Source organism: Microvirga guangxiensis (genome assembly GCF_900102135.1).
GTDB lineage: Bacteria > Pseudomonadota > Alphaproteobacteria > Rhizobiales > Beijerinckiaceae > Microvirga > Microvirga guangxiensis.
On sequence record NZ_FMVJ01000013.1, the window covers coordinates 55720 to 111398 of the forward strand.

Genomic DNA, 55679 nt, shown 5'->3' on the forward strand with positions numbered 1-55679 from the left:
CCCCCGCCGACGGCTTCTATGTGCTGCCCACCATCTATGGTCCGGTCCCGCGCGACAATCCGCTGGCCTGTGAGGAGATTTTCGGTCCCATCCTGGCGGCGATGCCCTTCAAGGATGAGGCGGACGCGCTCGCATTGGCCAATGGAACCGAATACGGGCTTGTGGCCGGAATCTGGACGACCGATACCAAGCGCGCTGTCCGTCTGGCCCGCAAGGTGCGTGCGGGTCAGGTCTATATCAACGCCTATGGCGCCGGCGGCGGAATCGAGCTGCCCTTCGGTGGCGTGAAGAAGTCCGGCCACGGCCGCGAGAAGGGCTTTGAAGCGCTTTACGAGTTTTCCGCGCTCAAAACGATTGTCATGAAGCATGATTGAAGGAGCTACGCGAATGAGCAAGGGGGCAGGTCGCCTTGAGGGTAAGATCGCCGTTGTGACCGGCGCAGGCGGCGGATTTGGAGAAGGCATTGCAAAACTCTTCGCCGAGGAAGGTGCGAAAGTGGGCGTGCTCGATCTACGCGCGGATGCTGCCGAGCGCGTGGCCGCCGAGATCGGCGCCAATGCGGTGGCGCTCGCCGCGGATGTGACCTCACGCGAGCAGATGGACGCCGCCGTCGCCAAGGTGGTGGACGTTTTTGGCGTTCCCGACATCTGGGTGAACAATGCCGGCTGGACCCATCGCAACAAGCCCATGCTTGAAGTGACCGAGGATGAGTTCGACCGCGTCTATGCGATCAACGTGAAGTCGATCTTCCACATCTCCAACATCATCGTGCCGTTGATGCGCCAGAAGGGGAAGGGCTCCATTGTCAATATCGGCTCCGTGGCGGGCATTCGTCCCCGTCCTGGCCTTAGCTGGTACAACTCGACCAAAGGCGCGGTGAACATCCTGTCGCAATCCATGGCGGTGGAACTCGCTCCCGACAACATCAGGGTGAATGCGATCTGCCCGGTGATGGGCGAGACGGGTCTTCTGGAGGCCTTCATGGGGCTGCCCGACACGCCGGAGAACCGTGCAAAGTTCGTGGCGACGATCCCGATGGGCCGCATGTCTCGTCCTGACGACATTGCCCGCGCCACGCTCTATCTAGCGTCGGATGATGCCAACTTCATCACCGGCGTTCTATTGCCGGTCGATGGCGGCCGTACGATCTAAGCTGAGCCCAAAACTGCGTCCGGGTCCGAAAGGGCCCGGTCATTGTTTGAATGAGACTATTCATGAAAATCCGCGCTGCAGTCCTGAAACACTCTCCTGCCAAGGCACCTTTCGCTAAGAGCCGTCCGCTGGTCATCGATGAGGTCGAGCTGGATGATCCCGGTCCCGAGGAAGTGCTTGTCAAGATCGGCGCCGCTGGTCTCTGCCATTCCGACCTTTCGGTGATAAATGGCCACCGTCCACGTCCGACCCCGATGGTGCTGGGCCATGAGGCTGCAGGGACCGTCGCCAAAGTGGGATCGAACATTCGTGACCTAAAGGAAGGCGACATCGTCGTGATGGCTTTCCAGCCCTCTTGCGGATGCTGCCTGCCATGTGCCGAAGGCCGGGCTGCCCTTTGCATTCCGGGCGCCGAAGCCAACGGCAAGGGCGTGCTGATGTCAGGTCAGATTCGCATTCATGACTGCGACGATCACCACGATATCTATCACCATTGCGGCGTATCAGGTTATGCGGAATATGCTGTGATATCGCGCCATTCGATCATCAGGGTCGAACCGGGCATTCCCTTTGCCGAATTGGCACTTTTTGGCTGCGCCGTCCAAACGGGCGTTGGCGCTGTGATGAACACCTGTAAGGTCCAGGCAGGCCAAAGCGTGGCGATCGTAGGTTTAGGCGGCGTGGGACTTGCCGCCCTTCTGGGCGCTGTGGCTTCGGGAGCCATCCCAATTGTCGCCATCGATCTTTCCGAAGAGAAGCTTAAGGTTGCCCGTGAACTGGGCGCGACGTACACTTTCCTCGCCTCCGATCCCGATGTGGTCCAGAAGGTGCGTGACGTGACCGGCGGCGGCGTTGATCACGCCGTAGAGCTGGCCGGTGCCGTAGCGGCTTTCGAAACCGCCTACAAGGTCACCCGGCGCGGCGGCCAGACCGTCACCGCAGGGCTTGCCTCTCCCACGTCCGCATTCCCGATCCCGGCCGTGAACCTGGTGGCTGACGAGCGCACCGTGAGAGGCAGCTACATGGGGTCTTGCGTACCTCAGCGCGACATCCCGCGCTTCATATCGCTCTATCGCGCAGGCAAGCTGCCGGTCGACAAGCTCCTGACTGGCGTGTTGACCCTTGACCAAATCAACGAGGGCTTCGACCTTCTCGATCAGGGCAAGGCAATCCGGCAGGTCGTGGTCTTCGACTGACCTCACTGTACGATTCCGTAGCAGATTGTGCAAAAGACAGTCTTGGATGTGACACTCATGGCCTTCTTGTGCGGGACAGCGCCTATCAAGGACGAGGCACTGTCCCGAAGATGCATGCGCTCGAGGGCCTTTCATCTTCTGATGGACAAGCACATCGCGTCGCTGCCCGCTTTGCCTGGCTCTGTCGCAACTTCTGGCAATAGACACAGGAGATGCCAGAGTGAACGGTAGGCGCTTATGCAGTGATCCGCTCGAACTGCTCCGCAAGCAAAAGACCCGGACTGCAGGTATACTTCGCCTGTCCCTTCTGCATCATGTGGATCATCTGGATGCCGCCAATGATCGCACAAGCGCTATTCACTGATTTGAACTCGAGCATTGGCCAAACCCACCGTTTGACGGCACGGTGATCCTGCTCAATCCTATTGTTCAAGGAGCGATTTTGCCGGATCCGGATTGGCTTTAACTCCCATCGTGACCGACCCTGCAGCCTATTCGTCGCGTCACAAGATATAATTGCGTCGCGCTTGGTTTGGCTGCCGTCGATGATGATCTGCTTGGTCGGACGTGCCGTTTGAGCGCCTTCCTCAGAAACCGCTTGGCAGCAGCCAGATTGCGCCGCTCGCTGAACCAGAATTCGACTGTGTCGCCGTTGTTGTATATGGTCCCGTAGAGATACAACCAGCGTCCGCGCACCTTGATCTACGTCTCATCGACATACCATTCACGGCTGACAGGACGCTTGTGCCGATTGAACCGTTCGAGGAGTTCTGGTGAGTAACGGACGATCCAACGTCCGATGGTAGCGTGATCGATGGAGATGCTCCGCTCGATCATCATCTCCTCTAGATTTCTCGGGCTCAGGTTGTAGGCCAGATATCACCGCATACAGAGCAGGATCACTGAACGATCAAATTGCCTGCCCTTGAACATCTCGCGTCACCCTCTCTTGCAACCGCGGGCCATAGCCCACCAGAGAAAAGAAGGAGTTGCGACAGAACCAGACCTGCCTTGCCACCATGACGGACCCTGATCATTACCCGGATACAGAGCTCGTCGAGCACAGAGGCTACCAGATCCGTCTGAGCCCAAGCGGCCTGGAATGGCTGGCGTTTGTTGCTCTCTTGAAGCAGCGTCCGATCCTGATCATGGCGCCTGATCGTGAAGCGGTCCTTGCCAAAGCTTACGAATGGATCGAGATGCAACGCACGTCGGCACACGGCGTATCATGAGCTATCCCCTGATCCAGCTGGCGCCCGCCCCTGACAATCTGCTCCTGCACGGCGAGGTGCTCGGCAGCGTCGTGAGAAGCGGCTCGGACCAGCCTTACACCTTGACGGCCGAACTGCTGGAGAACCTGCCCTGGAGCAGGCTGCCGTCTCCGTTCCGGGAGGTCGAGCACACCTTTCCGTCGCCGGAAGAGCCGTGTGCCTGGCTCGGCCACCCGCCGGTGCAAACCAACAACAGTCATACCGCCGCTCGGGTCGTGTGAGACGGCAGCCGCCGCTGCGTCGCGAACATCCGGAGGAGGCGCTCTGGCTGGGGTGCTGTCCCAACCTCAACCAGACCGCTGGTGTGCCAAGGGACTGACCCACACTTGGGATGTAGGCTGCCGAGAGGGATCGACAATCCTGCACCCTCCTCTGGAGCCAGAAGGTGTAAATCAGGACGGGCTCGAGGTCGCAGCCGTCCCGCATGGCGCGGCCTCACTCCAAGCCGCGGCAGCACGAGCAGTCGTGTGTCCCGCCGGCTACAGACATCCGCGTGCAAATCGCGCAGATAAACACCCGCCAAGCGGCGTGATTGCTCCTCCCTTTGGCGCTTTTCCAAAAGCAGCTGATTTCCCGAAGGTCTCCACCATGCACCAGACAGAAGTCGCAGTACCGGATTTTGCTCCTGTACCGGCGCCAACATTCACCTCTGCCATGATCAGATTTATCGCCTCCCTTGGCATGCTGATCAGCATTAGCCTGCTGCTAGCCAGCCTCTGAAGGCAATCTTCTGGCGCCTGTGCGCTTATCGGTACAGCCAGACTGCCATCCTTCAGCCATTATGAAGGAGCAGCTGGGGGGCTGGTCCTCCTTGGAACTCAAGCGCCTCTGCCATGCGGGGCGCTTCTCTTTATCAGGAGCGGGTTGTCAGGTCAGCCCACCCCTGCCCGGAGATAGCTGTCACTCGCCTGGTTGGCCCTAAGTTCAGGGGCAGAGCACAAACCCGTCACCGAGCATGAGAGAGGCCCTACCGCGTGCCGATGCAGCGCCTGTTTATCATCGCTCCATCTGTGGCTCGCCTGATCCGGAAGGAGAGGGGAGGCGAGGACGCGCGGGAGCGCTGCTACTTCCCGACAATGCGCATCGCAGCACCTTCGTCAGGATCGAGAAGGCCCATAGCAGCCTGATATTAGAGGCGGGGGTTCATGAGGCGTCCGAGGAGCGGGCCGATCTGCCTCCGGCTCATGCGCGGGGAGACTGTTGGAGGTCAACCGGTGCCAAGTGGAGTACTTGCGCACCCGGCTTTCGGTGGGCTCATACGAGATTCAGGTTCCTCATTTCGTCAGGCCCGCTTCTCTCGATCTGGTGGCAGTATCCGTTCCACCAGAGGATGGACGGGACTTTCATCCTTTGCTCTGGTTCGGCTCGGAGGTCAGCGCCGAGTCCGCCTATCGGCGCCGACGCCTGGCTCCCGAGGGCGCTCCAGAGATCCCCAGGCGGATGTCTCGAATGCGGCTCTCAACAACCTGCTCGACCTCTTCGAGGACCGGTTCTGCACTTGGTCACGGTCGCTGGAGACAGAGGCGCAGGAGGAGATTGATGCACTCGGCATCGAGAATAACGGCATTCTCGAGTTGGCGCGGTCGCTGTAAACGCGGCGCGGCAGCTAATTCTGCCACGCCCGTTAGACCTGGCGTACGCTACTTTCTGCTTGTCACGGCCGCTCGTGCGCACCTGAACCCTGTTAGATTGGTCCCAGAAACCTTGCTAAGGGGTGCCGTGCGTAGGCCGGATGCGACTCGCTGCTAGAGAAGGAAGGGGGTGGGATGTCCGACTGTTTGCACTGCGAGATCAATCTACTGGCGCAGGAGCGCTTTGAGCGCGGCAACACCGACCTCGTCGAGACGGCATCCATGATCATCGAGAGCCTCACCAACCTGATCCTGCTCGCGCTGAGAGCGAACGATTCAACCTGATGGCGCACGCGCACGGCTGGCTCCGAAGCTGCATCACGGGCGACCTCAACCATCTGCCGGGTGCCTCCAGTCATCGAATGGTAGACGATCAGAAGCGTTTTCCTAGTGCCTGGGTGCCGCGGGTCGTCCATTGGCTGTGATCCTCGGCTTGGTCGCGGATCTTTGCATAGGTTGTTCCTTCAGCGCTGCGTCGACCCACTCGGCTTCTACAAGGGCAAGACCGGATTCTGGTCCTGAGGAAGCAATCATTCAGAATATATTCTGAGGTCTTCCAACTTCACGAGAAGTTAGAATGCGAGATGGGAAAACAACACGTGGTATCGATGTTGGCGCCGTACAAGCAAGATCTTAAGCCGTAATCTATCAAGATCATAACAAGCGTATAAGAGAAAGCGACATCCAAAGCCGTTCTCTGTTGAAGTCAAGAAATACCGCGACCCCGGTCCGCGTAGCCAACTCCCGCCGAGGCGTTTGTTCGAAGTGCCGCTGGTCGAGACCATCAACATCTCCCGGAAAGATGAGCCTCAAGCGGTCGCTGGACCATCCGCTGCACCACGCATTCTTCCGAGCATTGTGGAGCCGGTGTGGAGCAACTCGGTGCCCATTGAGCCTACCTAACGCAAGCCTTACTCAGGGAGAGGCACCCCAGAGCAGATTAAATTCAATTTGGCTGCGACGGCTGCTGAAGACGTGATGGAAGCGCATGCGGGAGCGCCAGCCAGTGCCAATAACTTGCACCAGGCCGACAAGGCGCCTCTTGATGCAGAGGACGCGCTGACTGTCCATGACCTGCAGTCTGCACAAGCTAGCGGCATGAAGGTCAAGTCTCGGAAGCCACATAAGAAGGCCGCTGGAGCTGTTGAGCAGGAGATAGCATCCGGGGCCATTCCAGAGGCAGAAATGCCTGCACCATCAGTGAAGTCGAAGGTCGCCCAGCGCGGGATAACGAGGCGTCTGGCCGCCGCGGCTCAACTCCCGCGCCATGAACGCTGGAAGGGGCGGCTTCATCCCGCGGCCCGGTAAGTTCATTACCCTGTCGGTTTCATATCCTCACCTCGCAACGCCGCAACGACATCAGACGGTGGTACGCCGTGATGCCACAGGACATAAACGGTGCGGTAGCGCGGCGGCGCTAAGCCAGCAGCCTGGCACGCCGCAACAGCCTGATCATGCGCCCTGCGGATGCTGCCAAACGGCGCTCTGTCACCCTGTTTCCAAGCCGAGGAGCGACAGCTCAGAATGGCCCGCCAGATGATCACCTGTTTCAGGTGCGGAAATTTGCGGCCTTTGCGTGTGGTCTTTGGCCTGGAAGCCGGTCTCGGCAAATCTTTCACGCGTCCTCGCGCCAGTGCGAAGCGACGCCGGAGGGCGCGGTGGAGCAGATCGTGTCCGTCATCATTCGGATCTGCACCACGCTGCTCGGCATCGCGCAAGGCTGTCCTCAATCGTGCGATTCGCCAGGCCGGAATGGTTTCGAAGGGCGCAGCGTTCATCTCATTCCACCTTGGGATCGGTGCTCTCCTACTATGCAGTAGGGAAATGGCTCCATCCCCAGTTTCTACTCAACTGCCGCCGGGCTATTCTCGCTCATGCTGTGGCTGCGGTTGCCCGGTAACACGCTCCCACCAGGTATCAGCCCGTGCCTCAAACGTCTGACCGGCCCGGCCATACCGATACCACGGCAGGCCGAGTTGGATTTCGGTGCCCGGGCGATGTGCAGAGCTGCATGCGCTAGCACGATCTAGGCTTCTGGGTAGCCGACGTGCTGGACAGCCGTGAGAGCAGCTGCCGCGGTTTGCAGAGCTGTGTTGTCGGCAAGCCCGACATCCTCAGAGGCATGGATGAGAATGCGCCGGGCGATGAGGCGGGGCTACTCGCCGGAATGGATCAGGCGAGCCAGCCAGTAGAGGGTGGCGTCCGGATCCGACCCGCGCATCGATTTGATGAATGCCGAGATCGTGTCGTAGTGATAATCACCCTTGCGGTCGAAGGGTGGTCTCGCCCAAAATCGGCGTCATCTCCGATCCGGCATAGGTGGTCGGCAGCACGATCTGGGGCAGATCCGTGCGCAGCGCGATCGCTTTGCCAAGCTCGGTTGTCGAGCCGCCGCTGACCGCCACGACGGCATCGGCCTGCAACTCCTGCACGACCTCCAAGGTCTTGTCGGTCGCCTTGACGGGCGTGTGCATGACCGTCCCGGCATGGGCCCCGACGGCCAGGTCGCCCAGCAGGGCGGCGACCCGGCGGGCCTGCGCCTCGCCTCGGCCGGGCGTCGAGAGGACGAGAACCCTGCGCACACCCAGGCGCTCGGCATCTCTCCGGAGCGGCGCGACGGTGCCTGAGCCGGCCTCGAATACACCGGCACCGCCCCGCTAAAATCGGCCTCAACCAACGTCACGGAGGGACGTCGTGCCTGCTGTCGTCTGGTGCTTACTCTGAACCGTCAAGCCGAGCGGGATCTCTGCTCATTCAACCATACAGTGTTGAACAGGCGCTCTCAGGCGTCTTCCAGGACACGTATGTGACATAGCCAAAGCTCAGGAAGAGGAAAGTCAATGTTTTTTGGGTCGCGATCTGCATTGCTTTGGGGTGCCGCGTGACAGGGTCGTATTCCAACGAGCAACTCTGTCCGGTCTGATCCGGTTTCGTCTCGGCCCACATCAACTCGATCCTGATCTGTCCGGGCGTATGAGTGACCGTATAGCCGCCGATTTTGTGAGACTGCGGGGTGTTGAGGGTCAGACTCTTTTCAGTGCGATCACCTTCCAGTTTTACATCGCCGATCCCCGCCGCATGTCCCTTCACATCAGGACCTTTCCCTGAGAACCGGCCAATAAATGATACCCGTGCCCGCGGAGCGACCGGGATCAAATCAATGAGGCGACGTGCTGCGTCGGCTGGAAATTTGTCCCCGTCAGCGACGAGGCAATCAATCAGAGAGTTGGCTTCCAAGCGGGCTTGTGTGTCGATCATTTTGGTCGGGCGCTCCAAAGAAGGCATTTCCTGCAGCTTGCCAGTTTCACTCTGGGACGAATGTGCCTCACAGAAACGGGCTGGCTTGCTGCTCCAAAGGTGGTCTCCTAAAACCACGATATGGACCATACCAAGGATCACTAATAGGAAATTTGGTCGGAATATCAGCCGCATGATCCTGAGATCACAGGATTCGTGCAGCAGCTGGCAGCCTATGGGCTGCCTCTCAGCCAGATCAAGAATCTGATTAAGCAACTCGTGAAAAGCAAGCTCGCGGAACTACACGAGCAGGACAGCGGCTCGTCGGATTTGAGTAGACCAACCCGTCTCCGCAGTTGTTCTGAGTTGACAGGTCAGCAGTGGGTTGGCTGAGTAGCGACTGCCGGGGGGTGCCATGCGTTTTGTTTTCATTGCCGCTAGCGTTGCGATCTGTGCGCTTAGTTCATCGGCCTTAGCCGGTTCCTTCACACTCTCGGGTGACGCTCGCTGGGTTGCTTTGGCGAGCAGACAGAGCCTCGATGAAGCCATCGGCGTCGCCCACGCATACCGGTGGCGCTTTCCGACCGTGCGGGTTATGCAGGCGACGAACGGATGGTACGCCATTGTCGCCGGACCAGAGCGCATTCCGAACCCCCGGGCTTACAAGGAAGCGCTGGTCCGCACGGGCGAAATCCCCGGCGACACTATCATCACCAGAGGACAAGGCTATGTCGCCGAGGTGTGGAAGCCTTCGACCTTCAAGCCTTTGATCCAGGCAAAGTACGATGGCGCGAAGCAGGTCAATCTGCGCTCCGGCGAACTAGTGCTCAATGTATCGAGCCTTGCAAATGGAACGGAGAGCGGACGCTTCCCCGTCCTGTCCGGGGCCGTGAACGGTCGCGTCGCCTTCACGGCGCGCCTTGAAGAAAGCTCGAACGAGGTGCCGAATGCCGAGGTCTCCGTCGTGCGCCTCGACCCCTCAAGCGTAGAGCCCCAGGTCGTCTTTTCGTCCTTCTGGGGCGGCGCGCATTGCTGCACTGTGACCAAGATCGCCACGAAGGTTGGCAACGAGTGGCGTGTTGTCCAGGGCAAGACCATCGACGGGGACGGCGGCTACACCTTCGATGACATCGACGGCGATGGCGCAGCAGAACTGCTGAGCATCGACCAGAGCTTCCTCTACACCTTCGCGCCGTATGCGGGATCCTGGGCACCTGAGAGCATTTCGAAGCTTTCCGGTGACCGTCTCATTGATGTGACGGCGCACCCGGCCTTCCGTCCCTACATGCGCCAGGAACTCTACCGGATCGAGTATCTCGCCAGCAGGGAGCCGAGCCTGTGGCGCTCGAACGGGTTCCTAGCAGCTTGGGTGGCGACAAAAGCCATTGTGGGCGAGTTCGACGATGGCTGGAACCGGATGCTGCCCCTGTACGACCGGGGCACCGATTGGCCGCTGACCGAGTGCACGGTGGCGAGGGTGGGCGGATCCTGTCCGGACGGAAAGGAGCGCACCATCGAGTTCCCGGTAGCCCTCCGCAAGCACCTCGAGGAGGAGGGATACATTCCGAGAATTGCCCCGGCTTCCCAGCCGGAAAGTGTTGCGGTCGCGCGACCCACCCCTGTCGCACCAAACGCGGCACCGAAGGAGGAGAAGCGTACGTCCTCGGGGACAGGCTTCTTCGTCACCCGGGAGGGGCATGTCGTCACGAACAACCACGTGATCGAGGGTTGCACTTCCGTCCAGATCAAGCCCTCCAACGGTTCGCCCCTTTCTGCGAGGATCCTGGCCCAAGACACGACCAATGACCTGGCACTGCTGAAGGCCGAACGATCGTCGGACAAGTTCGCGACTGTCCGAGCAGGCGTTCGTCTAGGGGAAGCCGTTGCGGCCTTCGGTTTTCCGCTCAACAGTGTCCTGGCGAGTTCAGGCAATTTCACCCTCGGCAACGTGACCGCGCTGGCCGGCATTGGGGACGATAGTCGCTTTCTCCAGATCTCAACTCCGGTTCAGCCAGGGAACAGCGGTGGGCCACTGCTGGATGAGAGCGGTAATGTCGTCGGCGTGGTGACATCCAAGCTCAACGCCCTCAAAACAGTAGTTGCCATTGGGGATGTCCCCCAGAATGTGAACTTCGCCATCAAGGCAGGAGCGCTGGCCACATTCTTGGAGAGCGCTCGGGTTGAGGTGCCAGCTGCCTCTCATGCGTCACGCCTCTCGCCGCCCGATCTAGCCGATATAGCCAGCGGCATCAGCGTGCTCGTCAGATGTGACTGAGAGGCTAGTCCATTGATCGCTCTCGGAGACGAACACATGCGGGCACCGAGCCGACCGGGGTGTGGGCAACACGAATATCTTCGTGACCTCCCGAAGAGGTCATGAGACCGCCCTGAATCTCTCGAAAGCCGTGATCCGTTGAGAAAACGGCTCCACGTCCCGGCGGTAGATCTCCTGCCGCAGGAACTTCATCTCCGCCTCATACGTATCCTCGGCAATCTCGATGAACCAGGACTTGGGACGGCCGTTCGTGCCATCGTTCCAGCGGTAACCCCGCTTCTTGAGGTTGTCCTTCATGTCGAAGGGCGAGCCTTCCACAGCAAGGGTGATGTGGGGAGCATCGGATCAGGAGCAACATCCGAAAGGCAATAAACCCCGGACCCTTAGAAACCACAACTCTACGTCCGTGGGTGACCCAGTCCGGACATTACCTGGCTGGTTCAATCCCATTCACAAGGTAAGGCTCCCACTCGCCCTGGAGACACGCGCCCCAGGGCCCGAAAAGTGTGCGTCTGGCTGCGCTTGGCTGTATACTGGGCTTCACACTCAGCGTTCGTTGGCTCCGGACATAGGAGGATGCCAACGCGCCTCTGCACGAGTGCTCTCACCTGTCTCGCCGCGATCAGCTTCTCTGCATCGGCCGTTGCTCAATCTTCCATCAGCTATTCCAGGATCGGCTTGCTCGCATAGGATACCTGCGAGATGCCGGACCTGATCGCTGGCCTGAAGGACCTAGGCCGCAAGCCGGGTGAGGACATTGTCATTGAGTGCCCTTTGACAGGGAAACGGTATGAAGGCCTGGCACCGGCAATGTCTGACCTAGTGAAGCTGCCAGTTGATGTGCTTGTCTCAGAATCTGAGCCCGCCGGGCATATCGCACGGTCGGTGCCCCAAACTGTTCCGAACGTCACGATCTTGAGCGGAGACCCAGTTGGCTCCGGACTGGCCCAAAGCCTCGCAAAGCCGGGAGGCAATCTAACAGGCTTGACCTATTACGCCACCGAGCTGGATGGCAAGCGCTCGGAACTGCTCAAGGACATGATCCCAGGGATCTCATCCGTTGGTGTGTTGGCGAACCCGGATGTGTCCTATCTCCCCTTCGAGACGGACACACGCAACGCCGCCAAACTCCTTGGTATCATGCTCGTTGTGCGCCAAGTGCAGGAGCCGAGCGCACTGGATGGCGCCATTCATCAGATGAAGGCTGAGGGCGCGCAGGCTTTCTTTGTTCTTCCCGACGTTATGTTTGCCTCTGAGGCCAAGCACGTTGCCGATGGAGCTCTGGCCGAACAGCTACCTCTGATGTCTTGCGGCGCCTGGTTCACGGAACTGGGCGGTCTCATTGCGTATCCGGCAGATTATGCGAGCCTAATCCGCCGCCTCGCTCTCTATGTTGACAGGATCCTGAAAGGTGCTCATCCGGGCGATATTCCGATTGAAAAGGTAACCCGTTTTGAGCTGTCCCTCAATCTGCGGATGGCTCGCACCATTGGAGTGACGAGCCCGCCCAAACTACTCATGCGGACTGACAAAGTGATTGAATGAACTCAGTGCGACCTCTGGGGCGCAACATCCGTATTCGAGTGGTAACCCGACCTCTTGTTTCGTACTAAGTCGCGCTGATCGACCATGTGGGTTAGCTGGAGCGAGAATGACGTGCTGCTTGTGGGGCACCGCTACTGCCCAGGGTAGGAGGCCGCCATTGCTGGTCGATCGTCATGTAAGAGATCGGAGAGCATGAGGTTTCGTGGGGCAGCTCCTATCGATGGGCAGGTAAACGCGTCGAGATGACGGGCACTTGAAACAGATCAACAACTTGGTGCCCCGCAAATCCTTATGCCCTCCCAGAGGCAAGGGCAGGTCACTGCCGACAAGCAGACCATCAATGCAAGTTAGAGGACCCCGAGGAGACCTTCAGGTGTTCCACTTCTGACTTGTGTGGGGTCCGGCACTGAGCAGGGCACGTGTCGTCTCGCCGTCGTGGCCGGCAGGACGACACTCTGTTCAAGAGTTTCAGTGAGGGGAGGCTCTCACGCCGCCTGCCCAGCCTTCTGCACCATCATCGTCTCGATCTGCTCGTCCGCACGTTTCGCGGCGGGGCGATGGACGTGCGCTTCGATATAGGCCTCGAAGGTGCGGCGCTTCTCGATCATGCCCGACACCATGCCCCATTGCAGTTGGCTGGTGAGGAGGACATCGGCGGCCGTGAAGCGGTCGCCTGCCACATAGATGCGGCCCTTGAGCCAAGCGGAGAGCGAGTCGAGTACCCGCGCATAGGAGCCGTAGCCGAAGCTCATTTCCTGATCGAGAGAAGGATTCCAGCCGGTCAGGTGGTTGGTGGCGGCGGGCTCCAGGCAGCCGGCGGTGAAGAAGAGCCAGCGGTAATAGTCGCCGCGATGTTTTGGCTCCGGCGCAAGGCCCGCCTCGGGGAAGGCGTCAGCCAGATAGGCGCAGATGGCGGCGGCCTCCGTCACGACGACCCCGCCGTGCTGGATCGCCGGCACCTTGCCCATGGGATTGACGGCGAGGTATTCCGGCGTCTTCATCGTGGTCCCATATTCCAGCACCCTGAGGGTGTAGGGACAGCCGATCTCCTCCAGCATCCAGTGCACGATGTTCCCGCGCGATTGCGGATTGGTGTAGAAGACGAGGTCTGCGCTCTTGATATCCTGACTCATGGGTGTCTCCCTAGTGCGGTGTGAACAGGGGACTGAATAGCGTGTGCTGCTGTCAGATTCTGGCAGTAGCGTTTTCTGCCATTCTTTCATGAGATGACGGCGCGGCCGGGGCAGGCGTTCGGGCAGGATTTCCGCCGCCTCGATCCGGTCAGTGCGGAAATGCCGAAAGCTTCCCCGCAACTCGCACCAGGCCACCAACACGCGGGTCGATTCGAAGAACCCGATCGACACGGGCCAGATGATCCGCTTGGAGCGCGCGCCCTTTTCGTCGGTGTAGCGGATGGACAGCTTCCGGCTTTCGCTCAGCGCACGCCGGAGCAGCGCAAGATCAATGGGCTGCGGTCGGTCCCAGCCATGACCGATCACAAGAGCGTCGTCCTCCATGCGCTCGCGCAGGTCAGCGGGAAGCACGGCGGCGACTTTGGCCATGACGTTGCGTGCCGCCTGTCCCATCCCCTCATCGGTGCGCCGCCCGACCCATTGCAGGCCGAGCGCCAGCGCCTCGATCTCCTGGGCGGAGAACATGAGAGGAGGGAGCAGGAAGCCGGGCTTTAACACATAGCCGAGCCCCGGCTCGCCCTCGATCTGCGCGCCCATGGCCTGAAGCGAGGCGATGTCACGATAGAGCGTGCGCAGCGAAATCCCTGCCTCCCGTGCCAGCACCGCCCCGCTCACCGGGCGACGGTGACGGCGAAGGATTTGCAAGAGATCGAAAAGGCGTTCGGCACGTGACATGCGTCGACCTTAGCACGGGAGGCTGACGGATTATGACAGTAGGGTTGGGATATGCTGTGGGTGAGGGGAGCGTGGGAGGCCGTTACGGAGGAGGTATGGAGGCGTCTGCGCCCTGCTGAACACCACCCAGCAGCTTGGTGTGCCCCTACTGCCTCTGCTGCCGGACGCCCGACACTATTGGAGATCGATTGATCCTCGAAACACTGGACCGCAGCATCCGCTGTGTGTTGGCGACCAGCTACGAGCAATGGGCGCTGCCGGAGACCTGCAAGGACCTACACGCTGCGATACGCTCGTGGACCTGGGTCACCGCACACATGCCCTCTTCGAGTGAGGCCGCCCTAGCAGACTAGCCCTAGGCCGGAAGGACCGCTGTTGGTACGCCTGAGACCTCAGCCAGAAGGCAGCAATCCTCGTTGAACCGGACGCTGCGAAAGCGCAGGAAATCTCGGTTCCTGACCCAATCCGGACTTTACGCCCTAATGTAAGTTTGTCCGCAGTGGCGTGTCTGTGATGTGAGCCGCATCAGAGGAATGTCTCACGTCGTGCCAGCGACCGTGACGGGGTTGGGTCGGGGCCTGCTCGTGTCTTCCACAGGGCGACGCTCGATCTGGCTCATCAGTTCGTCAGCCATATCCTGGAGGCGTCGGCAATTCGGCTCCGAGAACTCGCGTGGCCGCGTGTCGATGACGCACAGGGTGCCGATCACCAGTCCCGCCGAGGTCCGCAGCGGAGCCCCGGCGTAGAAACGAATGCCCTTCTCCAGCACGAGCGGATCGTCGGCAAAGCGGGGATCCTTGGTCACGTCGCCGGACACCAGCACCTCATTCGCCGCAATCACGTGGGCGTCGAGCGATTCCTGATGAGGAGTCTGCTGCGTGACCTGCGTTTCCTGGGTCAGTCCTACCGCGTTGGGCGGTGTCCGATGCACATCATCCACGAAGGACACAAGGGCAAGAGGTACATCGAACGCCTGCGCGATTTTCCTCGATGCCTCGTCGAACTGGCGGCCTTGCACGGAGGCCAAACCGAGGTTATGCAGCGCCGCAATCTGCGCCTGCTCGATATCAGGAAGGACCAGAGGCGCTTCACCGGGCGCTGCCGGGCGGCGGACCCACACTTTCACCTGCTCGACACAGGCCTCGAGCGAGACGAAGACTGCATCGGCTGCCATCTGCTTCTTAAATTCATCTGCTTGCCCCATCCCAGTTGCGAGATTCCAGCAGCAGACGACGAGTTTCATGTGCGGTGCCCGGCGGCGCAGGCGGCGGTGGATATACCGGGCATAGACCTGCGGCTGGGGATGCAGGTAGGACAGGCACACCACGTCCACACCTTGCAGCTCAAGCTGCCCCAGGGCTCCCTGGCTGACGGCGATCGGCGGCAGGACTCGGGCACCGATACCGCTCTCCTCGAGCACCTGCGCCATCATCTCTGCCGCCGCGCGGTCGAGTTCGGTGCGCCCTGCCACGCAGAGGACGGTCGCGGGCTGCGCCTCGCGGGCCGCTGGTACGGGATTTTCGCCCGCCTCCGCATCATCGCTGGAAGTGGCCTTCTCCCGGATATGATCTTCGACCTCGCGCACGACACAGATCGCTGTGTCGGCAACGAGCCGTCGGTAGTTGGTGTCGGTGGTGCTGCGCTGGCGGTCGTTCTCGGCCAAGCGGAGAGCCGGAATGGCTACGTTGTCGTAAAGCTCACGCGAGGAGTGCTCGTCGACGTAATCCTCGGCCATCTCCACCGCTTCCTCGAGGTTGCCGGCCAGCAGGCGCTGGTAGAGTCGCTCCTCGGGAGCAAGCACCGGATCGCTACCGAGGAGGATGCCGAGAAATTCGAGCTGGGGTACGTAGCGGCCGATGACCACGAGGCACACCGTCAGGGGCGTCGCGAGGAACAGCCCGACCGGGCCCCAGAGACTGGTCCAGAAGATCGCCGCCATGATGATGGCCAGTGACGAAAGCCCGGTGCTCGAACCATAGAGCCATGGCTCGATGACGTTGTTGCTGATTAGCTCGGCGACAAGGAACAGGCCTACGACCAAAAACAGCATTGTCCAGCCGGGATCGACCGCGATTGCTAGAGCAATCGGGAAGAGGGCAGCTAGGAAGGGGCCAAGATAGGGAATGAACCGCAGCACCGCCGCCAGTAGGCCCCATAGCAGGGCATTCGGCACGCCGATGAAGTAGAGGGCAATGCCGATCGGGATGCCGTAGGTCAGGTTCACCACGAGTTGCATCAGCAAATACCGGCTGACCCGGGCGGCGGCATCATTGATGGCCTGAGTGCTCTTTTGGAGGTCGCCGGCGCCCGCCAGCTTGATGAAGCGGTCGCGCAGGTCCTCGCGCTCGAGCAGCACGAAGATCACAAAGATGATGACGAGGCCAGCGGTGGCGAGCGGCGCCAGCAACGGACCAACGACAGCTTGGATAATCTCGAGCGGCTTGGCCTGCGGGGCTTCGAGCCGCACGGTGACGGGCTCCTGCGGTGTGCCGCTGCCGAGCCTGGATTCGGGTGCCTGCGCCGGAGGGGTGTCAGGGGGCTCCTCTCCGGAGATCTGCTTGCCGACATCCTGGATGGTCGTCGTGACCTTGTCCACGATCCCCCCGCCAGGAGCGGAGGCCTGCAACGAGCGGATCTTGCCGGTGATGGTGGTCTGGTAGATCGGGAGGTTGTCGGCGAGTTGAACGAGCTGGCGTCCGACCACGAAAGCAATGCCTGCGATCAGGATGAAGGCAAGCGTCACAGCCACGAGCACGGCTGCTATCCGCGGCAGCTTCCAGCGTCTGAGCCAGTTGACCAGCGGCGTCAGGGCGAAGCTCAAGAGAATGGCCAGGGCGAAGGGCACGAAGAGATCGCGGCCGAAGTAGAGGCCTGCGATCGCCAGCACAATGCCGCCGGCTGTCAAGATCGGAGACCCTGCGGGCTGGAGGGCTGGCGGGGTTGGAGGGGCCGGAGCTGGGTCGGCCATCGTGCGGTGCCTTTGGTTCAGGTTGGCCAGAGGACAACTCGACGCCGGTGCATTAGATCCGATCGACGATTCGGAGCAGGGTCGCCTCAGGCGCGTTGGACTCAGCAGACACCGCCAGGAGCTTACCCTCAACGGTACTGTCATTCTGCGCCTGTTGGTGTCTCATGCAGGCATGAGACTGACCCGTCGTGCCATCGTGGAGAAGGTTGGGGGGTGAAGGGAGACTTGCAGTGCCTTCGTATCTACGTGCGATCCTTGAGAGGAAAGCTGGAGCCGGATCCAGAGCAACCGCACTATATCCTGACCGAGACAGGGATCAGTCATCGGCTGCGGACCGATGATTGAAGCCGGATCGGCTTGTAGCTGGCGGTACGCCCAGGCTCAGCTCCGCATCGCCCGGCCTGACAGTTTTCATTTGCGCAACCTACCATGACCATCACCGCGGACCCGGATGATACCTGTTTCGCAGTCCGCCTCCCGCGAGATTGCCATGTGAAACATAAAGGTTCGCTCCTGGCAGATTGCGTTGACAAAGTCGGCGCTCAAATTGTCTGACGCGGCGGCGAAGCTTTGTTTGCGGAAGCGAGGGGCACGCCGAGCCGTTCCCCGGCCCGTCCTCAGGCTGCTTGGGTCATCTGAGGCTCTGATGGGGTGATCAGCTTGGCGAGCTTCCTCAGGTTCTGAGCCGTTGCTGCCAGCAGGAACTCGTCCTGAGCCCCGCACGGACCGCGCAGCCGCAGGCGTCCCATCTTCAGGATCCGCTTGAGATGGGCAAACAGCATCTCGATGCGCTTGCGCCCCTGACGTGACCGCTCATAGGCCAGCGTGCCGGCCAGCACTCGGGCGACCTCCCGGGCATGCTCGTAGATGCTGCGCGGGATCTTGCGCGCCGGCGTATTGGGACAGCACTTCTCCTTGAGGTGACAGGAGCCGCAATCGAACGTGCTGCCTCGATAGATGCGCGTCGTGCCCTCGTTCACAACCGTGCCGCTGGTCGTCAGCGTCTTGCCTTCAGGACAGGTGTAGGCGTCCGCTTCAGGATCATAAGTGAAGTCCGCCCGTGAGAGGGTGCCGTCCTGGCGCTCGGACTTGTCGATGACGGGGACATGCGGCTCGATCTTCTGCTCGTCCACGAGCCAGTGCAGCATCTCGGCCGAGCCATAGGCACTGTCCGCCGCCAGCCGCTCGGGCTTGAGACTGAAGCGTTCAGCCGTGCGCTCCAGCATGGTGCGAGCCGCGCCCACTTCGGCCTGCCGCACCGCTCTGGAAGCTTCGACATCCACGATTACGGCGGCCTTGAGGTCGATGAGGTAGTTGTCCGCATAAGCAAAGAACGCCGGACCGCGCATGGCACCGGTCCACTGGGCTGCTGGATCCGAGGGAGAGACGAACTTCGGCTCAACGTCTGTCGCTGCACCCCAAGCGGCTTCGTCCAATGTAGCGAGATACTCCTGCACCGCCCGCGGCGCTGCCTCGGTGTGATCCTGGGCTCTCCAGTCGGCGCCTGCCAGAGAGCGCTGCTTGTTGGCATCAGCCTGGATCAGGCTGGCATCGACCGCAAACCCTTCACCACCCACCAGCCCCTCGTCCAGGCAGCGCTGCACCACCACCTCGAACAGGTGGCGGAACAAGTCGCTCTCGCGAAAGCGCCCGTGCCGGTTCTTGGAGAAGGTGGAGTGATCCGTCACTTTGCCCTCCAGGCCCAGGCGGCAGAACCACCAGTAGGCAAGATTGAGGTGCACCTCCTCGCATAGGCGTCGCTCGGAGCGGATGCCGAGGCAGTAGCCGATCAGCAGCATGCGGATCATCAGTTCGGGATCGACAGAGGGGCGGCCTGTGGTGCTGTCATAGCCGGCGAGATGCTGGCGCAGCCCGGAGCAGTCGACAAAGCGGTCGATGCGCCGCAGGAGGTGATCGCAGGGGACGTGATCCTCGAGCCGGAACTCATAGAATAGGCTCTCCTGCATCACGAGACGCTCGCCCATCATGGCCCGATCCTCCTGCTGAGAATGCCTCTTCAGGGAATCACGATCCGCCGCCAATCACGAGGACTTTTTCAACGAAATCAGCACTCCTGAGACGTAAGCATTTGGTCCGCTTCGACACTCTAGTGCCGACGTTCGTGAAGCGGCCGGAACGTGAAATTTTGACCCATAGCAGGCATTCATAGAGGTGCTTAACTGTACCCCTTACAATAACCGCGTCGGTGCTCCGCCCGCTGATTGGACGGAGCGGGCACCTGCCTCTATCCCCGCAACTAGGCTCCTCTCCAGATCAGGTGTCGTAAGCCAGGAATGCAGAAAACCGGCGTTGAACGCATCGCCCGCGCCAGTCGTGTCAATTACGTCGACGGGAAGGGCCTCCGCCGAGATGAAGGTCGATGCGTGGGAGGCCATGGCGCCGTGTTCGCCGCGCTTCAGCACGACCAACGGAAAATGTGCTTGCAGATGGCGCAGGATGGCTTCTTCCGAAGTTTCGCCGGTCAGCGCTTTCCCTTCCTCGACATTAGGCAGGAAGAGATCGACGCCTGAACAGGTCTCGAAGAAGCCGCTGTCCCGACGGATCAGCTGATCGTCCCAACTCGGATCGAGGGAGACGGTCAGGCCTCGATCCTTCGCTATGGCGACCACGTCCGGATTTTCCTTGAGGGTCGCGAACTCCGCGATATGCAAATGCACGATGCCGGGCGTGGAGAGCGCCTTCTCTAGAGTAGCAGGCCTGGAGGTTCCGGCGCGTCGGGAAATGAAGGCGCGCTCGCCGTCCTTTACTAGGGCGACAGTCGGCTGGGGCCCTGCGTCGTGAGAATGCTCGACGAGGCCGAGATCGATGCCGCTCGCTTCAAGCTCTGGATTAAGAGCCTGTGAGAGAGGGTCGGTTCCAAGGCGCGTGAGCAATGCTGCCGCCCGGCCGAGGTATGCAAGATGAGCTGCGGTGATATAGGCCCCGCCGCCTGCAACGATGGTCACGTCCTTGGCAAAGCGCTCGCGGCCGAGCGTCGGCATATCGTGCAGGCCTGTGAAGATGATGTCGCAATAAGTGCGTCCAAGGCACAGAACCTTGTTCTTCTGAAGGGTCGTCCCGGTCATTGGGCTGCCAAGGCCTTCTCTGTCACCTTGTCGAAATAATAAAGCCTCTCCGCCGGAGCATGCAGGGTCATCGGCTCGCCGATCTTCGGAATCTGCCGTCCGGGCGCCGAGCCGATGACGGTCTGATCGCTGCTCTCGATGTGGACGAGGGTTTCGGAGCCCAGGGGTTCCACCACGACGACCGTACCCGATATGGAGAAGCCCGGCATTCCGGTTGATAGCCCCAGCGCGAGATCCTGCGGACGGACACCAATCAGGATTTCGGAGGACGATGAGGACAAGGATGGAATCTTGACGGAACTGCCGCCCGATAGATCGGCCCGACCTTCTTTCAACGAGGCCGGAAGCAGATTCATCGTCGGGCTTCCGATGAACCGCGCGGTAAAGATGTCGACCGGTCTTTCGTAGAGTTCCAATGGCGTTCCGACCTGGAGGATCCGACCGTCGCGCATCACCACGATCCTGTCGGCCATGGTCATGGCTTCCACTTGATCATGGGTGACGAAGACGGAGGTCGTGCCGAGCCGATGATGGAGACGCTTGATCTCGATGCGCATCTGGGTGCGCAGCTGAGCATCGAGGTTGGAGAGAGGCTCGTCGAACAAGAAGGCGGCCGGATCGCGTACCATCGCCCGTCCGATGGCGACGCGCTGGCGCTGGCCTCCAGAAAGTGCCGACGGGCGACGATCCAGGAGCTGCGAGAGGCCGAGCGTCCCGGCGACCTGCTCGACGCGCTGACGCTTCTCGCTCTTCGAGAGCTTGGAGCGGTAGAGGCCGAAGGCGATGTTGTCGGCCACGGTCATGTGAGGATAGATGGCATAGTTCTGAAACACCATGGCGATGTTCCGGTCCTTCGGCTGAAGGTCGTTGACGACACGTCCGTCGATCCGGATCTCGCCGCCGCTGATCTCTTCAAGCCCTGCGATCATCCTCAGCGTCGTCGACTTGCCGCAGCCCGATGGGCCAACCAGCACGACGAATTCACCGTCCTGAATCGAGAGGTCGATCCCATGGACGACGGTGGCCTGTCCATAGCGCTTGACGAGGCGATCGAGTTTGATGGTCGCCATTAGCGGGCTCCGAGAAGTGCGTTGAAACGGGATTGGAGATCCTTGGCTGACGCCTCGGCCTGTCGGTTCGCCTCCCGCATCCGGTCGCGAATGCGGGCGATCTCCTGATTGTAGCCGGTAATTGCCTCAGACAATGCCCGCGGCGCCGGCCCGCCGAAGCGGTCGCGAACGGCGACGAAATTTTCCGGTGAAACGATCGTAGCGAACAAGGCTCGTTCGATCTTCGTCTTTCTGCCCGCACAGCGCTCGAAAGCCTCTTGGAACGCCTCATAGCCGTCCTCGGCAATGTCGCCGCCGACTGCGACCACTGCGCGTGAAACCTCAGCGGCGATCTCGTGCGCCTCGCGGAACGACAAGCCCTCCTGACGCACCAGGCTGTCGGCAAGCTCTGTGACCGTGATGCAACTGCGGCGGATGTTCTGGCGCACCCGCTCCGGATTGATGCTCAGGGCCGGAACGAGGGCAGCCAGCAGGTCGAGAATGCGGCCTCCGCTCTCGAAGGCGCCATAGCCGAAACCCTGGCTCTCGCCCTCGCTGTCGTTCATGTCGGTGAAAGGCGTATTGTGCATGATCGTGAGCATCGCCTGCGCTCGCCCCACCGTTTGGGAGGATAGATGGCGCATGTGCTCGATGGGAACGGGATTGCGCTTCTGGGGCATGATCGAGCTGATCTGCACGAAGGCATTCGGGACATAGACCTGCCCCACCTCGAAGCTCGTCCAGAACTGAAGATCCTGGATGAAGCGGCCGAGGTGAAGGAACGCCAGTGCAATCGCCGAATAGGTGGACGTGATATAGTCGATCGAGGCGATGCAGCTGTAGGAATTCTGCAGCGGCCTGCTGAAGCCCAGGAGATGGGCCATCAGATCCCGGTCGATGGGAAAGCCGCTTGTGGTGATCGCGGCGGCGCCCATCGGGGAGCGGTCGACGATGTCTCGGGCAGCCTCGAGCCGGGCGATGTCGCGCAGCAGGGTTTCGAGAACGGCAGAAAGATAGTGGCCGAAGACGGTCGGCTGTGCCGGCTGGCCATGGGTATAGGCGACGATGAGCGTGTCGCTCTCGCGCTCGGCGACCGATGCCAGGGTTTCCGCCAACCGGACAAGCCGCTCCAGCAGGGGATCAATCCGGTGCTTGAGGCCCAGCTTGAACAGGGTGTGATCGATATCGTTGCGGGAGCGCGCCGTATGCAGCCGGCCGGCGAGATCAGGCCCCAGGCGCTTGCGCAGCTCTTTCTCCATCAGGAAGAAGAAATCCTCCACCTCGCCCGTATAGGTGAGGGCGCTCACATCGATCTCGCGATCGATGGTTTCGAGCGCCTGAGCGATGGGACGAGCCTGCTCGATGGTCAGGATTCCGGTTTCGTGGAGCATCACGAGATGAGCCCGGTCGATCAGGCGGAAGCCTTCCACATGATGATCCTTCGCGCCGTCGAAGAGCGGGCGCAGGACGGTTTCCTTGTAGACCGGATCCGGGAAGACGGAGGTGTCGTTGAAGGTGGCGGCTGGCATCGGCTTTAGCCTTTGAGTCCGGCCAGCATGACGCCCCGGACGATGTAGCGTTGGAGGAACAGGAAGACGACAAGGGTGGGAAGGGTTGCGATGCTCGCACCCGTCATGATCTTCTCCCACTGGATCGACTGCTCCACCGCGAAGCTGGAGAGGCCGACCGGCAGGGTGTAGAGCTCGGCGCTCGTGGTCACGATCAGCGGCCAGAAGAAGGCCGTCCAATTGCCGAGGAAGGTGAAGATCGCCAGCGCCGACAGGGCAGGGGTCACCAGGGGCATGGCGATCTTCCACCAGATGGTGAACTCGTTGAGCCCGTCGATCCTAGCTGCCTCCAGGAAATCGTCCGGCACGCCTTCGAAGAACTGCTTCATCAGGAACGTGCCGAAGGCCGTCATCATCCCTGGAAACATGATGCCCCAGTAGCTGTCGACCCATCCGAACTGGCTGGCCATGAGATACCAGGGCAGGACCAGCATCTCGGTCGGGATCATCAGGGTGGACAGGATGGCGATGAAGACGATGTACCGGCCGCGGAACCGGAACTTCGCCAGCGTGTAGCCGACGAGACTGTCGAAGAAGACGTTCGAGAGAGTGACGATGATTGCGATGATCGTCGAGTTGACGAACCAGCGCGTGAAGCGGCCGTCGCTGAGGATCTCTATGTAATTGTCGAGGGTTGGGGCTTCCGGGATCACACGGAGGTCATATACCTGTGACGCATCCTTGAGGGAGGTCGAAAGCATGAACAGCAGAGGCGTCACCATGATGACGCCGCCGATGAACAGGAGCGTCCAGGCGACGATCCGTCCGGGCTTGATCCGTGACATCGGCAGGGCTTGGGAGGGGGCATCAGCTCTCATCAGCGGTCCCTCATGAGGCGCAGTTGGACAAGGGAGATCACGAGAAGGATCATGAACAGGACGACGGTCTGCGCAGCGGCATATCCCATTTCATAGGAGCTGAAGGCCGTCTGGTAGATCATCAGGACCAGGGGCTTGGTGGAGTTGAGGGGACCGCCGGGATCGTTTGTGTTGATGTTGTAGACTTGGTCGAAGATGCGCAGGAAGCCGATGGACGAGAACACCACCAAGAAGACCAGGGTGGGCTTCAGCAGCGGGAGCGTGATCCGGCGCAGGATCGCTCCTTCCGACAGGCCGTCGATGCGGGCAGCTTCGTAGTAGGTGACCGGGATAGCGCGCAGGCCCGCGAGGAAAATGATGACCTGGAAACCGAGACCGGCCCACACGGCGGGGGCGAGCACCGCCGGCAGCGCCTGCGAGGTCGAGCGCAGGAAAGGCTGCTGCGGGATGCCGAAGCTCGCGAGGACATCGTTGATCACCCCAATGGGAACCGGCTGGTAGAACCAGCGCCAAACCCAGGCCATCGCTGCGGCTGTGGTCAGGAACGGCAGGAAATACAGCGCGCGGATGAACGAGTGCATGAACCGCACCCGATCAAGGTAATAGGCCACCACGAAGGAGATCAGCAGACTGATCGGCGTACCGAGAATCAGGTACATGAAGGTGTTGCGGAACACCTGCCAGAACAGCGGATCGTTGAACAGTCTTTGGTAATTCTCGAACCCGACGAAGGAGGCGGGCTTGGTGAGCGTCCAGTCCGTGACCGAGAGGTAGAAGGCCTGAAAGGTCGGCCAGAAGCGGATGATGACGTAGAAGAGAAGAGGAGCCGCGAGGAAGCCCCACGCCCATATCACCTGTTTCTGGCCAAGGCTTATCCTCGACCAGAGGCCGCCTGGGGCGGCCTCTTGCTGTGCAGTTGCGGACATACGCTTCTTCCTAGCGGAGATTGCCTTAGCGCTTGGCGCGATCGAGGATCGCCTGCTCGGCTTCCGCCGCCTTCGCGAGCGAGGTCTTGGGGTCCTCGCCGTTGATCAGCACTCGGTTGACCATGTCGATGGCGATCTGCCGCTGGGCCAGCTCATCTTTGAACGGTGTCGTGTGAGCATACTCCAGACCCTTGAGGAACGGGCCGTAGATCGGGTTTGCAACATTCTCGGGTGTCAGGGCCGAGGCGCGCCGCGCCGGCAACTCGCCGACAACCTCCAGCCAGATCTTCATGGCCTCTGGCGAGGACACGTAGGCCAGGAACTTCTCAGCGGCGGCAAGCTTCTCGCCCTCGGCTTTCGTCGTGATCGCGTTGGCGAAGTAGCTCGCAAAGGTGCTGCGCACACCCTGGGCATTGGCGGGGAGCTCGGTTACGCCCCACTCGAAGGCCTTGATCGAGTTGAAGGAGCCCAGGCGGAACGTGCCGTCGATGGTCATCGCAGCGAGGCCGGCACGGAAGGCGGCTTGCCCTTCATCCATGAAGCCGACCTGGCCGACTTTCTGCTTCTTCTGAAGGTCCGTGTAGAACGTGAGCGCCTTCAGTCCGGCTTCGTCGTTATAAGCAACTTTGGAATCGCCGTCCGTGTAGGGAGCGCCGCCGAACTGACGGACCAGGACTTCGCGCCACCAATGCTGATCCTGTCCACCCATATCGAGAGTGATCCCCGCGGAAACAATGTTGCCGCCGCCATCGCGCTTGGTCGTCTTCTCGGCTGCGGCGACGAGTTCGTCGAGGGTCTTAGGCGGGTTGTTGGGGTCGAGGCCCGCATCCTTGAAGGCCTTCTTGTTGTAGAACAGCGCGAGGGATCGCACCGCTGTTGGCAGGCCGTAATAATCGTTGCCGCGCTTCATGGCGCTTACAATCGGGAAGAAGTCGCGCTCGATGTCCGCCGCTGGGAATGCTTCCGCGCGCAGTGGACGGATCATCTTGCCGCCAATGAAATTGTCGAGCCAGCCATAATAGAGCTGCACCACGTCCGGGCCCTGGCCGGCAAGAATCGCGGCGGCGACTTTCGTCTGGTAGTCGGCATAGGGGAAGGTGGTCTGCTTGACCTTGATGTCAGGGTTGGCTTCCTGGAACTTCGCGATCAGCTGGTTCATCGCCTTGACGCGCGTGTCAAAGACATACTGCCAGTATTCGATCTCGACGGCCTTCGCTCCGGTGGTGGCGAGTGTGGCGACGCCCAAGGCGACGCTCGCGAGCAACTGACGAAAACGCATATCCCTCTCCGTTTTTTCTGGCGCGAGGCGCCGACATCTCTCCGGTGACGGCCTTCTGAAGGACCGCTCCGTGGCCAAGGCTCACCCAGAGTCCAGGAACTGTCAATAAGATAATCCACTTGAGTTATTCGTGGCCTCGGTTCATCGTCAGCGTTGTGGAGTTTGGAGATGTCGAAGAGACCAAAGGCTGGAATCCAGTCGACGATCGGCAGCAATCCGGAGCGGAATCGCTCTCACAACCGGCGCGTGGTGCTGGATGTCGTCCGCCAGTTCGGACCGGTCGGTCGGATGGAAATCTCCCGGCATGCACATCTGAGCACGCAGGCCGTCTCGAACATCGTCGAGGAGCTTGTCGCCGATGGATTGCTGATCAGGGGAGAGAGGCTCAGGGCAGGTCGTGGCCTGCCGCCGATCCAATTCGCCGTCAATCCTGAGGGCGGCATGACGGCCGGAGTCGAGATCGCTGCCGATCACATTTCTACGCTGCTGGTCGATATTGGTGGTCGGGTCCGTGCGCAGCGCACCCTTTCCATTCCGCGAAATGACCCTGAGGCCGTGCTTCCCGCCATCAAGACAGAGATTACAGCGGCTCAGGCGCAGTTGAAGTCCCCGGCGCCGCAGCTCTTGGGAGTCGGTGTGGTGATGCCAGGGCCTTTCAACGTCGAGGGCATGACCTCCGTCGGACCGACAACTCTGTCGGGATGGCTGGACTTCGACGCGTCCGCCGAGTTGGGCCACATGCTGGGCGCTCCGATTGCCCTCGAAAACGATGCTACGGCAGCGGCCGTAGGAGAGCGTCTCTACGGGGCAGCCAAGGCGTTTAAGAACTTTTGCCTGATCTATTTCGGGCGGGGCCTTGGACTCGGCATCATGATTGACGGCCGTCCTTACCGCGGAGCCAACGGCAATGCGGGCGAAATAGGGCATGTGCTGGTGGAAAAAGGCGGGCGCCTCTGCTCATGCGGGCAGCATGGCTGCCTCGAGGCTTACGCCTCGCTTCAAGCTCTCACCGAGAGACTGGCGGCGGCTGGAATCCGCCGGGTCGATTACGCGCATCTGGAGCGGCTGCACCACGAGAAGCATCCCGTCGTCGAGACGTGGATCCAGGAGGCGGCCGGCTATCTGGCACCCCAGATCGCCATGCTCGAAAATCTCTTCGATCCCGAGGCCGTCGTGATCGGCGGCGCTCTTCCGCCAAGTCTCCTGGACGATCTTACTCGAACCATGCAGCCGCTCCCTCTCTCTGTCGCGAGCCGAAGGAACCGGAGCGAGGCGCGCCTGATCGGCGGGAAGACAGGGCGACTGACGGCTGCCCTGGGTGCTGCCGCCCTGCCGCTTCTGGAAACGATGACGCCCCGTCTTGATACCGCGCACGCCGCTCACCGGGAGCAACCCGCAGAGGAGGTTTCTCTTGCTGGGTGACCATGACCGTCTTGCCCGCGCCGTCCATCAGCCGGCGCCGGTTCGTCTGCATCGGGCCCTAAGCCGGTTAAGATCCACGCTGACCGTGATGAACATTGGTGCGCATCCGGACGACGAGATCAACGGCCTGCTAGCAGCTCTGCGTTTTGCTTACGGCATCCGGACCGTAGTGGCCTGCTCGACGCGGGGCGAAGGTGGGCAGAACGCGCTCGGGCCGGAGCGGGGCGGCGCGCTCGGCGCTTTGCGAACGGCCGAGATGGAGGAGGCCGCACGCCGCATCGATGCCGATGTGGCATGGCTCGGTCATGGTCCGGGCGATCCGATTCACGATTTCGGCTTCTCCAAGAACGGTGACGACACTCTCCGGCGATGGGGCGAGGAACGGATCGTCGAACGGCTTGTCCGGTGCTATCGCCAATATCGGCCCGACATCGTGATTCCAACATTCCTGGACGTGCCGGGCCAGCACGGCCACCATCGCGCGATGACCCGCGCCGCCGAAAAGGCACTGAATCTGGCGGCCGATCCCGCAGCCTTTCCGGAACACGCGGAATTGGGCCTCGCGCCGTGGCAGGTGTCCAAATTCTATCTGCCTGCATGGTCCGGGGCGGGCTACGCCTATGACGACGAAGTGCCGCCGCCGCCTGCAACCTTAGACATCCAGATTGTTGGCGGCGATGCCGTTACCGGATTGGCCTATAAGCAACTCGGCGAGTGGTCCCGTGCTGCGCATGCCTCACAGGGCATGGGCGAGTGGCGCGACGATCCCATCGATCAGTGGAGCCTTCATCTGAAGCGGCATGCCGGCGCTTCGCCGGACCTGGAGCGCGACATCCGCGATCACCTGCCTGGGGGGCTTCGCGATCTCGCGGAAACGCCGGGCCTGACGGAAAAGGCAAGTGCTGCCCTGCATGAAGCACAGGAATGCATTGATGCAGCCGTCGCGGCGTTTCCCGATCGCAGGCTCATCAGCGCTTCGCTCTCTCACGCGGCGCGGTTGATTGAGGGCGCACGGAAGGGCATGGATCGGCCCGTCATCGACCAATTAGGGCATCGTCTCAACCGCAAGCTTCGCGAGATCGATGTTACACTTTTCGAAGCGAACGCGAACGCCGCAAGGGCGGTATTCCACGGAGCGGGATATCCGGGAGCGCAGGTCGAGCTGAAGGTCTCCATCGATGCGCCCAGCCTTGCGAACCTCTCGGTCGAGCCTCGGCTTCCCGAAGGGGTCGAAGTCAAGGAAGTTTTCCGCGAACCGAGATGCGTTCGCTATGACGTCGCAATTCCGGAGAAGGCTTCTTATACGGGACATTACCCGCCAGCGTTCGATCCCATGGGCGGCAATGGCGAGGCCGGTCTTTGTGTGAGCGGTGATCTCGACGGCCGCAGGATCGAGATCGATCTCGATCCCGAGACATCCCTTATGATCGGCCCGCAACAATCCCTGTCGCTCGATCCGGCTTTCGCGATCATGAGGGTCTATGCACCGGCGTCCAGCATCCGTGTCCAAGTCACGGGCGCAGCGCCCACAGACTGGCAGGCGCCGAAAGGCTGGAGCGTTCGGCGCCAAGACAGTGATTGGGTCATTGATCCTCCGCAGCAAGAGAGGGCCGGTGTTTCAACTCTCGTTCCGATCCTCGATGGCAGACCGGCAAGTTCCGTGCGAACCATCGCCTATCCGCACATCCAGCCGGTTCCGTTCGTTGCGCCGGCGGAGCTAAAAATTCTGACGCTCGATGTCGCTCTGCCGAAAGGCGCCCGAGTCGGATATGTCGGTGGCGGCAGCGACAATGTCGGGATGCATATGCGTCGCCTCGGGCTCGATGTGACGGATCTCGCGGAGGGGGATCTGAAAACCGGATCCCTTGCCGATTTCACCACCATCGTCATCGGCATCTTTGCCTTCGGGCTCAGGCGCGACCTGCAAGACGGGAACGGCCGGTTGCATCGGTTCGTGGAGGAGGGCGGGCATTTGGTGACGCTCTACCATCGTCCGACGGATGGCTGGAACCCGGACCGGACGCCGCCACGCCGACTCGTCATCGGCTCGCCGTCGCTGCGCTGGCGTGTGACCGATCCTTCCGCTCCAGTGACGGTTCTGAAACCGGATCATCCGTTATTGACCTCTCCGAACAGGATCAACGCGAGCGATTGGGAGGGCTGGGACAAGGAGAGAGGACTCTATTTCGCAGCCGACTACGATCCCGCCTATGAAGAGCTTCTGTCACTCAATGATCCGGGTGAGAGCCCGCTCAATGGTTCGCTGATTTCAGCCCGCGTCGGGCGCGGGCGGCATACCCATTCTGCGCTCGTTCTGCACCATCAACTGGACAAGCTCATTCCCGGTGCCTTCCGCCTCTTGGCTAATCTCGTTCAGCCCGCCTGAGAACCCATGGAGCTAGAACCAGACAGAAGATCGGGCGCGCCTCATGTCCCTTTATGGATCAGCGCAGGATGGCTATTGCTTGACATGGCGCTGGTCACGGCCATGCAGATCCTTGTCAAGGCCGAGGGCGAGACTTATGCGGCGGTCCAGTTGGTCTTTCTGCGATCGCTCGTCGGTTTCATCTCGGTGGCGCCGCTGGTGTGGCGCCACCGCCGGAAGCTGACGCACCTGACGAACATTCGCGGTCACCTTGCCCGTGTCGCTTTCAACTCCGCAGCCCTGACACTCAATTTCGCAGCCTTCGCGGCTCTGCCCCTAGCTCTCGTCACCGCCATCGGCTTCACGCGCCCGATCATGCTGCTGGTGATGGCGGCGATCATGCTGGGGGAGAGCGTGAGCCGGATACGCTATGTTTTCACGATGCTCGGCTTTATTGGCGTCATCATCATGGTGCAGCCTGATGCGATTCCGTGGAATGTGGGACTGCTCGCCGCTTTCGGATCCGTGTTCTTCGGCTCCCTTGCCGTCGTGCAGACGAGACGGCTTGCGGACGAAAACACGGTCGTCCTGATGCTCTTCTACACGGTCGGCCTAACGTTCCTGACCTTGATCCCTGCGGTCGTCGTCTGGGAGCCGATCCCATGGAGCGCGGCACCGAACATCATCCTCATCGGCGTCCTGGCGCAGGTCGGACAATATTGCTGGCTGCAGGCCTATCAGAAGCAGGAAGCGCGTCTCCTTGCGCCGATCGGATACATGTCGATCCTCTTTTCGGGATTTGCGGGCTGGCTCTACTTCGTCGAAATCCCGTCTCTGTCCCTCTGCATCGGCGCCGCCATCGTGGTTCTGACCACGGTGCTGGCTGCGCCTACTGAGCGATGGATAAAAAGCAGAAGCAGAGTGTAAGCGCAGCCAAGACTGAGCTTGGCTATACTCCCGCACGAATTGGATACCCGAGCCGTCGTTCTGGCCCGTGCTCTTATTCAGAGCGACGGAACAAAAGATCTAAAGATCGGCTGCCAAGGAACTTGAAGGGGCGTTGACCGGTTTCCTGAGCTTACTCCAGGAGGAGGATCTTTCATGTTCCTACGTGTTGATAAGCTTCAGGTCGATCTGCCTGCGCCCAAGCGCCAAGGCGTCTGCGTCCGGTTCTGGCACGAGGCCGGCGAAAGCGGAGCTTCTGACATCGTGGGACAAGCTGACCTCCATACGGCCACGCCCAAAGGCTCAGTTTGACCCAGAGCCGACTCTAGCTGGTGGAATGTTCTGCCAGGTACGCAACACAATCTTGCAGGCGGGCTCGTGCACTGAGCGCGAGCCCGCGCTCACCAACTGTTACGTCCGGGTTATGGAAACACCACCGTCGGCGACGAAGGCACTTCCCGTAACGAAGCTCGAGGCGTCGGACGCCAGGAACAGGACCGCCTTCGCGATTTCCGCCGGGCTCGCGAGCCGCTTGAGGGCATGCAAGCCCTCGACGAAGGTACGGACTTCCGGAGGCGATCCCGGCGCATTGACGATGTTGGACGGTGTATCGGTCCCGCCCGGCAAGATCGCGTTCACGCGAACGCCCTGGGCGCCAAATTCGGTCGCTAGAACCTGGGTCAACCCGATCAGACCCGCTTTGCTCGCGGCATAGGCGGCCATTCCAGGCATTCCAGCCGAGTAGCCGACAAAGGTCGACGTAAAGATCAAGGAGCCGCCGCCCCGGTCTAACATCGCGGGCACTTGGTACTTGGCACCAAGAAACGCGCTCGTCAGGTTAGTCTCGAGCGTAGCGCGCCATCCATCCACCGAAAGGCCCGAGACGGCTCCGGTCTCGCCTACGACACCAGCGTTATTGAAGGCTATGTCGAGACCGCCGAACCGCTCGACCGCAGTTCTGACAAGTGCCTCAGCGAGTGCTTCGTCCCTTACGTCACCGGCAATTGCGACGGCAGTACCTCCGGCTTCCCTGATCTCCGCAACCAGCGCTTCGAGTTCATCGGATCGGCGTGCCGTAACGAGCACGTTCGCTCCTTCCTGCGCAAAGATTTTGGCCGTTGCATATCCAATGCCGGAGCTGGCCCCGGTCACGATGGCCGTCTTGTTCATGAGCGTCGTCACTGATGGAAATCCTTCCTCTTTGAGCCCAATGCCCATGGCCGATTTCCCAGATTGGATCGTCAGCGACGACCCGTTTCCTGCGCCCGATTCCTGTGATGAAGTCGTCCATCGCTCTCAGGGGAGCGATCCAGACAAAGACTGTTCTAGTCTATGCTGCCACCTCCCAAAGCAGTTCGGCTGTCGAGGCTGCCGACCTGACGGACGCGGTTGCGTTTCACCAGGGAGTTCAGCCAGGCCGAGACATGTGTCACGAACCGCGTGAGAGCCGGATCGTCAGCCGAGGATAATGGCTCAGAGGACATTCCGAGAGCGCGGAAACTCAGTTCCCGACCCGAAGCAGCTTTCCAATCATGGCCCCACGGACGGCCGCAACGAGTGGAGAGCCAACGCTCGCTACGCTGTGCGCTCGCTGGAAGGAGCGGCGTGCCGCTCCCCAGTCAGGGCGGCCATCACTGTCGTTACGAGTTCATCGACGTCATGCGTCCCATTCAGACGAAGGACAGGGACAGTTTGGTCCGAAAGCCAGGCTTCATGCCGAACACGATTGCGCCCCGAGAATGCAGGATCGTCATACTGTGATGCCCACTGGCGGAATGCGACATGTATCTCGTGCATATCACCACCTGACTCTATCCGGTCCTGGTAGCGTTCTCTCTCGCGCGCCAGCAACCGTTCCATTCGGACAGGCGTCGGTGTGTCGACGAACACGATGAGATCGACATCATCGATAAGCGCGTCCCCCCAACCATCGAAGGAGCCTGTCAGAACCCACCCGTCGTTTCCTTGTTCTTGACGGATGAGGCCGACACGCTCTTCAGGAGGGCGCTTCGTGGTGAAAGGAGGGTCTGTCGGCATCCAATAGAAGTCATCGACATCCAAATGCCGGACGGCAAGCCGATGCGCCAGCATCCGGCCCAATGTCGTCACGCCTGCGCAAGAAGCCCCGGTGACGTATATGCGGGAGTCAGGTTTCATTCGAGACAGACTAGCGTACTGCCTCTAACGCTGACAATTATGCGACCTCAATAGCGCGGGCTTCGGGTGGACAGGGGAAAATCCCAGTCCAACCCGAACGGAAGCACTTGGCACGAGGCGGATGTAGATCGAATTCCCAGATCCACGGCGTGAGCGGACTTTCATTCCGTCTGCTCAATTTCTTGGTTTGGCCCACAGGAGACGTTGGCTGATCTCAGCATATGGCTTGTGTACGATGCAGAGCTAATAATTATCCCTGTTCCATAAATGGGCTCATCGGCAATTCGCGTGTAGATAGGGTGTTTCGCAAATCTTGATTAAATTCACAGCCTCTTTGAAGTATTATAGCTTAAGTGTCCCACGAACGTAGAAACCATTCCCTGATGTCGCAGCTCCGCTTTCACGATCAATCGTATGCAGCCTTCCTCTTTGATATGGATGGAACCCTGTTGGACTCCACTGCTGTCATAGAGCAGATTTGGCGGACCTGGGCAGCACGCCATGGCATCGATCATATTCCCCTGCTGGCGGCCGCGCATGGTGTTCGATTGGAAGACACAATCCGCCAGTTCGGGCCGGCTGGCATCAACATCGACGCGGAAGCCGAATTGCTTCTTCAGGAAGAGATGGACAATGTCGACGGCATCGTCCCCATTGACGGGATCGGACCATTGCTCGCGAGCCTCGATCCCGCTTCTTGGGCCATCGTTACATCGGCCTCAAGGGAGCTCGCTCACGTACGACTGCGTGCCATTGGCCTCCCTCTGCCAGCCGTCATGATCTGCGCGGAAGATGTTGCGCGGGGAAAGCCCGATCCCGAAGGATATCTGAAGGCAGCTGACTTGCTGGGAGTGTCGATTGATGAATGCCTCGTGTTCGAGGACGCTCCCGCTGGCGTGGCTGCTGCAAAAGCAGCGGGTGCGCATGTTGCAATTGTCGGTGACCGTGTGCCAGCGAGCGAAGGTACGCATGTATTGCGAGACTACCGCGAAATAATGCTAGCCTGACAACCTAGTACTTTAAGGTACCAGCAAAGTGGTTCCATAAACGGCCCTCTGCGAAACTCGCGTCGTATGCACCGAACGTCTGAAAATGGCACCAGGCCGAAGTAGGCCGAACGTCTCGACCTGCGGGGTAAGCAGAACTCTACACTGCCGCGCTTATGGGCGGCCCGTGATCCGTAAGAGACCTTCCCTATCAGTCGTGTTTTGGTTTAGCACCGGGATTCCACGAAGTGCTGTTCGTGAGTCCGGACGGCCCCACGCACTCAGGTTATTTGAACCTTTTGGACTCGGGATATGGCGCTCGCCAGATTTTCGTGCTCTTGATCTGGAAGGGAGCGACACTCGCTTTCCACACTACCTCCTCAGCTGTGACGGTCGCCGCTGTACCGACTGTGCCGCTTCCCGAGACGTGTGAGATCTTAGCTTTGATCCCATGGATAATTCGTCGTATCTCAATCGAGGATAGCTTGCTCTCTCCGAGTGGGCGCTTCGTGTCTTGGTGAAGTGACCGCCTGTGCATCCGCCCCGAACGCTGCCCCACGCGCTCGACCCTTGCAGGCTGCACAGCAACTTGCTGCCATGCTCTGCAGCATGGCTTATACTCGATCGAGAGGCATGTGATAGCTTGCTTGGACTGGACAGATGCAGCTGGCAGGACGACAGGCGCTTCACGCAGGCGTGGCAAGGTCTAGCCAAGATAGAGTGGACCAATCGGCGCAGTGCCTCTCGCATTCTTGTCGTGCAAATGTTTTCTATTTGAAAGGATTAACGATGCTTATTGAAGAGCGCATCTACACTATCGCGACAGGCAAGCTGCCGACCTATCTCGCGTTATACACGAACGGTCCGCTCGACTTGCAAACGCGAATCCTGGGCAATCTTCTTGGTTATTTTACTAGCGAAATTGGTCAACTCAGCACGCTTGTTCATCTCTGGGGTTATACTTCGTTCGAGGACCGCATCTCGCGTCGGGAGGCTCTAGCGGCAGAGCCTGAGTGGCAAAAGTACCTCTCGGCCGTCACGCCTATGATTATGAAGATGGAGAATCGACTGCTCGTTCCAACTGCTTTCTCGCCAATCCGATAAGGGGCAGCGTGCAAACCCCATCATGACGCGAGGAGACGGTGGAATGCGATTGTGATTGGCGCAGGTAGGAGTTCCAGCAAGTCAACGTTCGGCAGGACTTCTGCCGAACGTTCAAAGATCCATGGTTGGAGACGTGCAGCCCTTTATGCGAGTGCGACGTCAGAATTGCCATACAAATCTGTTTCAACAACTCGATTGCGAAGTTCTCCAAGACCTGTCCCGCGAACGACGATCTCGTCGCCGTTCTTTAGGAAAACCTGAGGATCGCGTGCCATCCCGATACCACTGGGTGTCCCAGTCAGGATGACATCTCCAGGATATAATGTCATTCCGAAGGACAATTCAGCGATCAACTGGCCAACATTGAATGCCATCTGTTTGGCATAGGCATCCTGCCGCTTCTCGCCGTTGACAAAGGTCTCAAGCCTCACAGAGGGGAGGTCGATCTCGTCTGCGGTGACGAGATATGGCCCGAGCGGAGTGCTGCGATCGATGCTCTTGCCCTTGAACCACTGACCTCCGTGCCGGCGCTGAAGATCGCGCTGCGACACGTCGTTGGCCAAAGCATAGCCGAAAACATGATCGACTGCACGGTCCGACGGAATGCTTCGGCCTTCCTTGCCGATGATGATAGCGATTTCACCCTCATAATCCCACTTCTGAGAGATGCGGAGATCGAAGGCGATATCCTCCCGAGCGCCGATCAAAGCGTTCGGAGCTTTGTTGAAGAATGTAGGAGCGATTGGACGTTCGACTTCCTGTCCGTCGCGTTTGCCAATGCCTTCTTCAAAGTGGTCCCAATAATTCCACCCGGTGCACAACACATCCCGGCGGAACCGGCGGATCGGCGGCAGGAAATGAGCGCCCTCAATCGGCAAGGTTTCATTGGAAGCGGCTTCGAGCTCTGACAATTTGCCGAGCCCCAGCTTGATGAGGTCGACCATGTCGCCGCTTGAAACAGGGAAAAAGACAATCTGATTGCCACGGACAATCCCGGTCCGCTCCATGTCCCCAACTTTAACGCACGCAAGTTTCATCGTCGTATCCTGATTGTTGAGCCATTGTGGAATTGCCGGAAAGATCTCTTCCGGCCACTGCGATCTAGTCGAGCAAGCCCGTTTCTTCCGATACACGGCGGTATGCAGCGCCGGCGGTGAAACCTCCATCGATGGTGAAATCCTCACCTGTGATGAAGCTTGCCTCTTCGCTGACCAGAAACGCGACCAGCCGTGCGACTTCCTCATCGGCGGCAGCGCGTTTCATGGGCGTCATCGCGATCATAGGTGCAAGATGGGGCGACTCGCTGTTGAGCTTGGTTAAAACAAGACCGGGGCAAACTGAATTCACGCGAATGCCACGGCCGGCGAACTCCATGGCCGCGGCCTTGGTCAGTCCTCGCAATCCCCATTTGCTGGCCGTATAGGCCGGGTCGTAATGAGCCGAGAATGCCGAGTTGGACGATATATTGACGATTGCGCCGCCCCTGCCGCGCGCCATCTTGCCGCTCACGCAGCGAATCCCAAGGAAGGCGCCGGTCAGGTTGATATCGACAAGGCGGCGCCATTGGTCGGGAGAAGTCTGGGCGATCGATTTGCGGTTGATGATGCCGGCATTGTTCACGAGTATATCAATCGCGCCTCGCCAGTTCACCACGGCATCGACAACGGCCGTCCATTCATCCTCTCGGCTGACATCCAGCTTGAAGAAGCGAACATTCAATCCTGCTTCGGTTAGAGCTTTCGTGGCCTCAAGGCCTTCTTCTTCGAGGACATCGCAGAGAGCAACGCTTGCACCGCGTTGAGCAAGGAGTCGGGCCTCAGCTAGGCCCTGGCCACGACTTGCGCCAGTGACAATTGCCACCTTGCCTTCCAGAGTAGCCGGCATCGCCGACGTTGCATTCTGAAAATTCGCCATTAGTAAGTCGCCCTTCCGCCGGAGAGATCGTAGACTGCTCCAGTCGAGAATGAGCAGCCATCGGAGGCGAGCCATGCGGCAAGTTCGGCTACCTCCCGAGGTGTACCTGCGCGTCCCATTGGGATCTTGGCCAGATTGGTGGCCACCATCTCAGGGGACATTTGATGCAGAAGATTAGTTTCGATAAGCGCAGGCGCGATGCTGTGGACGCGAATGTGAGTGTTCGCCAATTCCTTTCCCAGCGCCTTTGAAAAGGCGATGACGCCCGCTTTCGCCGTGGAATAGGCCGCCATGCCCGGATTGCCGTCTTTCCCGGCAATGGACGCGATGTTGATGATCCGGCCGCTGCGTGCGGGGTTCATCAGCTGCAAGGCTGCATGCGAACAGTAGAAAACGCTCGTGAGATTGACGGCGAGTGTCGCTTGCCATTCGGCTGCGGTGTAATCGGCGACGTTCTTTGTCGGCCCGGTGACGCCCGCAGCATTGACCAGAAGATCGAGGCCCCCGAGATCGCCTGCTGCATCCGCCATGGCCTGATTGACGGCATCTGCATTCGTGACGTCGACCGCCCGGAACGTGAGATCTCCCCGAAGCTGTGAGGTCTTCTGCCTGTCCCAAACCTGCACCCTGGCACCGGACTCTAGGAAGATATCTGCGATCGCACTGCCGATCTGTCCGCAGCCTCCCGTGATGACGGCTAGGCGGTTCTGCAAGCTGTAGCTGTTTCTTCCGATCGTCATCTCTGCTCCCGGCTTCTCGCCCACTTAGCCTCAACCATAAGACTGTGCTCATAAACGTCAAATAATTATCATATTATGCGACTTTGGTATTGAATCTGCTGGCGGGCAGGTCGATGAATCAGTTCGCTTAAATGGCTGTTAGGCCTGTGTTATTACGAGATAATCTTAAGCTGGGCAGGAGGCCGATTGTGAAAAAAGTTAGTTAAGTTCTAATGGCTGTCTATTGACTTGTCTCATAATGCAAGAATTATCTCGGGCGTCGAGAACATAAACTCGGGAGGAGATAATTATGAAGAAATCTACGTGGCTGAATGCAGCTCTCTTGGGCTCCGCCATGACACTTGGCCTTACACTTGGCCTTACAGGCGGTGCATCGGCGCAGGCTATCAAGTTTAGCTACCCTGTAGCGAAGACAAGCACGATGGGCCAGACGGTCGACCATTTCGGTGCCCTGATTGAAAAGAGCACCAATGGCGCTCTCAAAGTCCGTGGCTTCCCCGATGCCCAGCTCGGTAACGAAATCCAATCTGCATCCTCGGCGCAGGGCGGAATCGTCGAGATGGCGGTGACGACGACTGCCGCACTTGCGAGCACGGTCAAGGACTTCGATCTTTTCCAGCTTCCGTTCCAATTCCCGACTTACCAGGAGCTCGATACCGTTCTGCGCGGAAAGACCGCCCGAACGATGCTCGACAAGCTGTCGGCCTCGAACCTAATTGGCCTGTGCTATTGGGATTACGGCTTCCGCAATGTCACGAACAACAAGCGTCCGATCGAGAAGCTAGAGGATATGAATGGCCTCCGGATCCGAACCATTCAGAATGCCGTGTATCTCGACGTTTTGAAGGCGCTTGGCATGAATCCCACGCCGCTGCCGTTCCCCGAGACCTTTACCGCCATTGAAACCGGGGCCATCGACGGGAACGAGGTTGCAAACGACGTGACGCGCGCAACCTCATTCTATGAAGTTCAGAAATACCTGACGGAAACGCGCCACTTCCCGACATCGAGCGTGGTTCTCGTCAGCAAGCGGTTCTGGGACAAGCTCGATACGCAGAAGCAAGACGCCATGCGTGCCGCCTGCGATGAAGCCGCGATCTTCAACCGTAAGGCTATTGAAGCCTCTGACGTCGATACCCGCAAGTTCCTGACCGACAAGGGTATGCAAATCAACAAGATCTCTGACGAAAACATGCAAAAGGTGCGTGAGGCCGTAAAGCCTATCATCGAGCGCGTTACAGCCGGCCTCGATCAGGAGGTCGTGAAGAGCTTTAATGCCGAGCGCGACGCTGCCAAGGCGAAGAGCCAGTAACACGTAGACTATGGCTGCGCTCGCACTGACGAGCGCAGCCGCTCGACTTGATCCTTGTGTTTGTCGGCGATGATGCGGCTCGCTTTCTGCGAGTGCGCCTGTCAGCCAGTGGAACGATTCACTCCTCTGCAAGGCATGAATCCAATAGAAAAGAAAGTGAGCCGCGATGCTGCTGAAAGAGAAGGTTGCGATTGTGACCGGCGCCGGAAACACCCAAGGCATCGGCTTTGCCGCCGCTCGCGCGTTTGCGCGAAACGGCGCATCCGTGATCCTCGTCGATCTCAACAAAGACGGAGTCGAAGCCGCCGCACGTGAGATCGGATCCGATGCGCTTGGGATCGCGGCGGACGTTAGATCCCAAGAGACATCCCAGCAGGTGTATGCCACCGCTATAGAGAGGTTCGGCAAGGTCAATATTCTACTGAACAATGCAGGGATTACCCAGCCGCGCAAAACTGTCGATATCACCCGCGATGAATACGACGCGATCATGGATGTAAACCTGCGCGGCACTCTGATTATGTCGCAGCAGGCACTGCGTGTGATGAAGGCCGGGAGCTCGATCATCTGTATCGCGTCGATCGCTGCACAGCGCGGGGGCGGCCTCATGGGAGGTCCCCATTACGCTGCCTCCAAGGGCGGCGTCCTGGGCCTGGTCAAGGCGATGGCACGGGATGTCGGCCCTGCCGGAATTCGCGTCAATGCGATCAATCCGGGTGTCATCATGTCTCAGATGACCAAGGATTTCTATGACGATGAGCTAACGGCCAGAGTTCTCCCAACGATCCCGCTTGGTCGCTTCGGCACTCCAGATGACGTCGCCGCTGCCTGCTTGTTCCTGGCATCCGATCAATCCGCCTACATCACAGGCTCCTCGATCGATGTGAATGGCGGCATGCACATGAACTGAGAATGCTCTTCGAAGCGCAATGCGCTTGAACGTTGCTATAAAGGAGAAGAATCATGAACACGAAAGTTGTGCCAGTCGTAACCCGCGCTGGTGAGCTCGATTCCAACACTGGTCAATCCGGGGATTGCGTGCGCCGTTCCGGTGTAAGCCCGCAACACACACCAGCGACGAAGATCTGGTTCGGACAGGTCACTAATGAGCCCGGCTTCCGTTCACCTCCTCATCACCATGGTGAGGCCGAAACCGGGGGCTACGTTCTCAAGGGACATGGGCGTATCTATTTCGGAGAAGATTACAAGGAATACGTCGATATGAAGGATGGCGACTTCGTGTTCGTGCCCCCAAACATGCCGCATGTCGAGGCGAACATGAGCGTGACGGAGCCGCTGACTTGGCTGACCTGCCGCACGCCGGACAATATCGTCGTGAACCTCCCGGATGTACCCGACGAAGAGCTGGAAGGCTATCGGAGGCCGTAAGCTCAAACGGGCAATCCCGGCTCGCTCGCCACACCAGAGTGGTTGATGCAGTTCAAAAAGTATTCATGATACTGGTCTGGAGGACGGAAGAAGATGTTGACGAAGGCGATTGACGCTTATTTCGCCCTCTTGAAGGGAATTGTCGTCTTGTGCCTCATGGGCATGGTGGTTCTTGTGTTCGGCAACGTTCTCATGAGGTACATCTTCAATTCGGGGATTACCGTCTCGGAAGAGTTTGCGCGTTGGCTATTCGTCTGGCTGACGTTCATCGGCGCAATTATTGTGCTGCGTGACCACGGCCACCTCGGACTGGATTTTGTGGTCAATAGCCTTCCCAGGCGGCTGCGCCGTATCTGCTTGGTCGTCGGCCATTTGCTGATGATCCTCGCAACTTGGCTCATCATCGACGGTAGCTGGACCCAGGCTTCCGTTAATCTTCACACCTATGCCCCAGCGACAGGTCTATCGATGGGTTTGTTCTTCGGTGTCGGACTGATATTCGGTATCTCTACAATGTTCATATTGGTCTGGCGGCTCTTTTTGATCGCTACGGGCCAGATGGATCGAATGATCGTGATTGATGAGGAAACAGCTGCCGTAACGCAAGGCCTGGAGAAATAGTCATGACGCTGCTTGTCTTCCTCGGCGCCTTGCTCGGCAGCATGTTCATTGGACTGCCCATCGCCTACGCACTGCTCATGACAGGTGTTGCCTTGATGTGGCACTTGGATTTCTTTGATTCTCAAATCGTCGCCCAGAACCTTCTGAATGGCGCGGATAGCTTTCCGCTCATGGCTGTTCCGTTCTTCATGCTCGCGGGCGAGTTGATGAATGCAGGCGGCCTTTCGCGGCGCATTGTCAATTTGGCGCTAGCCGCCGTTGGGCATATCAAAGGCGGTCTGGGATATGTCGGCGTTTTGGCCGCCTGTATCCTTGCAAGCCTGTCCGGCTCCGCCGCAGCCGATGCGGCCGCCCTTTCTGCGATCCTCGTTCCCATGATGGTCAAGGCAGGCCACGACAAAGGGCGCTCTGCCGGTCTGATTGCAGCATCCGGCATTACGGCTCTGATCATTCCGCCTTCCATCGGCTTCATTTTGATTGGCGTGGTCGGGAATATGTCGATTACGAAGCTCTTCATCGCCGGTATTGCTCCCGGCATTTTGATGGGGGCGGTTCTTGCAACAACATGGTACTTCGTCTCTCGCCATGAGAACATCGCCACACCTGCTCGCGTACCAGTCAAGGTCGTGTTGGGTAAAGTTCGGGAGGGAATATGGGCCCTTCTTCTGCCTGTCATCATCCTTGTCGGCTTGCGCTTTGGAGTATTCACACCCACCGAGGCAGGGGTCGTCGCAGCCGTTTATGCTCTGTTCGTCGCATTGTTCGTCTATCGGGAGTTAAGAGTTAAGGACCTCTTCGAGGTGTTTCTCGCAGCTGGAAAAACGACCGCCATGGTCATGTTCCTGGTTGCAGCTGCCCTCGTGTCCAGCTGGATGATTACCATTGCTGGGCTTCCTGACCAGATTACGAACCTTGTCGCCCCATTCGCGAACAACCCGATCCTGCTCATGTTCATCGTGGTCGGCCTTGTGCTCGTCGTCGGATGCGCCATGGACATGGTTCCGATCATTCTTATTCTTATTCCGGTCCTTTTGCCCGCCGTCAGGGACGCCGGTATCGATCCAATCTACTTTGGTGTTGTCTTTATGCTCGCCTGCGCAATCGGACTGCTGACTCCACCTGTCGGTGCGGTTCTCAATGTTGTCGCTGCCGTCTCAAAGGTTAGCCTGCCCCAGGTTATTCGTGGCGTCGGACCATTCATTCTGGCTCAGATCGCAATCCTCATCCTGTTCATCCTCTTTCCAGGGATCATCACCATCCCTGCGACTTGGCTTGGCGGCCAATAGATTGAGATAAGATAATGACAAGTCTCGACAGAATGCTCGAAATTATGAACTATTTTGACGAAGACAATTTGTCGATTGACGTGTCTCGGGCAGCGGACCTGACAGGAACATCGAGGGCGACTGCTTATCGCTATATTCAGTCGCTGACGAAAAGCGGGTTGCTCATGCCCGCGGCGGGAGGGAGCTACGTTCTCGGTTCACGCATCATCGAACTCGAGATGGTGATCCGTGAGAGCGACCCTCTCCTGAGGGCAGCTCGCCGCCTGATCCGGCGTAACTCCGAGGATCTCGATCTCAACATCATGCTGTGCAGCTATTATGGAGACAAAGTCCTCTGTTCTGATTTTGCCTGGCCAGACCGCAGCATAGAGGAAATCTACAAACGTGGCCGGGCCATGCCCATTTTCCGCGGTGCGATGGCGAAGATCATTCTGGCGCACCTGCCTCCGGCACAGCTCAAGAACGTCTACCGATGGAACGAAGAAGAGATCCGTCAGATTGGGTTAGCCACGAACTGGGATGAGTTTCGCAAAGCAATGAGCGTGATGCGAAGTGACGGCTACGCCGTTACATATTCGGAAGTGTTCGAAGGATTGGTGGGTATCGCGGCTCCCGTGAGAGACACGGAGAAGCGCATTTTAGGGAGCGTTGTATTCGTTATCGCCCAGGAACGTTTTGGGAAATTCGTCCCGTCTCAGCTTATTCGAGAAATTTGCAGAATCTCAGCTGAGATTGAGGAAGGAGTTTCGAGATTGACGGGAGGATCTGATGATGCCTCGGTCTATGCAGCTCGACTGAAGCGCCCAGTTGCGACAGAGGCTTGAACTATGTGCATCTATGGGATTTTGCTAGAGGGAATGAGTAGAGGATCGGCAGCTGTCCAGAAATGATAACGTACTGGTAAATAAACAGTACGGAATTGCTCTGTCATCCTCTATACACCTGAAATCATTTCTCACTTAAGGTCAGTAACTAAGCTGCTCGGCTAAGCTCCCCAAACTGTCTAATGAGGAGATGCTTGCCATGATCAAGATGGAGGTCAGCCACAAACTGGTCCGATAATGAGTCTTGAGGATCGGCCGAAGCCTGCCATCTTCTGCCAGCTTCCCCTGCTCACGATTGGACTACCGCTCTTCCGTCGCCCTTTGCATAGCAACAATTCTGATCGTCGCTACGCTCGTACGCAGGTGGCCCAGGTCTCGTAGGAGATAAGTATCATCGCAAGAGCAGCCTAATTCTGCATGCAAGCCGGGGCTCTTTTGTCTCTACTCAGCAACAATTTTGCTGTGACCTTAGTTCTATAGTCCGCGCGAACTGTGCAGTTGGATAACCTTTCTATAATTCATATCAAGCTCGATGTGCAGTTATTGAGGTTTTGTGAAACAAGGAATGTCGGCTTTTGGCACTCCTGAGACGTAAGACCTTGGTCAGCTTTGGCTGGTCCGGGCCGAGGTTCGTTGAGCGGCCGGAATGTGAGCGTCTGACCGAGGTCGTGTGAAAACGTGATTTCGAGCGACATGCGATGGCCGCTGTTTGCGTGTGCAGCCCCAGCCGACATCGGTCTGCAAGAGGGTTCAGACTGCCAGAGACCTCAGCAGAGGCCCGACACCCAGAATGCTGATCATCCGCTTCAGGTTGTAGGCCAGCACGTGCAGGCTCATCTCGGTTTTGACCTTCTCGAGCGTCTTCATCAGGAAATGGGTACTGCCCATCCAGGCCTTGATGGTCCCAAACGGATGCTCCACCGTCTGCCGCCGGATTGTCATGGCCTCAGGCATCCGCTCCAGCCGATCCTGCATCCGGTCAAGCACATCCTCATGCTGCCAGCGCTTCAGCCGTTTGTGCTTGTCAGGCGTGCACCGGGGCTTGAGGGCACAGGCTGAACAGGCGGTCAGATTGCGGTAATGATCGATATTATCCCGGCGGTCTGAGCGCACCTTGCCCTTCGTCAGATGCTGACCCGCCGGGCAGGTGTAGTGGTCATGCTCGGCGTCATAGACGAAGTCCTGCCCGGGAAACAGGCCGCGATTGGTGTTGCCGGAGGTCTGGGTCTTGGGAGCAAAGGGTAGGACACCGCTGCCCTCGCAGGCCAGCACTTCGTCACCGTTGTAGTAACCTCGGTCGGCGAGCACGGTGAGCTCCTCACACGTCATGACATCCCGGGCTTTCTGCCCCATCGCCAGCAGTTGCGTGCGGTCATTGCCGACATTGGTCACCTCATGCGCCACGATGAGATGGTGCTCGGCTTCCACCGCCATCTGCACGTTGTAGCCCACAATGCCGGTGCCCTTGCCGCTGGTGGCCATGGAGCGCGCATCGGGATCCGTCAGAGAGATCTGCTGGTCGGGCGCGGCCTCGACCTGCTGCTGCATCTCCTTCAGAGACTGCATCGACCGGCGCAGGCCCTTGATCTTCTCCTTAAGCCGGCTTGTCCTGGCCTCGGTCTCCTCGCCACCCTGCCGGTCGGCGCGATCCAGAGCGGCCAAGTAGCGGGCGATGCCGGCCTCGACCTGCTCGATGCGCTTGGCCACCTTGGCGGTGGTGAAGTTCTTGTCGCGGTTGTTGACGGCTTTGAACTTGGAGCCGTCGAGAGCGACGACGGCCCGGGTGAACAGGTTGAGCTGGCGGCACAGCACGATGAACTGCGCACACGCCGCGCGGATGGCTGGTCCATTATCGCGGCGGAAATCGGCGATGGTCTTGAAGTCGGGCATCAGCCGGCCGGTGAGCCAGATCAGCTCAAGGTTGCGCTGGGTCTCGCGTTCCAATCTGCGGCTGGAGGGAACGCGATTGAGATAGCCGTAGATGTAGATCTTGAGCAGGGTCGCGGGGTGGTAAGCTGGGCGTCCTGTTGCCTCCGGCACCACCCCGGCAAAGCCGAGGGCCGCCAGGTCCAGTTCGTCCACGAAGGCTTCGACGACGCGCACGGGATTGTCGGGCGCCACATAGTCGTCCAGGCACTCAGGAAGCAGGGTGGCCTGCCGGCGGTCTTCCCCTTCAACGAAACGCTTCATGCTGCCCTCCGCTGATCAAATAGCAGCTTAGCAGATCAACGCGTTTCCACACAGGCTGGACCCAATCCGGACCTTCCCGGATCCGTTCTCTCGTCCAATGGTCCCGTCATTTCGTCTATACCCGACATTCTCGGTGTTAGTCCCGGTCATCGTCCAGTTCACGTTGAGCCTCTACATGGTAATGATCGGCCTGGGCCAGATCATCTTTTGGCCGATTTCCGATCGTGTAGGACGGCGCCCCGTTCTTATCGGAGGCCCGATCCTATTCGCAGCAACATCGTTTAGTCTGGCAACCTCATCGGCCGCCATACCTGTTGTCGCGCTTCGCTTCTTGCAAGCCTTTGGTCCTTCGGCAGTCATGGTGGCCACCTTCGCGGCCGTCCGGGACGTCTATGCCCATCGTTCCGAACGTGTGGTCATCTACGGCCTGTTGACAATGCCCTACAGCCGAAGAAAGCCTGCAAGGCGCGGCGTCAGGGTTGCCCGACCGTCATCGAGCATTGGGCGCATCCGTTCCAGTACCGCCACGCTTGGGTCGCCGTGAATCTGGAACTCCGCAACCACACAATGTTCCATGACCTTGGCGATGTATGGATCGGCAAGCCGCCAGTGCTCGATGACAGCCTCGGAGTCCGGATAGAGCTGATAGCTGGTCGCGAGCATGCGTTGCTCGTCGATGAATGTCTGTACCATCAACTGAGGACCGTTTTTCTCCACGAATTCAACCGCCTCGATAATGGCTCGCTTGAAGGCGTGTAGATGGCCCTCCGTGATCCGCATTGTATTGCGGAACAGGATCATTTCGTCGAATTTTAGCAGACTAGAATTCATCTTGGCCTCCGCCCCAATGGTATAGAGATGATCAAACAGACGCTCTATCGATTGGCTTCCTCTGAGGGACTCTTAGGGGTCGGCTCGTCACTGAAGCTGACGACCAGCACGGCTATGGTGGCAATCAAACCGGAGATCAGGATGATCCCGGCTGCCGCTTTCCACCCGTAAGACGCGATTGCACCACCGATTGTGACAGGACCGATCACCTGGCCGAGATTGCTGCCTTGCATGATAAGCCCGATGACCACAGGGGCGAGCGCAGCGGAGGGCGCCACGAGCGAGGCTGATGAGATCAGAGTGGCTGGGATCAAGCCGCCAACTCCGGAGAACAGAATGCAGAGAGTGAGAGTTGGCGTACCGCCAAAAACCTGCAGGAAGATGCCGATCCCGGTGAGACCCATGATTAGGTACGCCCCAGAGAGGAGTGCAGAGCGACTGGTGCCACGCGCCAGCAGGTAGCCCGCCGCGAGATTCCCGATGATGTTCGCGCCGGTGGCAACGGAACTGAGCAGTCCGGCGGTACCATGCGCGATCTCCATCTGCTCCATCAGCAGCACCGGGAGAAAGCTGAACAGGGCAAAGAACATTAGGCTGTAAGAGGCAAAACACACCGCCAGGAGAACGGGCTCTCGGCTTGTCAGCACGCGTAGCGCATCGGACGCCGCGCTCCTCCAGGAGACTGACACGCGTGCTGGTGCAGCCGGGACAATCGCCAGCCCTGCCACGATGGCTGCTGCCGCCAGACCCGCATTGCCCCACCAGAGCGTCCGCCAGTCGCTGAACAGCGGTCCGGCGAGCATGGCAAGCGCCATGCCGGCTGGCATGAAACAACTCCACAGGGCAAAGGCGAGGTCACGCTGCCCGAGCTGCACCACCCGATGGAGGATGGCAGGACCGGCGACGGTGACCAGAAGAAAGCCGAAGCCTTCCAAGGCCCGCGAGGCCAGAAGTACGGGGAACCCTGGCGCCATTGCGCCGATGACCGTACCCAGAGCGATCACACCAAGACCGAAGATTAGCATCCGGCGATCCCCAGCGCGAGCGACGAGTGTGCCGGCGGGGATCCCGCCGATGAGACCAAGAACGGCAAAGATCCCGGTCAGCCAACCGGCAGCTGCGAGATCAAGGCTCAGGTCTGTCTGCAACAAGGGCGTGGCAATGGCCGCCTTGCCGACCTGCATTGCGGTCACGATGCCAGACCCCACCACCACACTGACAACACCCCAGTGGGTGTTTCGCGGGATCGCTGCGTACGCTGCGATCGTCATCACGCCACCTCCTTCAGCCGCGCAGCGGCCAGGGCGTGAGCGATCTCGGCGACGTGATAGCCCTGAAAGCTCGCTCCCTCTAACTCGTTGGCGCTGGGCTGGCGATCCCCGCCCTTTCCATCATCAGCCAGGGTCGAGGCGCCGTAGGGGGAGCCACCGGTGATCTCGTCCATTCGGCCCTGGCCTTTGAAGGTGTAAGGCAGCCCGACCACCACCATGCCAAGATGCAACAGAACAGTATGGACGGAGAGGATTGTGCTTTCCTGGCCACCATGTTGGCTGCCGGTGGAGGTAAACACGCTGCCCACCTTGCCCACCAGCTTGTCCTCGAACCAGAGGCCGCCGCACTGGTCGAGGAAGTTCTTCATCTGCGAGGCCATGTTGCCGAAGCGCGTGGGCGTGCCAAAGATGATCGCGTCGTAGTCGGGCAGTTCGGCAACGGTCGCGATCTCAGCCGGCTGATCGCGCTTGTATCCCGCTTTCTGAGCGATGTGGTCGGGAACAAGTTCCGGAACGCGCTTGATCACAGCGACGGCTCCCGCATCCCGAGCACCTTGGGCAACGGCTTGGGCCATGGTCTCGATATGGCCGTAGGACGAGTAGTATAGCACTAGCACCTTCGTCATTGAGCTTCCTCTGCTGCTTCTTCGATGAGTTGCAGGGAGGATACGCCTATGCTTGATAAGCGGGAGTGAGATAGGATCGATGGGTTTGATCGACGGAATAGATCATGTTGGATGTGCTGACGCTCGACCAACTGCGAACCTTCGTGACGGTTGCGGACAGCGGAAGTTTCCGCTCAGGCGCTGCGCGGCTGTCCCGGGTCCAGTCTGCGGTCAGCCACGCAATCGCCAACCTTGAGGCTGAACTCAGAGTGGCTTTGTTCGACCGGAGTGGGCATCGGCCGGTGCTGACGCCCGAGGGGCAAGCGCTGCTGGCCAACGCCCGTGACATTCTCCTCAGGGTCGATGCCATGCGGGCACGAGCCCGTGATCTGGGTGAAGGTGTCGAGCTCGAGCTTTCGCTCACGGTTGACACGCTGTTTCCAATCGCAACCATCGGTGCGGCGTTGACGGAGATGCGCGTGGTCTATCCCTCGGTGTCGATCCGACTGGCGGTCGAGCCGCTGGGCGGGCCGATCACGTCGCTGATCGAGAAGCGCAGCGCGCTTGCCATTGTCGTGGGCGAGGATTTCCGTGATCCGCGGATTGCACTCGAAGCTATCTCCTCCATAGAACAGGTCGCTGTGGTCTCACCGGGGCATCCGCTCGGCCTGCGCTCAAAGAATGAGGATGTCGACTTGCCCGATCTTGCCGACCATCTTCAGATTGTTCTGGGCGATCCCACGCCCCTGTCGGAAGGGCGGAGTTTCGGTATTCTGTCACCCCAAACCTGTCGTGTCAGCAGCCAGGACACCAAGCATGCTATGATCCTGGCAGGCCTGGGCTGGGGGCGCCTGCCGTTCTGGCAGGTAGAGCGTGATCTGTATGAAGGGCGCTTGGTGCGTATGGCCACAACGGCGCTCGGCCGGAAGGGGCAGGTGTCCTCTGAGGCGTATATCGCCCACCGCTTGGATGAGCCGCTTGGCCCTGCCGCTCATGTGTTCCGCACAGCATTGGCACAAATGACGGCGGCTCCAGCCAACTAGATGCACACACGTCCTGATCGTGTGCGTAGCGGTTCCCCAGTTGTCGGTGGCTCATTGTCCCGCGCGTCTTGTCTAGACGGCCGAAATGGGCTCAACGCAGGCGCAACCCTGGCGTGCTCACAACGTCGGTTCCTGGTACGCCTGAGACCTAAGCCAGAAGACAGCAATCCTCGTCAAACTTGACGTTCCGAATGCACAGTGAACCTCGGTTCCTGACCCGGCGCGCCTTCGTGGTCCGCGGACCAATCGCTCAGCGATATCGTTGAGGCTGACAGGAAGCTGACACGACGGAACAGCGGGCGGTCAGGGACAATGCGCCATTCTCCAGGTCGATCCAGCGCCGATGAGGCGCGGAGAAACAGGAGACAACCACATGCGCACCATCACGATGATCGCCGCAGCAACCGTCATCCTCGTCGGCGTGTCGGGCACCCAGGCGAGCAGCCTCGGGCGGCCGTGCACCACGATGCCGCAGAGCCAATGGCTTTCGGTCGAAGCCCTCAAGGCCAAGACCGAGGCTATGGGCTACAAGGTTCAGAAGGCCAAGATTTCGAAAGCCTGTGGCGAGATCTACGCGCTCGATCAGAACAACACCCGCACGGAGTTGTTCGTCGATCCTACTTCGGGCGAGATCGTCGCCAAGGAGTGATGGCATGAGCGCGAGCAAACAAACGGTCGAGGCCGCCGGCGCGATGCCGGCGGCCGCCGCCTCCTCATCCCAAGCGAGGACTGTCCGCGTCTGGGATCCGTTCGTCCGCCTCTTCCACTGGAGCCTCGTGGCCCTGTTCGCCGTCGCGTTCGTGACTGGGGGCCAGCTCGAGTGGCTGCACATCCGCATCGGCTACGCCATCGCCGCTCTCGTGGCGCTGCGGATCGTGTGGGGCTTCGTCGGAACCCGCCATGCCCGGTTCAGCGACTTCGTTCGCTCGCCGGGGGAGATTATGGCCTACGCCGGGAAGGCCCTTCGGGTCAGGGCGCCGCGGCATCTCGGGCATAATCCGGCAGGCGGCGCGATGGTCGTAGCCCTGCTCGTCATGATGACCGGCATTGCAGCCACAGGGTTCGCCATGACCACCGATGCGTTCTGGGGCTCCGAGTGGGTCGAGGATCTTCATGAGGGGCTTGTCTACACGACCATCGGGCTCATCATCCTGCACGTGGCGGGCGTCGTCTTCTCCGGCCTGGAGCATGGCGAGAACCTTGTAAAGGCGATGATTACGGGAAGGAAGCAGGCACCCTGAGCCCGCGTTCTTCATGTCGGGTTCGGTAGCCGGACTTCCGCCAGAAGGCCGCCGAGCGATGAGCGCCCCAGGGTGAAGGAGCCGCCAAACGCCTCGACCAGATCGCCGACGATGGCAAGTCCCAGACCCGTGCCGGGGCGGGTCTGGTCCAACCGCCCGCCGCGGGCGAGCACGGTGTCGATCTGATCCTCCGGCACCCCAGGCCCATCGTCCTCGACCCGAAGAACGACCGTATTGCCTTCCTGTCGGCCCTTGATCCTCACCGAGCTGGTGGCCCAGCCAGCTGCGTTCTCAGCCAGATTGCCGAGGATCTCGGCCAAGTCCTGAGCATCTATCCGGACCCTAAGGCCGTCTGTGACATCAAACTCCCAGGACAGCTTGTTCCCCTGGGGAGATCGCCGCAGCACGCCGATCACTTGTTCGACCACAGAGCGGACTGGCTGCACCGGCCCCGATCGCGCGCGAAGGCCGGTCCGGGCCCGCACCAGTTCGCGCTCGACGTGGCGGCGCATTCCGGCCGTGACAGTTTCGATCTCGTCGGCCAAGCGAGTGTTGCCGCGGGTCCTGAGTTCCTTCGCGTCAGCACTGAGAACCGTCAGCGGCGTCTTCAGGCCATGCGCCAGGTCGGCGGCCCGCGCCCGTGCTTGGGCGACGGCCTTTTCCTGTTCGTCGAGCAAATGGTCGACCTCAGCGACGAGCGGGCGAACTTCGGCCGGGAAGGCCGCTCCCAGTCGGTCTGCCTCACCGGAGCGCACCTTGGCAAGACGGCGGCGCACGGCATCGAGCGGACGCAGGCCAACACTGACCTGGATCCACGCGGCGGCAATCAGGACGGCTGCTAGAAGAGCCAGAGACGGGAGAAGATCGGAGGCAAAAGCGAGGCCGGCGGCATGGACCTCCGCGCGGTCGATGGCCACCACGGCGCGGATCGTTCCGCCTCCGACGCTTGCCGGCAGAGAGATCCGGCGCTCTACCGCCAGCAGCGAGGCACCGCCAGGGCCGGGGATCGTATGCTGGTGGACCTCTCCGGCTGCCGGCACGTCAGGCGGCAGTGGCAGTGTGGCGTCCCAGAGCGAGCGCGACCGCAGCACGGTGTTGGTTACATCGTCGGCAATCTGCCAATAGAGCCCGCTCAAGGGTTGGAGGAATCGCGGCTCCGCCGGTGGCACGCCGACGCCGGGCGTGCCGTCCGCAGTCCGGGCGAGGCTGCTCACAAGCTGATTGAGATGCGAGCCCAGCTCGGCCGCCATGCGCCGTTCCACATGCCGCTCGAACAGTAGCAGCAGGCCGAAGCCCGCAATCGCGAGAGCAACGAGGATGGAGGCCGCCCCGGCAGCGAGAAGGCGCAGCCTGAGCGAGCCCTGCCTCATGTCGGCGCAGGCTCAGGCACGAGATAGCCGAAGCCGCGGCGGGTCTCGATGAGGTCGACGCCGAGCTTTCGGCGCAGGCGCCCGACGAGCACCTCCAGCGCGTTGGGGTCGCGGTCATGGTCGTGCGCGTAGAGGTGCTCCATCAGCTCCGTCGGCGGAATCACCCGCCCGGCATGGTGCATCAGATAGCTCAGGCAGCGGTATTCCAACGGCGAGAGATTGAGCGGCACGTCGTCAACCGTGACCCGCATCTTGCGGGTGTCAAGCATGACAGGACCAGACACGAGGACTGGCGCGGAGCGGCCGGCGGCACGGCGCAGGAGGGCGCGCACCCGGGCCAGCAGTTCCTCCATCGCGAACGGCTTGGCAAGGTAGTCGTCGGCGCCCGCATCGATGCCCTCGACCCGCTCAGCCCAGGCACCGCGTGCGGTTAGGATCAGCACCGGGAGGTCTCGCGCCGCCGCCCGCCACTTCCGGAGTACGCCAAGGCCGTCCATCTTCGGTAGGCCGAGATCGAGGACGGCGAGGTCATAGTCTTCCGTGTCGCCGAGGAACCAAGCCTCTTCACCGTCGGCCACATGATCGACGGCGTAGCCCGCGTCCGTCAGGACGGCTTCCACCTTGCGGGCGATGCGGGGATCATCCTCGACGAGAAGAATGCGCATCAGTGTCCCTCCCGCTTGAGGATCGCGGCCGTGGCGGCGTCGACATAGACCTCCCACAGCCGTCCGGTCAGATCGATCACCTTGAACTCGTAGATCCAGCGGTCGCGCTTGCGGTCGAACTCCACACCGACGACCTCGCCGCCAAGGTCGGAGCGCACCCGCGTCAGGATATCGGCGAGGGCGAGCGCCTCGCCCCGCTCGACAGCACGGCGGGCAAGATCGGAGTCGCGCTCGCGATCAGCCCAGACGGCGGACGGCAGCAGGGCTGCGACGAGGCCGAGAATGATGATGGTTCGGCGGGTCGTGATCATGGGGCAAGGATGCCTCCGCGCACCTGACAATTCGCTGACATGGATCAACAGTCGGCCGAAAGCGCCAGGTCGCTAATGTCATTCCTATCGATCCGGACACGCCAATCGGATCAGGACAACAGGAGACTGACATGCGCACGATCATCATGACATCGACCCTTCTCATGGCAGGGCTTGCCGTCCCGGCATTGGCCGATGGCTCCTACCGCCGCTGTACCCCCCGTGACGATGGCCGCATCGTCGCCGCAAGCGAGGTGAGCAAGGAGCTCGAAGCCTTCGGGTACCGTGTTGACCGGCTCAAGGCCGAACACGGGTGCTACGAGGTTCGAGCGGTGAACGACAGCGGCTTCCCGATCAAGGCCGTCTACACCCAGGCCACGGGCGAACTCGTCCAAGCGCGGCTTCGCTGACCGGCAACACAAACCAGCCCATCGAGCAACGAAACAGGAGTTCCAATCATGGCTACGAAGAAAACGCTTATTGCGGCTTTGGTCGCACTCGGCCTGACAGCAGGTTTCGCCGGGACCGTTTACTCCGCCGCTCCGCATGCACACGACGGGCACGGGGCATCTGCCATGGAACTGAGGCTCAACAAGGGTCAGAAGTGGCAGACGGACGAGGCCCTGAGGACCGGGATGAGCCGGATCCGCGAAGCGCTCGATACCGCCCTGCCGCAGATCCATGCAGGCCGGTACAGCGCGACTGAGTTCTCCGCGCTTGCAGATCGGATCCAGGAGCAGGTCGACTACGTGGTGTCAAACTGCAAGCTGCCAGAGGCGGCAGACCTCCAGCTTCATGTGGCACTGACTCAGGTTCTGGACGGCATCAACGCCATGAAGGAAGAGGGTCAGCAGGAGCAAGGCGCGGTCGCCACTGTGTTGGCCCTGAACGCTTATGGCGACCACTTCGACCACCCTGGTTGGAGGCCGCTGGGGCATCGATGATGGAGAAGAGGTCGGAGTATCAATCTCCGGTAAGGCTCCTAAGCACCTATGACGAACGTCGGCTCCTGACATAGGGCTGAACTTAACCGTACTTCTGCACTCGTCGGGCAAGCTGACGTTCAGATGGACAAGCCTAACGGCTCAGATTGACCTTGAGCGGACTGTTTCTGCCGGAACGCTGTCAAACCTCAATGTTAAAATGGAATAATCGCGCGACCGTGACACGAGGAAGACGCACAGCCACAATGCGTACGACGCCGGCATACAGGAGAGCCCCAGGAGAGGGCCCTACGATGTAGATCCATGGGTCCATCGAGACTCTAGCGATTAAGGCGGGTCCGAATGATCGAGCCGGGTTTGCACTGGCTCCGGAGAGGGGAGCCTCCAGCCATACCAACACCGAGAGCACAGCCGGCAAGGCCAACGGGGTGAAACTACGGGTACGTGGATGTGCCGCCATGGTGAAAACTGCCAGGATGAGAAAAAAGGTCACTCCTGTCTCCCCTAGGGTAGCGGCCCAGATGGGAACATCAGTCCCCGGCTGCGTCGCACCAAACGCCACGCTTCGTCCCATGCGTCCCCAGCCCAGAAGAGGCCAAGCTCCGATAACGCTGCCGGCGAACTGAGCCAAGACGTAAAAGGCAGCATCACGCCACGAGAGCTTGCCCTCCAGCCAGAATGCGATCGTCACCGCAGGATTGATATGTGCGCCGCTGATGCGGCCGATCGGCGAAACAGCGATCAGCGCGCCGACCGAGCCGAACAAGCCGCCGGTTAGAAACAGGCGCCAGCCTTCGCTTGGGATCAGCCTTTCTCCCGGACTGCCTTGCCCAAACATGAGAATGACCACTGACACGCCGACCAAAACCAGAAGGGCCGTACCGATGAACTCTGCCGCGTACAGGTCAGGGTGCAGCCGCGCTGGCGGCAAGGGAAAGCCATGCAGAGGTCTGTCTCCGGCAGATGGCGAAGACGCGCATTCAGCCGGCATGATCCGTCATGGTTGGCGATGCCGGAGCCGCATTCCTCAGGTTTCGGGCCGCTTCCTGCTGAGAGAGCGCATGCGCGCTTTCAAATTGGCTCGGTCGAACGATCGGAACGGTAAGACAGACGCTTTGTGTCGGCAGAACTCTGCGCCATCTCTGAATCAGGAGTTGATAGGCTTTCCCGACTGGCCGGATGTTCCGATCCAAATCATAAAGGCCGCGGGCGTTCGCCCGGCCGTTCTCCTCCCGCAGGGCTGTATCCCAGTCGACCTGATCCGTCAGCGAGTACCAAGTGAATCCAACGATCGGAACGCCGCTGTTGCGCACTCGCATGACATTTGCCCACTCTTTCCTGAGCCAAGTCACGGCCTCGTCGCCGTTGGTGTCTTGAGCCAGATTCGTCTCCGTGTGCATGACGGGAAGACGGTAGCGCTCGTAATATTGCCGGGTGATCTCTGCATATCCGAAGATCTCGCCGGCAGACCATGTGCGCCCGTCAGAAGCGACACGGTGTTCGTTCGTCACGTAGTAATCGTTGCCCATGATGCAGTGCTGCCGCAGGCGATGTGTCATGAAGAACTGGTATTCGTCGCGTGTCATGCCATTGTCGAGGAGAAACTGATACATTTCGGAATCGACGCGGCGGCCATAATTGAGATCCAGCGACAGGAACCGACGCGCATTCATGATCTCTGCGTTGCCGATCGCATCCGGCTCGTCGGCATGGAAATATTCAGATGACTCGCTCTGAATAAAGATCGCGTCAGGGCGGATCTTGAGAATAGCAGCCATCGCTAGAATATTCGCCTTCACGATGTGCTTGAGCGCCATCACGAAGGCCGTGTCACTGCTCAACTGCTCGTTCCACCAGCCATAGGCGGCCGAGAAGGTAGCGCAGATGAACATCTCGTTCACAGGCGTGTAGAGCTGCACCCAGAGAAAGCGCTGTGCGAAGGCGGTCGCGTACTCTGCAAACAAAGTTGGAAAGTCCGGGTTCTGGAAGTTGCCGATCCAGTCCGGAACCCCGAAATGGCAGAGATCGACAATTGGGACGATGTCCATCGTCTTCAAAACGCCAAAGGTCTGATCCGGGAAGCTCCAATCATACAGTCCCTGGTTCAGCCAGACACGGTGGATCGGTGGGCCATAGCGCAGGTAGCGGATGTCGAGTTCCTGAAGGAGTTCAAAATCCCTCCTCCAGTGCTTGTAATGGCCGCATTTGTCCATCTCGTCGACACGGACGGTGCCATTCTTGATCGTTGGATAGCTGTTCTCGATGCCGGTCGCG

General features: G+C 60.0%; 51 protein-coding genes and 4 pseudogenes (2 of these 55 only partly in view). 25 read left to right on the forward strand and 30 right to left on the reverse strand.

Features of this window, described 5'->3' with window-relative positions:
• From BLP10_RS18730 to BLP10_RS18740, 3 genes are all read left to right on the forward strand, one after another.
• Positions 1-374: the 3' end of an aldehyde dehydrogenase family protein gene (locus BLP10_RS18730; protein WP_091138087.1), read on the forward strand. It extends 1102 nt beyond the left edge of the window; the window shows 374 of its 1476 coding nt (coding positions 1103-1476); its start codon lies off the left edge, out of view; it ends in the stop codon at positions 372-374.
• Between the two features lie 13 nt (positions 375-387).
• A complete protein-coding gene (locus tag BLP10_RS18735) occupies positions 388-1152 on the forward strand; it encodes a glucose 1-dehydrogenase (protein WP_091138090.1) in 765 nt (254 codons plus the stop codon).
• Positions 1153-1214: 62 nt separating this feature from the next.
• Positions 1215-2348: a zinc-dependent alcohol dehydrogenase family protein gene (locus tag BLP10_RS18740; protein WP_091138092.1), complete on the forward strand. Its 1134-nt coding sequence runs from the start codon at positions 1215-1217 to the stop codon at positions 2346-2348.
• Between the two features lie 235 nt (positions 2349-2583).
• On the opposite strand, the pseudogene BLP10_RS18745 reads toward BLP10_RS18740, so the two are convergent.
• Positions 2584-3224, reverse strand: a pseudogene (locus BLP10_RS18745) (IS6 family transposase).
• Positions 3225-3537: 313 nt separating this feature from the next.
• On the opposite strand from BLP10_RS18745, the gene BLP10_RS18755 reads away from it, so the two are divergent.
• Positions 3538-3840: a hypothetical protein gene (locus BLP10_RS18755; RefSeq protein ID WP_244510687.1), complete on the forward strand. Its 303-nt coding sequence runs from the start codon at positions 3538-3540 to the stop codon at positions 3838-3840.
• A gap of 1545 nt (positions 3841-5385) precedes the next feature.
• Positions 5386-5535, forward strand: coding sequence for a hypothetical protein (locus BLP10_RS23255; protein WP_175493968.1), 150 nt, complete (start codon positions 5386-5388; stop codon positions 5533-5535).
• 1028 nt (positions 5536-6563) lie between these two features.
• Here the strand turns inward: BLP10_RS23255 and BLP10_RS22955 are convergent.
• The 5 genes and pseudogenes from BLP10_RS22955 to BLP10_RS23260 all read right to left on the reverse strand — a co-directional run bounded on the left by BLP10_RS22955 (position 6564) and on the right by BLP10_RS23260 (position 8682).
• Positions 6564-7028: a hypothetical protein gene (locus tag BLP10_RS22955; protein ID WP_139165537.1), complete on the reverse strand. Its 465-nt coding sequence runs from the start codon at positions 7026-7028 to the stop codon at positions 6564-6566.
• Positions 7029-7276: 248 nt separating this feature from the next.
• Positions 7277-7396 carry an AAA family ATPase gene (locus tag BLP10_RS23705; protein ID WP_342026211.1) on the reverse strand — a complete coding sequence of 40 codons (120 nt, stop codon included), beginning with the start codon at positions 7394-7396 and terminating at the stop codon, positions 7277-7279.
• A gap of 9 nt (positions 7397-7405) precedes the next feature.
• Positions 7406-7498: pseudogene (locus tag BLP10_RS23710) on the reverse strand (hypothetical protein); the annotation flags it as partial.
• A 10-nt stretch (positions 7499-7508) separates the two neighbouring features.
• Positions 7509-7868 (reverse strand): annotated as a pseudogene (locus BLP10_RS18770) (iron-containing alcohol dehydrogenase); the annotation flags it as partial.
• 136 nt (positions 7869-8004) lie between these two features.
• On the reverse strand, positions 8005-8682 hold the full coding sequence (locus tag BLP10_RS23260) for a hypothetical protein (protein ID WP_210183641.1): 678 nt from the start codon (positions 8680-8682) through the stop codon (positions 8005-8007).
• A 220-nt stretch (positions 8683-8902) separates the two neighbouring features.
• Here BLP10_RS23260 and BLP10_RS18780 point away from each other — a divergent pair, with 220 nt between their 5' ends.
• Positions 8903-10762 (forward strand): S1C family serine protease, encoded by a 1860-nt coding sequence (locus BLP10_RS18780; RefSeq protein WP_091138101.1) that lies wholly within the window; start codon positions 8903-8905, stop codon positions 10760-10762.
• Positions 10763-10861: 99 nt separating this feature from the next.
• Here the strand turns inward: BLP10_RS18780 and BLP10_RS18785 are convergent, their stop codons facing one another.
• Positions 10862-11059: a hypothetical protein gene (locus BLP10_RS18785; RefSeq protein ID WP_175493972.1), complete on the reverse strand. Its 198-nt coding sequence runs from the start codon at positions 11057-11059 to the stop codon at positions 10862-10864.
• Positions 11060-11464: 405 nt separating this feature from the next.
• Between BLP10_RS18785 and BLP10_RS18790 the strand changes: the two genes are divergently transcribed.
• Entirely contained in the window at positions 11465-12307 is an 843-nt protein-coding gene (locus tag BLP10_RS18790; RefSeq protein ID WP_244510691.1) for an ABC transporter substrate-binding protein, read from the forward strand.
• A 485-nt stretch (positions 12308-12792) separates the two neighbouring features.
• Here the strand turns inward: BLP10_RS18790 and BLP10_RS18795 are convergent, their stop codons facing one another.
• The 9 genes from BLP10_RS18795 to BLP10_RS18835 all read right to left on the reverse strand — a co-directional run bounded on the left by BLP10_RS18795 (position 12793) and on the right by BLP10_RS18835 (position 25869).
• Positions 12793-14175, reverse strand: coding sequence for an HTH domain-containing protein (locus BLP10_RS18795; protein WP_091138104.1), 1383 nt, complete (start codon positions 14173-14175; stop codon positions 12793-12795).
• A gap of 538 nt (positions 14176-14713) precedes the next feature.
• Positions 14714-17080, reverse strand: coding sequence for an AI-2E family transporter (locus BLP10_RS18800; protein ID WP_244510692.1), 2367 nt, complete (start codon positions 17078-17080; stop codon positions 14714-14716).
• Positions 17081-17760: 680 nt separating this feature from the next.
• Positions 17761-19131: a transposase gene (locus BLP10_RS18805; protein WP_091138233.1), complete on the reverse strand. Its 1371-nt coding sequence runs from the start codon at positions 19129-19131 to the stop codon at positions 17761-17763.
• Positions 19132-19332: 201 nt separating this feature from the next.
• Positions 19333-20229: a carbohydrate kinase family protein gene (locus BLP10_RS18810; protein WP_091138109.1), complete on the reverse strand. Its 897-nt coding sequence runs from the start codon at positions 20227-20229 to the stop codon at positions 19333-19335.
• Entirely contained in the window at positions 20226-21299 is a 1074-nt protein-coding gene (locus BLP10_RS18815; RefSeq protein ID WP_091138111.1) for an ABC transporter ATP-binding protein, read from the reverse strand. The genes BLP10_RS18810 and BLP10_RS18815 overlap by 4 nt, the downstream gene beginning before the upstream one ends.
• On the reverse strand, positions 21299-22807 hold the full coding sequence (gene argH / locus BLP10_RS18820; RefSeq protein WP_091138113.1) for an argininosuccinate lyase: 1509 nt from the start codon (positions 22805-22807) through the stop codon (positions 21299-21301). Before argH ends, BLP10_RS18815 begins: the two co-directional genes overlap by 1 nt.
• Positions 22808-22812: 5 nt before the next feature.
• Positions 22813-23664, reverse strand: coding sequence for a carbohydrate ABC transporter permease (locus BLP10_RS18825; protein ID WP_091138115.1), 852 nt, complete (start codon positions 23662-23664; stop codon positions 22813-22815).
• On the reverse strand, positions 23664-24590 hold the full coding sequence (locus BLP10_RS18830; RefSeq protein ID WP_091138118.1) for a carbohydrate ABC transporter permease: 927 nt from the start codon (positions 24588-24590) through the stop codon (positions 23664-23666). Before BLP10_RS18830 ends, BLP10_RS18825 begins: the two co-directional genes overlap by 1 nt.
• 25 nt (positions 24591-24615) lie before the next feature.
• On the reverse strand, positions 24616-25869 hold the full coding sequence (locus BLP10_RS18835) for a sugar ABC transporter substrate-binding protein (RefSeq protein ID WP_091138120.1): 1254 nt from the start codon (positions 25867-25869) through the stop codon (positions 24616-24618).
• A 168-nt stretch (positions 25870-26037) separates the two neighbouring features.
• On the opposite strand from BLP10_RS18835, the gene BLP10_RS18840 reads away from it, so the two are divergent.
• From BLP10_RS18840 to BLP10_RS23265, 4 genes are all read left to right on the forward strand, one after another.
• Complete coding sequence (locus BLP10_RS18840; protein ID WP_091138122.1) at positions 26038-27291, forward strand: ROK family transcriptional regulator; 1254 nt, start codon at positions 26038-26040, stop codon at positions 27289-27291.
• Positions 27281-29677, forward strand: a complete 2397-nt coding sequence (locus BLP10_RS18845) for a PIG-L family deacetylase (RefSeq protein ID WP_091138125.1) — start codon at positions 27281-27283, stop codon at positions 29675-29677. Before BLP10_RS18840 ends, BLP10_RS18845 begins: the two co-directional genes overlap by 11 nt.
• 6 nt (positions 29678-29683) lie before the next feature.
• Positions 29684-30583, forward strand: a complete 900-nt coding sequence (locus BLP10_RS18850; protein WP_091138127.1) for a DMT family transporter — start codon at positions 29684-29686, stop codon at positions 30581-30583.
• A gap of 174 nt (positions 30584-30757) precedes the next feature.
• The gene (locus BLP10_RS23265; RefSeq protein ID WP_175493973.1) at positions 30758-30913 is read left to right on the forward strand and encodes a hypothetical protein; all 156 of its coding nucleotides are present in this window, start codon (positions 30758-30760) and stop codon (positions 30911-30913) included.
• A gap of 99 nt (positions 30914-31012) precedes the next feature.
• Here BLP10_RS23265 and BLP10_RS18855 read toward each other — a convergent pair whose 3' ends face one another.
• Both BLP10_RS18855 and BLP10_RS18860 read right to left on the reverse strand, forming a co-directional pair.
• The gene (locus tag BLP10_RS18855; RefSeq protein ID WP_091138235.1) at positions 31013-31783 is read right to left on the reverse strand and encodes an SDR family oxidoreductase; all 771 of its coding nucleotides are present in this window, start codon (positions 31781-31783) and stop codon (positions 31013-31015) included.
• Positions 31784-32176: 393 nt separating this feature from the next.
• The gene (locus BLP10_RS18860) at positions 32177-32758 is read right to left on the reverse strand and encodes an ATP-binding protein (RefSeq protein WP_091138130.1); all 582 of its coding nucleotides are present in this window, start codon (positions 32756-32758) and stop codon (positions 32177-32179) included.
• Positions 32759-33141: 383 nt separating this feature from the next.
• On the opposite strand from BLP10_RS18860, the gene BLP10_RS18865 reads away from it, so the two are divergent.
• Together BLP10_RS18865 and BLP10_RS18870 are read left to right on the forward strand one after the other, a co-directional pair.
• A complete protein-coding gene (locus BLP10_RS18865) occupies positions 33142-33765 on the forward strand; it encodes an HAD-IA family hydrolase (RefSeq protein ID WP_091138133.1) in 624 nt (207 codons plus the stop codon).
• A gap of 768 nt (positions 33766-34533) precedes the next feature.
• On the forward strand, positions 34534-34848 hold the full coding sequence (locus BLP10_RS18870; protein WP_091138135.1) for an NIPSNAP family protein: 315 nt from the start codon (positions 34534-34536) through the stop codon (positions 34846-34848).
• Positions 34849-34991: 143 nt separating this feature from the next.
• Here the strand turns inward: BLP10_RS18870 and BLP10_RS18875 are convergent, their stop codons facing one another.
• The 3 genes from BLP10_RS18875 to BLP10_RS18885 all read right to left on the reverse strand — a co-directional run bounded on the left by BLP10_RS18875 (position 34992) and on the right by BLP10_RS18885 (position 37502).
• The gene (locus BLP10_RS18875) at positions 34992-35885 is read right to left on the reverse strand and encodes a fumarylacetoacetate hydrolase family protein (protein ID WP_091138137.1); all 894 of its coding nucleotides are present in this window, start codon (positions 35883-35885) and stop codon (positions 34992-34994) included.
• Positions 35886-35949: 64 nt separating this feature from the next.
• Positions 35950-36708 (reverse strand): SDR family NAD(P)-dependent oxidoreductase, encoded by a 759-nt coding sequence (locus tag BLP10_RS18880; RefSeq protein ID WP_244510695.1) that lies wholly within the window; start codon positions 36706-36708, stop codon positions 35950-35952.
• Positions 36709-36761: 53 nt separating this feature from the next.
• Positions 36762-37502, reverse strand: a complete 741-nt coding sequence (locus BLP10_RS18885) for an SDR family oxidoreductase (RefSeq protein WP_091138239.1) — start codon at positions 37500-37502, stop codon at positions 36762-36764.
• Positions 37503-37791: 289 nt separating this feature from the next.
• Here BLP10_RS18885 and dctP point away from each other — a divergent pair, with 289 nt between their 5' ends.
• The 6 genes from dctP to BLP10_RS18915 all read left to right on the forward strand — a co-directional run bounded on the left by dctP (position 37792) and on the right by BLP10_RS18915 (position 42934).
• Positions 37792-38814: a TRAP transporter substrate-binding protein DctP gene (gene dctP, locus BLP10_RS18890; RefSeq protein WP_091138139.1), complete on the forward strand. Its 1023-nt coding sequence runs from the start codon at positions 37792-37794 to the stop codon at positions 38812-38814.
• 166 nt (positions 38815-38980) lie between these two features.
• Positions 38981-39724: an SDR family NAD(P)-dependent oxidoreductase gene (locus tag BLP10_RS18895; protein WP_091138141.1), complete on the forward strand. Its 744-nt coding sequence runs from the start codon at positions 38981-38983 to the stop codon at positions 39722-39724.
• A 53-nt stretch (positions 39725-39777) separates the two neighbouring features.
• The gene (locus BLP10_RS18900; protein ID WP_091138143.1) at positions 39778-40203 is read left to right on the forward strand and encodes a cupin domain-containing protein; all 426 of its coding nucleotides are present in this window, start codon (positions 39778-39780) and stop codon (positions 40201-40203) included.
• A 93-nt stretch (positions 40204-40296) separates the two neighbouring features.
• A complete protein-coding gene (locus tag BLP10_RS18905) occupies positions 40297-40824 on the forward strand; it encodes a TRAP transporter small permease (RefSeq protein WP_244510696.1) in 528 nt (175 codons plus the stop codon).
• Positions 40825-40826: 2 nt separating this feature from the next.
• Complete coding sequence (locus tag BLP10_RS18910; RefSeq protein ID WP_091138146.1) at positions 40827-42110, forward strand: TRAP transporter large permease; 1284 nt, start codon at positions 40827-40829, stop codon at positions 42108-42110.
• Between the two features lie 14 nt (positions 42111-42124).
• The gene (locus BLP10_RS18915) at positions 42125-42934 is read left to right on the forward strand and encodes an IclR family transcriptional regulator (RefSeq protein ID WP_091138148.1); all 810 of its coding nucleotides are present in this window, start codon (positions 42125-42127) and stop codon (positions 42932-42934) included.
• A 750-nt stretch (positions 42935-43684) separates the two neighbouring features.
• Here BLP10_RS18915 and BLP10_RS18920 read toward each other — a convergent pair.
• Complete coding sequence (locus tag BLP10_RS18920; RefSeq protein WP_091138151.1) at positions 43685-45124, reverse strand: IS1182 family transposase; 1440 nt, start codon at positions 45122-45124, stop codon at positions 43685-43687.
• A gap of 120 nt (positions 45125-45244) precedes the next feature.
• Here BLP10_RS18920 and BLP10_RS18925 point away from each other — a divergent pair.
• A pseudogene (locus BLP10_RS18925) lies at positions 45245-45560 on the forward strand (MFS transporter); the annotation flags it as partial.
• A gap of 5 nt (positions 45561-45565) precedes the next feature.
• Here BLP10_RS18925 and BLP10_RS18930 read toward each other — a convergent pair.
• From BLP10_RS18930 to wrbA, 3 genes are all read right to left on the reverse strand, one after another.
• The gene (locus BLP10_RS18930) at positions 45566-45925 is read right to left on the reverse strand and encodes a hypothetical protein (protein WP_091138156.1); all 360 of its coding nucleotides are present in this window, start codon (positions 45923-45925) and stop codon (positions 45566-45568) included.
• A gap of 74 nt (positions 45926-45999) precedes the next feature.
• Positions 46000-47226 (reverse strand): MFS transporter, encoded by a 1227-nt coding sequence (locus BLP10_RS18935; protein WP_091138158.1) that lies wholly within the window; start codon positions 47224-47226, stop codon positions 46000-46002.
• On the reverse strand, positions 47226-47852 hold the full coding sequence (gene wrbA / locus BLP10_RS18940; RefSeq protein ID WP_091138161.1) for an NAD(P)H:quinone oxidoreductase: 627 nt from the start codon (positions 47850-47852) through the stop codon (positions 47226-47228). Before wrbA ends, BLP10_RS18935 begins: the two co-directional genes overlap by 1 nt.
• Positions 47853-47956: 104 nt before the next feature.
• Here wrbA and BLP10_RS18945 point away from each other — a divergent pair, with 104 nt between their 5' ends.
• The 3 genes from BLP10_RS18945 (at position 47957) to BLP10_RS18955 (ending at position 50115) form a co-directional block, all read left to right on the forward strand.
• Entirely contained in the window at positions 47957-48874 is a 918-nt protein-coding gene (locus tag BLP10_RS18945; RefSeq protein WP_091138164.1) for a LysR family transcriptional regulator, read from the forward strand.
• Positions 48875-49247: 373 nt separating this feature from the next.
• The gene (locus BLP10_RS18950; protein WP_091138166.1) at positions 49248-49523 is read left to right on the forward strand and encodes a PepSY domain-containing protein; all 276 of its coding nucleotides are present in this window, start codon (positions 49248-49250) and stop codon (positions 49521-49523) included.
• A gap of 4 nt (positions 49524-49527) precedes the next feature.
• Positions 49528-50115: a cytochrome b/b6 domain-containing protein gene (locus BLP10_RS18955; protein WP_091138168.1), complete on the forward strand. Its 588-nt coding sequence runs from the start codon at positions 49528-49530 to the stop codon at positions 50113-50115.
• Between the two features lie 11 nt (positions 50116-50126).
• Here BLP10_RS18955 and BLP10_RS18960 read toward each other — a convergent pair whose 3' ends face one another.
• The 3 genes from BLP10_RS18960 to BLP10_RS18970 are packed head-to-tail and all read right to left on the reverse strand — an operon-like array spanning position 50127 to position 52461.
• Positions 50127-51485 carry an ATP-binding protein gene (locus tag BLP10_RS18960; protein ID WP_091138171.1) on the reverse strand — a complete coding sequence of 453 codons (1359 nt, stop codon included), beginning with the start codon at positions 51483-51485 and terminating at the stop codon, positions 50127-50129.
• Positions 51482-52150: a response regulator transcription factor gene (locus tag BLP10_RS18965; RefSeq protein ID WP_091138173.1), complete on the reverse strand. Its 669-nt coding sequence runs from the start codon at positions 52148-52150 to the stop codon at positions 51482-51484. Before BLP10_RS18965 ends, BLP10_RS18960 begins: the two co-directional genes overlap by 4 nt.
• Positions 52150-52461, reverse strand: a complete 312-nt coding sequence (locus BLP10_RS18970) for a PepSY domain-containing protein (RefSeq protein WP_091138176.1) — start codon at positions 52459-52461, stop codon at positions 52150-52152. The genes BLP10_RS18965 and BLP10_RS18970 overlap by 1 nt, the downstream gene beginning before the upstream one ends.
• Before the next feature lie 131 nt (positions 52462-52592).
• On the opposite strand from BLP10_RS18970, the gene BLP10_RS18975 reads away from it, so the two are divergent.
• Both BLP10_RS18975 and BLP10_RS18980 read left to right on the forward strand, forming a co-directional pair.
• On the forward strand, positions 52593-52871 hold the full coding sequence (locus BLP10_RS18975) for a PepSY domain-containing protein (RefSeq protein WP_091138178.1): 279 nt from the start codon (positions 52593-52595) through the stop codon (positions 52869-52871).
• A gap of 48 nt (positions 52872-52919) precedes the next feature.
• The gene (locus BLP10_RS18980) at positions 52920-53405 is read left to right on the forward strand and encodes a hypothetical protein (RefSeq protein ID WP_091138180.1); all 486 of its coding nucleotides are present in this window, start codon (positions 52920-52922) and stop codon (positions 53403-53405) included.
• A 181-nt stretch (positions 53406-53586) separates the two neighbouring features.
• Here BLP10_RS18980 and BLP10_RS18985 read toward each other — a convergent pair whose 3' ends face one another.
• Positions 53587-54396, reverse strand: a complete 810-nt coding sequence (locus BLP10_RS18985) for an MIP/aquaporin family protein (RefSeq protein ID WP_091138183.1) — start codon at positions 54394-54396, stop codon at positions 53587-53589.
• On the reverse strand, positions 54386-55679 hold the 3' portion of the coding sequence (locus BLP10_RS18990) for a family 1 glycosylhydrolase (protein WP_091138184.1). Its footprint extends 23 nt past the window's final position; 1294 of the gene's 1317 nt are visible here — the last part of the coding sequence; the start codon falls outside the window, past its right edge; its stop codon occupies positions 54386-54388. Before BLP10_RS18990 ends, BLP10_RS18985 begins: the two co-directional genes overlap by 11 nt.

What these genes read in the sequence shown, in the direction of transcription:
- BLP10_RS18815 (WP_091138111.1), bottom strand. Translation starts at nt 21,299, where the DNA reads ATGGCGACCATCAAACTCGATCGCCTCGTCAAGCGCTATGGACAGGCC.
- BLP10_RS23255 (WP_175493968.1), top strand. Translation starts at nt 5,386, where the DNA reads ATGTCCGACTGTTTGCACTGCGAGATCAATCTACTGGCGCAGGAGCGC.
- BLP10_RS18805 (WP_091138233.1), bottom strand. Translation starts at nt 19,131, where the DNA reads ATGATGGGCGAGCGTCTCGTGATGCAGGAGAGCCTATTCTATGAGTTC.
- BLP10_RS18790 (WP_244510691.1), top strand. Translation starts at nt 11,465, where the DNA reads ATGCCGGACCTGATCGCTGGCCTGAAGGACCTAGGCCGCAAGCCGGGT.
- BLP10_RS18915 (WP_091138148.1), top strand. Translation starts at nt 42,125, where the DNA reads ATGACAAGTCTCGACAGAATGCTCGAAATTATGAACTATTTTGACGAA.
- BLP10_RS18985 (WP_091138183.1), bottom strand. Translation starts at nt 54,396, where the DNA reads ATGCCGGCTGAATGCGCGTCTTCGCCATCTGCCGGAGACAGACCTCTG.
- BLP10_RS18945 (WP_091138164.1), top strand. Translation starts at nt 47,957, where the DNA reads ATGTTGGATGTGCTGACGCTCGACCAACTGCGAACCTTCGTGACGGTT.
- BLP10_RS18950 (WP_091138166.1), top strand. Translation starts at nt 49,248, where the DNA reads ATGCGCACCATCACGATGATCGCCGCAGCAACCGTCATCCTCGTCGGC.
- BLP10_RS18885 (WP_091138239.1), bottom strand. Translation starts at nt 37,502, where the DNA reads ATGACGATCGGAAGAAACAGCTACAGCTTGCAGAACCGCCTAGCCGTC.
- BLP10_RS18875 (WP_091138137.1), bottom strand. Translation starts at nt 35,885, where the DNA reads ATGAAACTTGCGTGCGTTAAAGTTGGGGACATGGAGCGGACCGGGATT.
- BLP10_RS22955 (WP_139165537.1), bottom strand. Translation starts at nt 7,028, where the DNA reads ATGAACGCTGCGCCCTTCGAAACCATTCCGGCCTGGCGAATCGCACGA.
- BLP10_RS18980 (WP_091138180.1), top strand. Translation starts at nt 52,920, where the DNA reads ATGGCTACGAAGAAAACGCTTATTGCGGCTTTGGTCGCACTCGGCCTG.
- BLP10_RS18910 (WP_091138146.1), top strand. Translation starts at nt 40,827, where the DNA reads ATGACGCTGCTTGTCTTCCTCGGCGCCTTGCTCGGCAGCATGTTCATT.
- BLP10_RS18795 (WP_091138104.1), bottom strand. Translation starts at nt 14,175, where the DNA reads ATGTCACGTGCCGAACGCCTTTTCGATCTCTTGCAAATCCTTCGCCGT.
- BLP10_RS18895 (WP_091138141.1), top strand. Translation starts at nt 38,981, where the DNA reads ATGCTGCTGAAAGAGAAGGTTGCGATTGTGACCGGCGCCGGAAACACC.
- BLP10_RS18850 (WP_091138127.1), top strand. Translation starts at nt 29,684, where the DNA reads ATGGAGCTAGAACCAGACAGAAGATCGGGCGCGCCTCATGTCCCTTTA.
- BLP10_RS18905 (WP_244510696.1), top strand. Translation starts at nt 40,297, where the DNA reads ATGTTGACGAAGGCGATTGACGCTTATTTCGCCCTCTTGAAGGGAATT.
- BLP10_RS18970 (WP_091138176.1), bottom strand. Translation starts at nt 52,461, where the DNA reads ATGATCACGACCCGCCGAACCATCATCATTCTCGGCCTCGTCGCAGCC.
- BLP10_RS18835 (WP_091138120.1), bottom strand. Translation starts at nt 25,869, where the DNA reads ATGCGTTTTCGTCAGTTGCTCGCGAGCGTCGCCTTGGGCGTCGCCACA.
- BLP10_RS18780 (WP_091138101.1), top strand. Translation starts at nt 8,903, where the DNA reads ATGCGTTTTGTTTTCATTGCCGCTAGCGTTGCGATCTGTGCGCTTAGT.
- argH (WP_091138113.1), bottom strand. Translation starts at nt 22,807, where the DNA reads ATGCCAGCCGCCACCTTCAACGACACCTCCGTCTTCCCGGATCCGGTC.
- BLP10_RS18830 (WP_091138118.1), bottom strand. Translation starts at nt 24,590, where the DNA reads ATGTCCGCAACTGCACAGCAAGAGGCCGCCCCAGGCGGCCTCTGGTCG.
- BLP10_RS18935 (WP_091138158.1), bottom strand. Translation starts at nt 47,226, where the DNA reads ATGACGATCGCAGCGTACGCAGCGATCCCGCGAAACACCCACTGGGGT.
- BLP10_RS18825 (WP_091138115.1), bottom strand. Translation starts at nt 23,664, where the DNA reads ATGAGAGCTGATGCCCCCTCCCAAGCCCTGCCGATGTCACGGATCAAG.
- wrbA (WP_091138161.1), bottom strand. Translation starts at nt 47,852, where the DNA reads ATGACGAAGGTGCTAGTGCTATACTACTCGTCCTACGGCCATATCGAG.
- BLP10_RS18960 (WP_091138171.1), bottom strand. Translation starts at nt 51,485, where the DNA reads ATGAGGCAGGGCTCGCTCAGGCTGCGCCTTCTCGCTGCCGGGGCGGCC.
- BLP10_RS18860 (WP_091138130.1), bottom strand. Translation starts at nt 32,758, where the DNA reads ATGAAACCTGACTCCCGCATATACGTCACCGGGGCTTCTTGCGCAGGC.
- BLP10_RS23265 (WP_175493973.1), top strand. Translation starts at nt 30,758, where the DNA reads ATGTTCCTACGTGTTGATAAGCTTCAGGTCGATCTGCCTGCGCCCAAG.
- BLP10_RS18965 (WP_091138173.1), bottom strand. Translation starts at nt 52,150, where the DNA reads ATGCGCATTCTTCTCGTCGAGGATGATCCCCGCATCGCCCGCAAGGTG.
- BLP10_RS23260 (WP_210183641.1), bottom strand. Translation starts at nt 8,682, where the DNA reads ATGCGGCTGATATTCCGACCAAATTTCCTATTAGTGATCCTTGGTATG.
- BLP10_RS18920 (WP_091138151.1), bottom strand. Translation starts at nt 45,124, where the DNA reads ATGAAGCGTTTCGTTGAAGGGGAAGACCGCCGGCAGGCCACCCTGCTT.
- BLP10_RS18955 (WP_091138168.1), top strand. Translation starts at nt 49,528, where the DNA reads ATGAGCGCGAGCAAACAAACGGTCGAGGCCGCCGGCGCGATGCCGGCG.
- BLP10_RS18735 (WP_091138090.1), top strand. Translation starts at nt 388, where the DNA reads ATGAGCAAGGGGGCAGGTCGCCTTGAGGGTAAGATCGCCGTTGTGACC.
- BLP10_RS18755 (WP_244510687.1), top strand. Translation starts at nt 3,538, where the DNA reads ATGGATCGAGATGCAACGCACGTCGGCACACGGCGTATCATGAGCTAT.
- BLP10_RS18785 (WP_175493972.1), bottom strand. Translation starts at nt 11,059, where the DNA reads ATGAAGGACAACCTCAAGAAGCGGGGTTACCGCTGGAACGATGGCACG.
- BLP10_RS18840 (WP_091138122.1), top strand. Translation starts at nt 26,038, where the DNA reads ATGTCGAAGAGACCAAAGGCTGGAATCCAGTCGACGATCGGCAGCAAT.
- BLP10_RS18975 (WP_091138178.1), top strand. Translation starts at nt 52,593, where the DNA reads ATGCGCACGATCATCATGACATCGACCCTTCTCATGGCAGGGCTTGCC.
- BLP10_RS18740 (WP_091138092.1), top strand. Translation starts at nt 1,215, where the DNA reads ATGAAAATCCGCGCTGCAGTCCTGAAACACTCTCCTGCCAAGGCACCT.
- BLP10_RS18810 (WP_091138109.1), bottom strand. Translation starts at nt 20,229, where the DNA reads ATGACCGGGACGACCCTTCAGAAGAACAAGGTTCTGTGCCTTGGACGC.
- BLP10_RS18930 (WP_091138156.1), bottom strand. Translation starts at nt 45,925, where the DNA reads ATGATCCTGTTCCGCAATACAATGCGGATCACGGAGGGCCATCTACAC.
- dctP (WP_091138139.1), top strand. Translation starts at nt 37,792, where the DNA reads ATGAAGAAATCTACGTGGCTGAATGCAGCTCTCTTGGGCTCCGCCATG.
- BLP10_RS18865 (WP_091138133.1), top strand. Translation starts at nt 33,142, where the DNA reads ATGTCGCAGCTCCGCTTTCACGATCAATCGTATGCAGCCTTCCTCTTT.
- BLP10_RS18900 (WP_091138143.1), top strand. Translation starts at nt 39,778, where the DNA reads ATGAACACGAAAGTTGTGCCAGTCGTAACCCGCGCTGGTGAGCTCGAT.
- BLP10_RS18870 (WP_091138135.1), top strand. Translation starts at nt 34,534, where the DNA reads ATGCTTATTGAAGAGCGCATCTACACTATCGCGACAGGCAAGCTGCCG.